This window comes from Achromobacter sp. RW408 (assembly GCF_003184165.1).
GTDB classification, from domain to species: domain Bacteria; phylum Pseudomonadota; class Gammaproteobacteria; order Burkholderiales; family Burkholderiaceae_B; genus Achromobacter; species Achromobacter xylosoxidans.
In genome coordinates, this window is record NZ_QHHO01000002.1 from 1 (window position 1) to 54,297 (window position 54,297).

Consider the following 54,297-nt stretch of genomic DNA (forward strand, 5'->3'; position numbering starts at 1 on the left):
CGTGGGCGGCGCGCTGGCGGCCGGCGCGGGGGCGGCCGCGGGCGTGTTGTTGGAGGTCGGCAGGGTAGCGATCAGCGCGCCCAGGTCGTCCGACTTGCCCGCCGGCGCGGTGCCGCCCGCGCCCGGCAGCGGCGCGGGCGCCGTGGCGGTCGGGCCGGTGGGCGGGGAGCCCGCCGCGCCGTCGCGGCCGTACAGGCCGGCGTTGGGATCCGGCGCCTGGCGCGGATCGGGCAGCTTGCCGGCGTCGCCCTGGCGGGTGGCGCGATCGACAAAGGGCACGGGCGCCTTGGTGACGTAGAACGCCACGACGGCGGCGACGATCAAGCCGAGGAGCAGACCGGCCAGCGCCCCGTACAGGGTGCTGCCGCTTTCGCCTGACCGGCGGGTGGATTTGCGCTTGGTGGCCATGTACCGATGTTACATCCGCTCGGGGGCGGACACGCCCAACAGCGCCAGGCCGTTGGCCAGCACTTGGCGCGTGGTCGCGGCCAGGCGCAGGCGCGCCAGCTTGAGCGCGGGGTCGTCGACCAGCACGCGCTCCGCGTTATACCAGCCGTGGAAGTCGGCGGCGCAGTCGCGCAGCCAGAAAGCGATGTGGTGCGGGGCCAGTTCCTGGGCGGCCAGCGCCACCACGTGGGGGAACTCGGCCAGTCGCTGCATCAGCGCGAATTCGCTCGGCGCGGTCAACAGGGACGCATCGGCCGCGGCCACTTCCGCCGCCGGCATGCCGGCGTTGTTGATGACCGAGCAGATGCGCGCGTGGGCGTACTGGATGTAGTAGACCGGGTTCTCGTCGCTCTTGGACAGGGCCAGGTCGACGTCGAACACGAATTCGGTGTCGGCGCGGCGCTGGATCAGGAAGTAGCGCACGGCGTCGCGGCCGACCCAGTCGATCAGGTCGCGCATGGTGACGTAGCTGCCGGCGCGCTTGGAGATCTTGACCTCCTGGCCGCCGCGCATCACCTTGACCATCTTGTGCAGCACGTACGACGGGTAGTCCTTGGGAATGCCCTCTTCCAGCGCCTGCAGGCCGGCGCGCACGCGCGCCACGGTGCCGTGGTGGTCGCTGCCCTGGATGTTCACGGCGCGGTGGAAGCCGCGTTCCCACTTGGCCTTGTGGTAGGCCACGTCCGGCACGAAATAGGTGTAGCCGCCCTCGCTCTTGCGCATGACGCGGTCTTTGTCGTCGCCCGTGCCCAGTTCGGTGGTGCGCAGCCACAGCGCGCCGCCTTCTTCATAGGTATGGCCGCCGGCGATCAGCGCCTTGACGGTGGCCTCGACCCGGCCCGAGGTGTACAGCGAGCTTTCCAGGTAATAGTTGTCGAACTTCAGCCCGAACGCCTGCAGGTCCAGGTCCTGCTCGCGGCGCAGGTAGGCCACGGCGAAGGCGCGGATGTCTTCCAGGCTGTCGATGTTGCCGGTGGCGGTGACGGGTTCGCCGTCCGAGGCCTGGATGGTCTTGCCGGCCTGGAAGTCGCGGGCGATGTCCAGGATGTAGTCGCCCTTGTAGCCGTCGGCGGGCCAGTCGGGCGAGTCGGTGCCCAGGCCGCGGGCGCGCGCCTGCACGCTGATGGCCAGGTTCTCGATCTGGTTGCCGGCGTCGTTGTAATAGAACTCGCGGGTCACATCCCAGCCGATGGCGTCGTACAGGCGGCACAGGGCGTCGCCCAGGGCCGCCTGGCGGGCGTGGCCGACGTGCAGCGGGCCGGTCGGGTTGGCGGACACGAATTCCACCAGGATCTTCTCGCCGCTGCGGGCGGCGCGGCCAAAGGCCTCGCCCTGCTCGGCCACGGCCGTGATGACGGCCTGGCGGGCGGCGGCGGTGACGCGCAGGTTGATGAAGCCGGGGCCGGCGATCTCGGCGCTTTCGACCAGGTCGCGGGCGCCGGGCAGGGCCAGCAGCGCCTCGACGATGGCCTGGGCCAGTTCACGCGGGTTGCGCTTGGCCGGCTTGGCCAGCTGCATGGCCACGTTGGTGGCGACGTCGCCGTGGGCGGCGACCTTGGGGCGCTCCAGCAGCACGTTGGCTTGGGCCGTATCGGCCTGGGCGTCGGGCAGGCTCTGCGCGACGGCGGCCTGGATCAGGGAGATAAGCTGTTTTTGTTGCTCGGGGAGCATGGGCGTCTGGAGAAGTTCGGGTGGGTGACGAGGGTGGCTGCGGGCGCGGCCGGGCCGCGGGCCCGCGCGCTGGCCCACCGGCGGTGCCGGGGGCGGGGATCGGCCGGCCGGCGCGCCTGGGGAGGCGCGGCCGCGCGGGCGCCGGCAACCTGGGCCGCCGCGGATCCTGCCGTCACGGGAATCTCCTGAATCATAGCTTGATTTGGCGACCGCCACCGGCCACGGGCCGCCCCGGCGGGTAGGGCGGAGCGCCAGTTGGCATCCCCAGGGCGTTGCGGTAGTGTATTGAAGGTATTCAATCCGTAGGAGACCGGAATATGCTGATTACATTTCACTCCAAGGTCGTGGCCGAAGTCCTGATGCTTACCGACCATGCCGGCGCCCTGCTGCAGGCCGCGGGCAAGTCCTTCGGCGACAAGATCCCCGAGCGCGGCGTGTTCACCGTCGACCAGCTCGGTCCGGCCATCCAGGGCATCGAACGGGCCATCGAAGAGGCCCAGGGCACCCACGACGAGGACGAGGAAGACGAGGACAAGCCGCCGGTGGCGCCCATGGCGCGCGCGGTCGGCCTGAAGGAACGCGCCTTCCCGCTGCTGGACATGATGCGCCAGTCGCAGGCCGCCGGCGCCGAGGTCACCTGGGAAGTCTCCCGCGGCTGGTAGGCAATGTCGCCGGACGGACAATCTGCCCGGCGATTTTTCCCTACCCTTTGCGGTTGACGCCATTTCAAGGAATCCCTGCCATGCGCAGCGACATCACCATCGTTTTCGACACCCGGCGCTCGCTGGACCTGTCGGCCAACGTCGAACCCAGCCCGCAACGCCAGAACGACGCTCGCGACTGGTTTGACGGCGCCTGGGAAACCCTGGGCTGCGAGCCCCTGCGCCCCAGCGGCAAGGTGCTGCTGCTGGACAAGGTGCTGGGCGTGGCCGACGCGCTGGGCTACGACATCCTGTCCACCGACGCCAAGGAGGCCCGCGAGTTCGCCGAGCACCTGGCGCTGGCGCTGGAACGCCCGCGCATCACGGTGGACCTGCCCGGCCTGACGGTCGGTTACTGACCGACTGGCCGCGCCAACGAAAAGACCCCGCCTGGCGCGGGGTCTTTTGCTTTCCAGGGTAGGCTCAGCGGATGCCGGCCCGCATGAACGACTGCACGAACTGGCGCTGGAACAGCAGGAAGGCGATCAGCAGCGGCGCCGCCGACATCAGCGTGGCGGCGGTGATCACCGACCAGTCGATGCCCTGGTCGGTCGACGAGAACACCTGCAGGCCCACCGTCAGCGGCCGCGATTCCACCGAGTTGGTGATGATCAGCGGCCACAGGAAGTTGTTCCAGTGGTGGCTGACCGACACCAGCCCGTAGGCCACGTAGATCGGTTTGGCCAGCGGCACGTAGACCTTCCACAGCACCTGCAGCGCGTTGGCGCCTTCCATGCGCGCGGCCTCCTCCAATTCGCGCGGCACCGTCTTGAAGGTCTGGCGCAGCAGGAAGATGCCGAAGGCCGATGCGAAGTACGGCAGGCCGATGGCGAACACCGTGTCGCGGATGCCCAGCTGGCTCATGGAGCGGTAGTTCTCCACCAGCAGCACGTCCGGCATGATCATCAGCTGCAGCAGCACCAGCATGAAGACGAAGTCGCGGCCGCGGAACTCGAAGCGCGCGAAGGCGTAGCCGGCCAGGGTCGACAGCACCAGCTGCGCCGCCAGCACCATCGTCACCAGCAGGAAGGTGTTGGCGAAGTAGCGCGGGAACGGCGCGGCCTGCCAGGCCCGCGCGAAGTTGTCGAGCGTGAGCGGCGCGAACAGGTCGAAGCGGGTGGCGTAGGCCGGCGGGTGAAACGCCGCCCACACGGCGTACGCCAGCGGCAGGATCCACAACAGGCCAAGCGCCCACGCGCCCAGGGTATCGAGCTTGTCTTTCATTGGTAGTGCGTCCTGCGGTCCAGCCAGCGGAACTTGACCAGCGCCGTTAGCGCCAGCACCACCAGCAGCACGACGGTCAGCGTCGCGGCGTAGGCAGTGTCCCAGAAACTGAAGCCCACCTGGTAGATGTAGTACAGCAGCAGCGTGCTGGCGTTGTCGGGCCCGCCGCGGGTCATGACCACCACGTGGTCCACCAGCCGGAAGGCGTTGATCAGCGCATTGATCAGCACGAACAGCGTGGTCGGCATCAGCAGCGGCCACAGTACGCGCCGGAAGTACTGCCAGCGCGAGGCCCCTTCCAGCATCGCTGCCTCGCGTAGCGACGGCGACACCGTCTGCAACGCGGCCAGGTAGAAGATCATGAAGAAACCGGATTCCTTCCACACCGTCACCAGCATCAGCGCCGGCAGCGCGGTTTCGCGGTTGCCGAGCCAGTTGGGGCCGGGCGAGCCGAACAGCTGCATCACCTGCGCGATCAGGCCGTACTGCGGGGTGTAGAAGAACAGCCAGATATTGGCCACCGCCACCATCGGCAGCACCGTCGGCGTGAAGTACGCCATGCGCAGGAAGCCTCGCCCGCGCAGGTTGCGGTTGACCCACAGCGCCATGACCAGCGCGATGCCGATCGACGTCGGGATGGTGCCCAGGGCGAACCACAGGTTGTTCCAGAGCGATTGCCAGAACACCGGGTCGTCGCGCATGACGGCGTAGTTGTCCAGCCCGACGAAGCGGGCCGGGCGCGCGCCCTTGGGGGTGGAATAGAAGCTGTGCCAGAGCGTCGCCAGCGCCGGGTAATGCGTGAACGCGGCGAGCAGCACGATGGCTGGCAGCAACAGCAGCCAGCCATAAAGCGCATTCAAAGAGCGGCTCATCGTGCTTGCGGATTTACTTGTAGGAACGCAGTATGCGGTCGGCTTCGCGCTGGGCGTCGGTCAGCGCCTGCTGCGGCGTCTTCGAACCCGTCAGCGCCGCCTGCAGCGCGTCGTTCAGGGTCTTGGTGACGCGCTGGTTCTCGTGGGTCGAGAATTCGGCCACGCTCACCTGCAACTGGTCGCGCGCCACGGCGGCGGCCGGCACATCCTGCGCGTACTTCTTCATCTTCTCGGTCTGCCAGGCGGCCGGCGTCACGGCCACGTAGCCAGTGGCGATGCTCCAGTCGGCGGCGCGCTCGGGCGTGGTGGCCCACTGCGCGAACTTGAGCGCGGCCTGCTGCTGCTCAGGCGTGCCGCTCTTGAAGATGTAGAAGTTGCCGCCGCCGGTCGGGCTGCCGCCGCGCTTTTGCTGCGGCATCATCGCCACGCCGAACGGGAAGTCGGCGTTCTTGCGGATGTTGGTCAGGTTGCCGGTGGTGGTCCAGATGATGGCGGCCTTCTTTTCCAGGAAGTCCTTGGGCGTGGTGCCCCAGTCGATCGTGCCGGTGGGCATGACCTTGTGCTTGGCCGACAGGTCGCGCCAGAACTGCGCGGCCTCGACCACGGCGGGCTTGTCCAGGTAGACCTCGTTGCCGGCCTCGTTCATCAGGATCGCGCCGTTGGGCGTGGTCAGGGCCTGGAACAGCCAGTAGGCGAAGGCGCCGCCCGACGGGATCTCGATGCCCCACTGGGTGGTGTTGCCGCTGGCGTCCTGCTTGGTCAGCTTCTTGCCGTACTCGACCAGCTCGGCCCAGGTGGCGGGCGCGCGCTCGGGATCCAGGCCGGCGGCCTTGAACAGATCCTTGTTGTAGTACATCACGATGGTCGAACGCTGGAACGGCACGCCCCAGGTGTGGCCGCCGGTGCGGCTGTTCTGCATGAAGGCGTCGTAGAAGCCGCCCAGCCACTTCTTGTCGGCGTCGCTCTTGGCCAGCGAGTCGATCGGCACGATGGCGTCTTCGTCGATCAGCGTGAACATGTCGGTCGACAGCAGCACGGCCAGCTGCGGCGGCGTGCCACCCTTCAGGGCGGTCAGCGCCTTGGCGATCGAATCCTGATACGAGCCGGCGTAGATCGGCTTGATCTTGATGCCGGGGTTTTCCTTCTCGAAGTCCGTCACCATGTCATCGACGATCTTGGTGATCGGGCCGCCCACGGCGACCGGATAGTAGAACTCCACTTCGACGGGCTTTTGCTGCGCCTGCGCGGGCAGCGACAGGCAGGCGGCGGCAAGGCTGGCGGCCAGGGTCTTGAGTACGATGCGTCGCATGATTGCGTTTCCTTTCCTGTGGATTGGGCGTCTTCAGCGCCCGACGGTGTTGATGACCGCCGAATCGGCGGCAAAGAAATGCTGTTGTTCGGCCGGCCACGACAGGCGCAGCGCTTCGCCGGCGCGGGCGCGCAGGTGGCCACCCACGCGCACCGCGATCCCGCCGCTGTCGCCGATCCGGCAGACCACGATGGAATCGGCGCCGAAGTACTCCACGCTTTCCACCGTGGCGGCGATGCCGTCGCTGTCGATGCGGATGTGTTCAGGGCGCACGCCCAGCTTGGCGGCGCCCTCCGGCGCGCCGGCGATGGCCGGACCATGGGTGCCGGCGATCACCGTGGCGCCTTGCAGCGGCATCAGCTTGATCAGGTTCATGGGTGGCGTGCCGATGAAGCGCGCCGCGAATTCGCTGGCCGGACGGGCATACAGGCCGTCGGGCGTGTCGTGCTGTTCGATCTGTCCGCCGCGCAGCAGCACCACCTGGTCGGCCATGCTCATGGCCTCGGTCTGGTCGTGCGTGACGTACACCATGGTGATGCCCAGGTCCTGCTGCAAGGCGCGGATCTCGCGCCGCATCTCGTGGCGAAGCTGCGCGTCCAGGTTGGACAGCGGCTCGTCCATCAGGCACACCGGCGCTTCCGAAATCACCGCGCGGCCCAGCGCCACGCGCTGCTGCTGGCCGCCCGACAGTTGCGACGGCTTGCGGTCCAGCAGATGGCCCAGGCCCAGCAGCGAAGCCACGCGTTGCAGGCGGCGGTCGTAGTCGCGCGCGGGCTCCTTACGCACCTTCAGGCCGAACAGGATGTTCTCGCGCACCGACAGGTGCGGGAACAGCGCGTACGACTGGAACACCATGGAAATGCGGCGCTTGGCCGGCGGCAATTGGGTGACGTCGCGGTCGCCGATGCGGATGGTGCCGGACGTGGGCGTGTCCAGGCCGGCGATCATGCGCAGCGTGGTCGATTTGCCGCAACCCGATGGGCCCAGCAGCACGGTGAAGCTGCCCGCCGGCACGGTGAAGCTGACGCCGTGGATCGCGGCCGCGCCGCCGTATTGCTTGGTGAGATTATCCAGAACGATGGATGACATGCTGTCTCTTGGATCTAGTTTTCTGATCCGTCTGCGGCGCGTGCGATGAAAACCTTTTCATTGTGCAGCGCAAACATGACGGAGATATGGCAGGGCATAGTGTTTGTAATCGAGATCGGGGCTCAGGCGAAGGGATATGGCCCGGGGTATTCCCCAATCACGGCGTGGTGCGTGACCAGCGCGCCGTCGTGCCACCAGTGCAACTGGTAGCCCGGCGGCTCCATGATGTATTGCAGGGTCGGGCGCGGCCCCAGCTCCAGCGCCAGCTGGTGCGCGGTGCCCGGACAGGTCGAGGCAATGGTGCCGCCGAAGCGGCGGAAGATGGTGCGGTGCAGGTGGCCGCACAGCACGCGCTCGACGCGCGGATAGCGCGCCACGATGCTTTCAAGTTCCGGGCCGCCGGCCAGCAGGCCGATGTCGTCCATGTGCTCGATGCCGGTCTGGAATGGCGGATGATGCATCAGCACCAGCGTCGGTCGGTCGGGCTGTTCGGCCAGGCGCGCGGCCAGCCAGCCCAGGCGTTCGTCGCACAGCTCGCCGTGGCTTTTCATCGGCACCACCGTGTCCAGCGCCAGCAGGCGCAGCGGATAGGTTTCGACGGCATACTGGATGAACGGCCCCTGTCCTTGCAGATAGCCATGGTCCGGGAAGGCGGCGCGCAATTGCGCGCGGTCGTCATGGTTGCCGGGCAGCAGGAAATAAGGGATTTCAAGCGCCTGCAACTGCTCGCGCAGCGCCTGGTATTCATGCGGACGGCCCAGGTCGGTCAGGTCGCCCGTGATCAGCACGCAGTCGGGCCGCGGCGTCAGCGCGTTGAGCGCGCGCACCGCCGGGCCGAGGAAGGCGGCAGGGTCGATGATGCCGTACGCCTTGTCGCCCGGGGTGCGCATGTGCAGGTCGGTAATCTGTGCGATGAGCATGACACGTGTTTCGATCGGTATTTATTCTGGAAGGGGTTCAGCGGCGCACCGGCGCCGCGGTGCCGCCCACCACGATGCAGTGCGGCAGGCGGTTCGATTGCGGCGGCTGGCCATGGATCTGCGCCAGCAGGTTGGAGCAGGCCGCCTGGCCGATGCCGTCACTGGGTTGCGCCACCGTGGTCAGCGGCGGCGTCAGCAAGGCGCCGAAGCGCATGCCGTCGAAGCCGCAGACGGAAATATCGGACGGAACCGACAGGCCCAGCGCCACCAGGTCGGCAATCACGGCCGTGGCCAGCAGGTCGTTGGAACAGAACAGCGCCGTCGGCGCCTGTTTGCCGCGCAATGCGGACTTGATCGCCTCGGCGTCGCTGCCGGTGTGCGAATTCATGGCGATGTGCTGGATCGGTTCCAGGCCCAGCTTCTTGGCGCAGGCGCGCGCGCCCGACAGGCGGCGGCGGGCACGATCGGAGGCCGTCAGCGGGCCGGTCACGATGGCGATGCGCCGATGCCCCAGCGCCGCCAGGTGCGAGACCATGTCAATGGCGGCCGCGCGATTGTCGACCGAGGCATAGGGATGGTCGGCGGATTCGTTGTAGACCAGCACGTAGGGCATGCCGGCGCTGTCCAGGTCGTCCAGCGTGGCGCTGCGGGCCGCGTCCGCCACCGTCAGGATCAGGCCGTCGACCTGGTGGTCGATCAGGCCCTGCACCGCGGCCGATTCCACCGCCGGGTCATAGCCGGTGGCGGTCAGCATCACGCTGTAGCCGGACTCGCGGGCGCGCCGTTCGGCGCCTTCAAAGCACTCGGCGAATACCGGATTGGACAGCGTCGGCAGAATCAATCCGATCGTGCGGGTGCTGCCGGAACGCAGGCTGCGGCCGACGCGATTGGGCCGGAAACCCGCGCGCTTGGCGATGGCGCGGATGTGCGCCAGCGTATCCGGATGGACGATTTCGGGCTGGTTGAACGCGCGCGAAACCGTGGCGGGGGAAACCCCCGCCTTGCGGGCCACTTCGATGATGGAAAAGCGGGGCGATGCGCGCGACGCCATGGCTACATTGCTGCCGGTTTGCTGAAAACGTTTTCATCTTACAAGACAAATATGACCTTTGTGTTGCACCCGTTTGCGCTATGCTGATAACAACGCAACAACATAAGGCCAAGGCGCGGCGTGGCGCGAAAATCCCTGCGAAAACACGGTTTTTTCAGTGGTTTTCCCAATTGACGCGACGCGCACAATGGCTGGGTTTGTCATGAAGGGCACGCATCATGCCGCGTGCCGTATCGGGACAAACCCCAGGTCAAGGGGACCGGGTGCGGAAGTCAGTACCGCGCATATCGCGCGGCACCGGGATAGAGGAAAGGATCATGTCTACTGCCTTAAACAGACTTGGCGCGCTTGAAGCGGCGCGCAAGCTGCAACGGCGCGAATTGACCGCGGTGCAATTGGTGCGAGCCTGCTTTGCGCGCATCGAGCAACGCGAAAACACCATCCATGCCTGGACGGCGCTGCAGAAGCAGGCCGCCCTGGATCACGCGGAAGCCCTGGATCGCAGCCCCCTGCGCGGCCCGCTGCATGGCCTGCCGATCGGCGTCAAGGACCTGTTCGACACGGTCGATCTGCCCACCCGCTACGGTTCCCCCATCTACGAACGCCACCATCCCGGGCTGGACGCCGCCGCCGTGGCGTTGTGCCGCCATGCCGGCGCCATCGTGATCGGCAAGACCGTCACCACCGAATTCGCCACCTACCAGGCCGGCCCCACGCGCAATCCCCGCAACGAGGCCTACACGCCCGGCGGCTCCTCCAGCGGCTCGGCCGCCGCGGTCGCCGACGACATGGTTCCGTTCGCGCTGGGTTCGCAGACCGCAGGCTCCATCATCCGCCCTGCGTCGTACTGCGGCATCGTCGGCTACAAGCCTACGTTCGGCGCCATTCCGCGGGCCGGGGTCAAGAGCCTGGCCGAATCGCTCGACACGGTCGGCGGCTTCGCCCGCTCGGTACCGGACGCGGCCCTGTTCGCCTCGGTCATGATGCGCGATCCGCGGCTGCTGGACCTGGCCTACGACGCCAAGCCGCGCATCGGCATGTACCGCAGCCTGCAATGGCGCCATGCCCAGTCCGAGACCAAGGAAGCCTTTGCCCAGGCCGCCGCCACGTTGTCGCGCGCCGGCGCCCACGTCGAGGAAGTGCCGTTGCCGCCCGAGCATTGCATGCTGGTGCAGCTGCATGCCGACATCATGGCGTTCGAGTCGTCGCAGGCGCTGGCCTACGAACGGCTGGAACACGCCGCGCAGCTCAGCCCCAAGATCCAGGCGATCCTCGAGGCCGGGGCCCAGATCAGCGCCGAGGAACACATCAAGAATCTGGCGCGCGCCGCGGAATCGCGCGCGCGCGTGGACGGCTGGTTCGACAAGTACGATGTGCTGCTCGCGCCCGCCGCCAGCGGCGAGGCGCCGTTCGCCGACCTCGGCACGGGCGACCCGCAGTTCTCGCGCGCGTGGACGCTGTTCGGCCTGCCGTGCCTGAACCTGCCGTTCGCCACCGGCCCGCAGGGCCTGCCGGTCGGCCTGCAACTGATCGGCAAGCGCCACGATGACCACCGCACCCTGGCGATCGCCGCCTGGGTCCACGAGCGGCTGCTGGCCGCGCGCGAGCCCGACATCGGCGCATCCGATATGTGGCCGCGCGGTTGACGGGGCGCGCCGCGCGCCCGTCGCGGCGCGGTCGAAGGCATCACGCAAGAAGAAAGCCCGCCGGATAAAGGCGGGCTATTTTTTTGTGCGGCGCGGCTTCACCGTAAGAAGCGCGCGAGGAACGCGGCGGCGGTAACCGCCGCGCCCGCGGCCTGGCGGCGGATCACGCGGCCTGGGCGGCTTCCTGTTCAGTGATGACGGCGCCGGCGTTGATGTGGCGGTTCACCGCGCTCAGCACGGCCTGGAACGAGGCCGTGACGATGTCGCGGTCGATGCCCACGCCGAAGCCCGTGCTCGAATCTCCGACGCGCAGTTCCACATAGGAGGCGGCGCGGGTGTCGGTGCCGGTGCCGATGGCGTGCTCGTGGTAGTCCATGATGCGCACGGGCACGTCCAGCGCGGCCACGAAGGCCGAGATGGCGCCATCGCCCTTGCCCGTCACGATGCGGCGCTCGCCGTTGTATTCGAGCTCGGCCTCGATGCTGAAGTGCTGGCCTTCGCCGGCGGCCGGATTGCCGTCGATGCGGTGACGCACCAGCTTCCACGGGGCCTTCTGTTCCAGGTATTCGCGGTTGAAGATGGTGTGCACGTCGTCGGCCGTGACTTCGCGGCCGGTCTCGTCGGTGACGCGCTGGATGGCGCGGCTGAATTCGATCTGCAGGCGGCGCGGCAACACCAGGCCGTGTTCCTGTTCGAGCAGGTACGACACGCCGCCCTTGCCCGACTGGCTGTTGACGCGGATCACGGCGTCGTAGCTGCGGCCGAGATCGGCCGGGTCGATCGGCAGGTACGGCACTTCCCACACGGCGTCGGGCTGCTGTTGCGCAAAGCCCTTCTTGATGGCGTCCTGGTGCGAACCGGAGAAGGCCGTGAAGACCAGGTCGCCCGCATACGGGTGGCGCGGGTGCACGGGCAACTGGTTGCAGTACTCGGCGCAGCGGCGCACTTCGTCGATGTCCGAGAAGTCCAGGCCCGGGTGCACGCCCTGGGTGTAGAGGTTCAGGGCCAGCGTGACCAGGTCGACGTTGCCGGTGCGCTCGCCGCTGCCGAACAGGCAGCCTTCGATGCGGTCGGCGCCGGCCATCACGGCGAATTCGGCGGCGGCCACGGCGGTGCCGCGGTCATTGTGCGGGTGCACGCTCAGCACGATGCTGTCGCGGCGCGCCAGGTTCTTGTGCATCCACTCGATCTGGTCGGCGTACATGTTCGGCGTGGTGGCCTCGATGGTGGCGGGCAGGTTCAGCACCATCTTGCAGTCCGGCGTGGGCTCCCATACGTCGGCCACGGCGTTCGAGACTTCCAGCGCGAATTCGGGTTCGGTCGTGCTGAAGACTTCGGGCGAGTACTGGTAGCGCCACTTGGTTTCCGGGTGCCTGGCCATGTACTGCTTGACCAGGCGCGTGCCGGTCGTGGCGATGTTCTTGATCTCGTCCTTGGTCATGTTGAACACGACCTTGCGGAACGCCGGGGCGCAGGCGTTGTACAGGTGGACGATGGCCTGCTTGGCGCCGGCCGCGGATTCCACGGTGCGGCTGATCAGGTCTTCACGCGACTGTGTCAGCACGATGATGGTGACGTCGTCGGGAATGCGCTTTTCGTCGATGAGCTTGCGCACGAAATCGAAGTCGGTCTGCGAGGCCGACGGGAAGCCCACCTCGATTTCCTTGAAGCCGATCTTGACCAGTTGCTCGAAGAAGCGGAGCTTGCGCTCGACGCTCATCGGCTCGATCAGGGCCTGGTTGCCGTCGCGCAGGTCGGTGCTCATCCAGATCGGCGGCTGCGTGATGCGGCGGCTGGGCCAGGTGCGCTCGGAAAAGTCGCGGGCGAACGGCGTGAAGGGGACGTATTTGGTGGCGGGGTTGGCAAGCATCATCACTACACCTCGATCGGTTTCTTGTGAATCCCGGGATCGGTTTCCTCGGCCGGCATGCGGCCGGATGGCGGCCTGGTGCCAGGGTTGGCCGCATTCGCGCGGCGCAAGATTCAGTTTTGAAAAGGGGAAATCGCGTGTGGCAAGCGTGGCTGCCGAGCTACCACGGGGACACTAGGCCCGGCAACCGATCGGTAGGTATAGCGATAGCGCGATGAAGGCGGTACGAGCGCGCAGGCCGGCAACCGGAGCGGCAAAGCGTCCGGTGGCAATCGCGAGGGAGGTGCGGTAAGCGGCCATAGGTTGCTAGTCAAACATACTTTTGCGGGCAGCGCAATCGGGAAGGCGATAAAAAAGCCGGGGACAGATCGTCCCCGGCTGGCGTCACACGCGTTATTGCATTTGCATGTGGCCGTTCTTGACCACCTGGCCCAGGCGCTCGCGCTCGCTCCTGGCGAACTCGACGAAGCTGGCGCGCGAACCGCCGCCCGGCTCGATGCTGCTCTGGCGCAGCGCGTCCTGCACTTCCTTGGTCTGCAGCGACTTCTCGACGGCGGCGTTCATCTTGTCGAGCACGTCGGCGGGCGTGCCGGCCGGCGCGTACAGGCCCGCCCAGTGGCCGATGCGGATGGCCGGGAAGCCTTGCTCGGCGGTGGTGGGAATGTCGGGCGCGCTGGCCATGCGCTTGTCCCAGGTGGTCGCCAGCGCCTTGAGCTTGCCGCTCTGCACCAGCGGCAGCGTGACGATGCTGGCTTCCGAGGTGGCGTCGACCTGCTTGCCGATCACCGCGGTCACGCCTTCCGAGCCGCTCTTGTAGGCGATGGGCTCGACCGGCAGTCCGGTGGCCTCCTTGACCATCTCGGCCACGAAGTGCGGCGTACTGCCGTTGCCGGCGGTCGAGAACGTGATACGGTCGGTCTTGGCCTGCTTGGCGCGTTCGACGAAGTCCTTCAGGTCCTTGGCGGGGTTCGACGGATTGGCCACGATCACCGACGGCGTGATCGACAGCAGCGCGACGGGGGTCAGTTCTTCGTCCTTGTAGGGCTGGTCCGAGCGGATCAGGCTGTTGGTGACGGTGCCGTTGCTGCCCACCAGATAGGTGTAGCCGTCGGCCGCGCTGCGCGCGACGTGCGCGGCGCCGACCACGCCGCCGGCGCCGGGGCGGTTTTCGACGATGACGGGCTGGTTCAGGGTCGTGCCCACCGCCTTGGCGATGATGCGGGCGACCAGATCGTTGGCGCCGCCAGCGCTGAAGGGCGCGACGAAGGTGATGGGCTTGTCGGGCCAGGCGGCGGCTGCCGGGGCGGCGACGAAAGCGGCCGAGCAGGCCAGCAGAAGGCCGGCGGCATACCGGACGGGGGGACGGAACATGTAAAGCAACTCCAGGGGGGCTGGCCGCGCATCCGACTGGTCTCTGCAATCGGCTTGGTCTGGTTTTAAAGTGCGCGGCCGCGGTTGCGCGAGCCTGGAGGGCCAGTATAGGGGAGCCCGGCTGGCAGGGGACTGAAACAAGCAGGCCGCCTTGCGGCGGCCTGGGTCGTCGAACGGTGGGGGGCGCGCCGCTCAGCGGGCCGGGCCACCGATGCGCGGTTCGACGTAGCGCGGTTCGCGGGCGTCGCGAATGTCACGGGAATCGCGCGCATCGCGGCGGCCGTCGTCGCGTCCGTCGCGCGGCGGGCGGGCGGTGGCGCCGTCGAGGATCTCGGCCTGCTCGGCCACCATGGCGATCTTGCCGATGCGGTTGTGGCGGATTTCCGACAGCGAGCGATGCAGGTCGCCGACAGTGAACGGTTCTTCACGGCCGCCCCAGGTCCAGCGCAGCACGCCCAGGGACTCCTCGGACAACTGGGGCGCCAGGTCGGCCAGCACGCCGGTGCCGACCGGGGTGGCGCGGCCGGAGGCCAGGCTGGCCGACAGCCAGGCGCGCAGGATGAAGAAGACGATCAGGGTCCAGATGCCGGCCACGACCCACCAGATGTACGGGTTGACCTTTTGCACCATGTCCATGGTGGGTTGGCCCAGGGTGTGCAGGAAGTCGTAGTTGATGCGCTTGCCGAAATCCAGGATCCAGGAAGCGGCGAGATACCAGACGATCACGGCCACTGCGATCACGATCGCGCGCACGAGAAGTCGGGGAAGCGCCAGTTTGAGCAGGGTCTGGCCGATAAGTCGGCAATCCTGGCGAACGCGTGCGGGCGAAGTCTGATTCATCATGCAAAATATTGTACCTATGACCCGTCCTATTTTAGAACTGCGGCCCGGCCAGCATCTGACGCTGACCCCTCAACTGCAGCAATCGATCCGGTTGCTGCAGCTGTCCACGCTCGAGCTCGAGGCGGAAATCTCGCAAGTGCTCGCCGACAATCCGTTGCTGGAACGCGACGATGAGCCTGCCTCCGTCGAGACGCAGGCCGAATCCGAGCGCGAGTCGTCGGTGCAGGACGACGAACCCGCGCCCGAGCGCGACACCCCGGTCGAGGAAATGCCGGGTTCGGGCGGGGTCTACCCCGATGATGATTCCAGCCTGCCCGAGGCCGCCCGGCCCGATACCCTGCGCGAGCACCTGCTCGGGCAACTGGTGCTGACCCGCGCCGCGCCGCGCGACGCCGCGCTGGCGGCGCTGCTGATCGACGAACTGGACGAGAACGGCTACCTGGGCTCGCCCCTGGAGGAAATCCTGGGCTGGCTGCCGGCCGAGATGGAGCCGGACCTGGACGAGCTGCGCGCCGCGCTGTCGCTGCTGCAATCGTTCGACCCGGCCGGCATCGGCGCGCGCGACATGTCCGAGTGCCTGCTGTTGCAATTGCGCAGTCCCGACACGGCCCGGTTGCCCGAGGCCGCGGATCCCAAGGCGCTGGCCTGCGCCCGCCTGGTCTGCGCCCAGCATCTGGCGCTGTTGGCCACCGGCAACCATGCCAGGCTGTGCGCCGCGGTCGGTTGTGACGAGGCCACGCTGCGCGCGGCGCACGCCCTGATCCTGCGTCTGGAGCCCCGTCCGGGCCGCGCCTGGACGGTCCCGGCGGCCGATTACGCCGTGCCCGACGTCATCGTGCGCAAGACGCGCCGCGGCTGGCAGGTGACGCTCAACAGCGCCGCCGTGCCGCGACTGCAGATCAATGGCCTGTACGCCCAAATGCTGGCCAACCAGAAGGAGTCGGCCCACGCCGGCTTGCAGTCTCAGCTGCAACAGGCGAAATGGATGATCCGCAACGTGGAGCAGCGCTTCGACACCATCCTGCGAGTGGCCCAGGCCATTGTCGACCGCCAGACCGCCTTCTTCAGCCAGGGGCCGGCGGCCATGCGCCCGCTCATCCTCAAGGACATTGCCGGCGAGCTGGGCCTGCATGAGTCCACCATTTCACGCGCCACGACACAGAAGTACATGCTCACTCCCTTCGGTACGCTGGAGCTCAAGCGCTTCTTCGGGGCGGGGGTGTCGACCGATGGCGGCGACGCCACATCCGCCACGGCGGTGCAGACTTTCATCCGCCAGATGGTGGCCGAGGAGAACCGGGCCAAGCCGCTGTCCGACAGCCAGATCATGGAAAAACTGGCCGATCAGGGCATCGTCATCGCCCGCAGGACGGTCGCGAAATACCGCGAGGCACTGCGGATCGCGCCGGCCGCGCTGCGCAAGGCGCAGGCCGCGGCGCGGTGAAATAAGGGACTTTTTTGCGGCGAAGCATCGCGGCGCGCGGTGCCTCGACGAGCGTCCGTTACCGTACACTGGGCCTTCATCAGGAGCTTTTCCATGGGCCCAATCCCTTCCTCCATCCTCTCGGAATTCGAGACCGAAGAACAGGCGGTCAGCTACGACCGCTGGTTCCGCGCGAAGGTGCAAGCCAGCCTGGACGATCCGCGTCCCGCCGTTTCGCATCAAAGGGTGATGGCCCGCATCGATGCCATTATCGAAACGGCGTGCCGTCGTCAGCTGGATCCGCAAGACGGAGAAAACTGAAAAAAAGCTTGAAGCACGTCATGGGGGGACGTCAATCGCGCCCGGCCCCGGACGCGGCCCGGCTTTCCCATGCTCGACGTATCCTGGCTTCAAACCGCCGCAGACGATCTGGCGGGGATCATCTCCTACATCGCCGAGCGTAGTCCGCAGGCGGCACGCGACCTCCGGCAACGCATCGACAATGCCGTGCTGTCCCTGGCGCGGCACCCTTGCCGATATCGAGCCGGCCGCGTCTCTGGCACGCGCGAATGCGTCGTACACCCTAATTACGTGGTGGTCTACCGGGTGACCGCGTTGGCGATCGAGGTCGTCAACATCGTACACGCCCGCCGGGAATATCCCCCCTAGCGACGGCCCTGGCGCCGCGCTGCGGCCGCTTGCCCGGCGTCGCATCGGACGCCCGGCGAGGCATGAACCGCCTCGCCCCGCCTGAAACGGTTCCGATAAAACGTCCCTTATTTCAATAGGTTAGATGACCACGGGGTTGCAAATTATTTACGCTGAGTACTTGCCATTGCATGAACAAATGCCGATAATTATTCTCATGTACATTTGCGTATGTAATGCCATCACCGAACGCCAAGTCCGCGCCAGCGTGGACGCGGGCGCGACGTCGCTTTCCGACCTGCAGTTCGAGCTGGGCGTGGCCACGTGCTGCGGCTGCTGCGCGGCCACCGCCGCCGAATACCTGCCGGGCGGCCGCTGTTCCAGCGTGTGCGATGTGCGCTCGATCGCCGTTCCGGTCAACCCGCCGGCCACCATGGCCGAACCGGGCACGTCCGCGGCGAACAGCAGCTATCCGGTCATCCAGGTCGCCGTCGCCTGAGCGGCGCCGCCACCTGCCACGGCTTGCAGGCCCAGCCCTGCAAGCCGTTGTGTTTCCGTTTCACAAAAATCCCTGATCATTCCCGCCAACTGGCGCACTGGCTCGCGCGCTGGTTCGGACAGGCATAGCGCCAGCTCGGACGGCGGCACCGCGGGCAGCGCGTCGTCGACCAGCCGATGCCCCGCGGCGATGCAGCGGCGCTCCAGCAATGCCACCCCCAGTCCTCCCGCCAGCGCGGCCTGTATTCCCATCAGATTGGGGCTTTCGTAAGCGATGCGCCAGCGGCGTGCAGCGCGTTCGAGCGCGTGAATCGCGCGGTTGCGGTAGATGCAGCCCTGCGGAAAGGCCACCAAGGGCACCGGTTCGGTGCTGGCGGGCAGGGCTGGCGCGCCCGCGATCCAGTGCAAGTGTTCCCGCCAGGTCGCCAGGGCCGGCCCGGCGCCGGGTTCGCGCTTGAGCAGCGCCAGATCCAGGTCGCCCCGTTCCAGGCCGCGGGTCAGGGCCACGGTCAGGTCGCAGCGCACCGACAGCCGGACGCTCGGCCGGGCGCGGGCGAACTGCGCCACGATGGCCGTGAGCGTGTCGGCGGCGAAATCGTCGGGAATGCCCAGCCGGATCACCTCGACCCGCTTGCGGCCGCTGACCGCCTCACGCACTTCGGTGGACAGCGCCAGCATGCGGCGCGCATAGCCGAGCAGGCGTTCGCCGTCCTCGGTCAGGTGGACCTGGCGGCCTTCGCGCACGAACAGCGTGCATTCGAGGGTCTCCTCGAGTTTGCGGATCTGCTGGCTCACGGTGGACTGGCTGCGGTGCACCCGTTCGCCGGCGCGGGTGAAGCCGCCCGCGTCGACGACGGAGACGAAGCTGTGCAATAGATCGAGATCGAGCATGGGAGGCGCCTTTGCATCGGTTTTTCAAATACTTTTGATCCAAATAAAGCGTTTGTCAATGGATAGGGCCGCGCCCAGAATGGGCTCATCTTCCTTTGCCCGGACCTGCTGCCATGAAGGCGTCATCGACTTTGCCCGCCACCGCCCTGCCCGCCGACGCGCCGATGGGGGTGGCCTGGGCGCCCATCGCGGCATTCTGTTTCCTGTGGAGCTCGGCGTTCGCGGCGGCCAAGATCGCGGTGCGCGACTGTCCGCCGCTGACCCTGTTGACCATTCGCTTCCTGATCGCTGGCGCCCTGATGCTCGGCGTGGCCGCGGCCAGCGGCCGGTGGTCGCGGCCCGGCGCCCGCGATCTGGCGGCGCTGGTGCTTCTGGGGGTCTTGAACAACGCGGCCTACCTTGGCCTGAGCTGGAGTGGCATGACGACGGTGTCGTCCGCATTCACCGCGGTGCTGATCAGCACCAATCCGCTGTTGATCGGCGTGTTGGCCGGCCCGGTGCTGGGCGAGCGGCTCGGTTGGCGCAAGATGTTCGGGCTGTGCCTGGGCCTGGCGGGCGTGGCGCTGGTGCTGCGCTCGCGGCTGTCGGGCATGCAGGAGGATCTGCATGGCACCCTGCTGGTGACAGGCGGCCTGGTGGCGCTGGTGGCGGGCACGCTGCTCTACAAACGCCTCAAGCCGTCGACGGGACTGTGGATGGCGACGGGCATCCAGTCGCTGGCCGGGGCGGTGGCGCTGATGCCGGTGGCGCTGCTGCACGAGAGCCTCGGCGACGCGCGCATGACGGCCAGCCTGTTCTGGAGCATGGCCTACATGATCGTGGCGGTGTCCATTGGCGGTTATTACCTGTGGTTCATGATCCTCGGACGCGCCAGCGCCACCGCGGCCAGCGCGCTGCATTTCCTGATGCCGCCGCTGGGCCTGCTGTTCGGCTGGGTGGTATTGCGCGAGTCGGTGTCGTGGCTCGACCTGCTGGGCATCGTGCCGATCGCGTTCGGCATCTGGCTGGCGACGCGGCGCGCCGCCTAGGCGCGGGCAGCGCGCGCGTCAAGCTGGCCGAGGCTGGGGCGTGCGCGTGGCGCGGCACCTCGCGCAGCACGCCAGGGTTGGGTTTGCACAACGTGGCGTGCGGTCGGAACGGTCTGATAGATTCATGGCGTCATCACGCCATTCACGCGGTGCGGCGCGCTTGAAATGCCGCGGCAAATGGGACGCCCGTGTCCGCCCAGCCCGCGAAACCGCGATGCATTGCCCGCAGGACATCGCGCATGCATACTCATTCTCATTCGTCTGTCGCTTTCTTGTAGCGCTCGTAAAGCGGTTTACCAAATGCGCGCCAAGGCTAGGCGCGGCCCCGCGGCCGATGTTAGTCTGCCGGGGTTGCGTACTCGCGGCATCGTGCGCTTCTTGTCGCGATGCAGTGCGCGTCGCGCCTGACTGCAAGGAGTCCATCATGAAAGGCGATAAAACCGTCATCCAGTTCCTGAACAAGCAACTGACCAACGAGCTGACGGCGATCAACCAGTATTTCCTGCATGCGCGCATGTTGAACCACTGGGGTTTCGACAAGCTGGGCAAGCACGAGTACGAAGAATCCATCGGCGAAATGAAGCATGCGGATCGCCTGATCGCGCGCATCTTCATGCTCGACGGCCTGCCCAACCTGCAGGACCTGCACAAGCTGCTGATCGGCGAGGACGTGCCGGAACTGCTGGCCTGTGACCTGAAGCTGGAGCAAGGCGCCCAGGCCACCGTGAAGGAAGCCATCGCCTATTGCGAATCGGTGCGTGACTACGTTTCGCGCGACCTGTTCCAGGACATCCTGGACGATACCGAAGAGCACATCGACTATCTGGAAACCCAGATCGACCTGATCGACAAGGTGGGCCTGCAGAACTACCTGCAAAGCCAGATGTCCGTGCCCGACTGATCGATCAGCCCGGCATGAAAATGGCGCCCCTCGGGGCGCCATTTTTTTGCGTGATCGCGCGTGGCGCGATCTGGACGATGCGGCTTACTGCGGGCGCGCCGGGCACTCGGCCATCGTGCCCCAGGCCCGGTTGGGACCGCAGTATTTGTTGCGGGCCGCCCACGAGCACGAGGGGCGCTCGAAGAAGCCCTGCGTGGCACAGTGGGCCAGTTCGCGCTTGAGCGCATCCTGCCATCCGGGCGCGCCGGGGGCGGGCGACGAATTGGGCGGGGGCGGCGCCTGCACCATTTGCGTATTGCCGTAGCCAGCCGCCTGCTGCCCCGGGGCCTGGCCCTGCCCGCCATTGACGGCGGTGCCGGTGCCGGGCGCCTGCAGGTCGAGCGTGCTGACGTCTGATGTGCCTTGCGGCAGCGGCACTTGCGAGGCGGCGGCGATTTCGCGCGCCTGGTCCTGGCTGATGCGCTCGCGCGAGATCTTCACGGCGGGATCGCTGACGGTGTCGAAAAGCGAGACGGTATTGATGGCCCACTCGCGGTCGGCCGGTTTGTCGGGCACGCCGAGCGTGCCATCGATGCGCGGCTGCGGCGGCTGCGCCACGTAGGGGCGCCCGTTGGCATCGAGCACGGGCTGCTGCGACGCGGCCGCATCCTGGCCGGGCGCGGGCGCGGCCTGCGGCGCATGCGCCACCAGCCAGTCACCCAATTGAATACCGCCCCAGGCCGACGCGCCAAGCGCCAGCAGGAGCGTTGCGAATAATAAACGCCAAGACATTGCTACCCTCAATCTGCCGTGCGGTACCCGAACGGGTCTACGCCTTGTCTCCGAAAACCTTGCCGCCGTGCTCGCGCATGGCGTGGAATTTCACATCCGGATACAGTTCCTCGGCCACGCGCAACTGCGCGGGGGAACTGATCAAAAACGCCGCCGCATCGACCACATCATAGGCGATATGGGCGGCATTGGCATCCATGAACTTGCGCAGCGCCTTGGGGTTATCAGAGGTAATCCAACGTGCCATTGTGTAGCGCGAAGGCATCATCCGGGCGTCCACGCCGTACTCGGTCTTGAGGCGGTGGGCCACCACTTCGAACTGCAGCTGGCCGACCGCGCCCAGCAGCAGCGAACCGCCGGCGGCCTCGGGGCGGAACACCTGGATGGCGCCCTCTTCGCCCAGCTGCGTCAGGCCGGTGCGCAATTGCTTGGTGCGCAGCGGGTCCTTCACTTCGACGGCCTGAAACAGCTCGGGCGCGAAGAACGGCAGGCCCGTGAATTGCAGCGTTTCGCCCTCGGTCAGCACGTCGCCCAGTTGCAGCACGCCGTGGTTGGGGATGCCGATGACGTCGCCGGCATAGGCCTCGTCCAGCAGTTCGCGGCGTTGCGACAGGAACGACACCACGTTGTTGGGGCGCATTTCCTTGTTGGTGCGCGCGACCTTCAGGCGCATGCCGCGCTCGAAGCGGCCGGAGCTGACGCGCACGAAGGCGACGCGGTCGCGGTGAGCCGGATCCATGTTGGCCTGCACCTTGAACACGACGCCGGTGAACTTGGGTTCCTCGGGCTGCACTTCGCGTTGCAGCGCGACGCGCGGGCCGGGAGGCGGGGCCTGCTCGACCAGCGCGTCCAGCACTTCCTGCACGCCGAAGTTGTTGATGGCCGAGCCGAAGAACACCGGGGTCTGCTTGCCGGCCAGGAACTGGTCGCGGTCGAAGGCGGGCGCGGCTTCATTGATCAGCTCGATCTCGCCGCTGGCCTGGTCGAAGGCCGAACCGAAGCGGCGCGCGATCTCGGGGTTGCTCAGGCCTTCGATGAAGTCGTCGTTGTCCGAACGGCGCTCCTGTCCGGGGCGGAACACGCGCATGCGGTCGCGGCGGATATCGAACACGCCGCCGAAGGCCTTGCCCATGCCCACCGGCCACGAGAACGGCACGGCGTCCATGCCCAGATGGCCTTCGATTTCCGACAGCAGCTCGAGCGGTTCGCGCACTTCACGGTCCATCTTGTTGATGAACGTGATGATGGGCGTGTTGCGCGCGCGGCAGACCTGCAGCAGGCGGATGGTCTGCGGCTCGACGCCGTTGGCGGCGTCGATCACCATCAGCGCGGCGTCGACCGCCGTCAGCACGCGGTAGGTGTCTTCCGAGAAGTCCTGGTGGCCCGGGGTGTCGAGCAGGTTGATGACGCAGTCGCGGTATTCCATCTGCATCACCGACGAGGCCACCGAAATGCCGCGCTGCTTTTCGATTTCCATCCAGTCGGAGGACGCGTGGCGCGAGGCCTTGCGCGCCTTGACGCTGCCGGCGATCTGGATCGCGCCTGCGAACAGCAGCAGCTTTTCGGTCAGCGTGGTCTTGCCCGCGTCGGGGTGGGAAATGATGGCGAAGGTACGGCGCCGCGCTACTTCTTGTGGGATGTTCATGATCGGAGGATTCAACCTGACGCCGTGGCCTGGGCCCGGCGCGGTCCGGTATCGTGCATCGAAACAAGCGGGGCACGCGCCGTTGCCGGCGCGTGCCCCGCGCGTGGAAATTCAGGAATGGCGGCGGAACGAAGCCAGGAACACGCCGGCCAGGATGAACAGCGAACCGAAGGTGCGGTTCATCCAGCGGATGTGCTTGGCGTCGCGCAGCAGGCGCAGCACGCGCGCCGCCAGCAGCGTGTACACGCCCATCGCCACCAGGTCGGTGAACGCCAGCGTGCCGGCCAGCGCCGCGTACTGCGGCGTCAGCGGCAAGGCGGTGTCGACGAACTGCGGCACCACGGCCAGCAGGAACACCGTGCCCTTGGGGTTCATGGTGTTGATCAGGAAGCCGCGCATCACCAGCTCGCGGATCGAGGCCTGCTTGGGATCGCCGGCATCGACCGCGACCGGCGCGGCGTCGGTGCGGATCTGGCGCACCCCCAGGTAGATCAGGTAGGCCACACCCAGGTACTTGACCACGTTGAAGGCCATCTCGGAAGTGGCCAGCACCGCGCCCAGGCCGACCGCGACCACCACGAACTGGAACAGGATGCCCATGATCAGGCCGGCCGTGTTCCAGTAGCCGCGGGCAAAGCCGTACTTCAGTCCGGAGGACATCGCGGAGATGGCCCCCGCGCCGGGCGAGAACGAAATGGCCCAGGAGGCCAGGAAGAACGTCAACCAGGTGGAAAGAGGCATGATGGCGCGGGTCCGTGGGTCGCAGTTACAGGTATGCCGCTGATATTACTTGGAGAGCAGCGCCGCGCGTGGGCCGCCGGCCGGACGGCCGCCGTTGCCGGCGGGACGGGCGCTGCCTTCGGGACGGCGATGGTTCTGCTGCGGGCGGGCGTCGCCGCGGCCGGCGTGGGCCGGACGGTCGGAGGGCTTGCCGTCGCGCTGGCCCTGGCTGCCGCGGTTGTCGCCGCCGGCGCGGGCCGGCGCCGGGGCGCGGCCGCCGTTGGCGTTGCGCGGCGCGGCGTTGGCCGGGCGCGAACGGGGCGCGCCGGCATTGCCGCCGCGGCCGCCGTTACGGCCGCCGCCACGCGGCTGGCGCGAGTCTTCGTCGCGTTCCTGGCGTTCGAAGGCGGCGGCGCTGGTGGCGGGCGGGGTCCAGTCGGCCACCGGCTTGCGCTCGATCGTCTTCTTGATCAGGCGCTCGATGTCCTTGAGCAGCTTGATCTCGCTGTTGTCCACCAGCGAGACCGCGGCGCCGGTGGCGCCGGCGCGGCCGGTGCGGCCGATGCGGTGCACGTAGTCTTCCGGTACGTTGGGCAGTTCGAAGTTCACCACCTGGGGCAGCTGGTCGATGTCCAGGCCGCGCGCGGCGATGTCGGTGGCCACCAGCACCGTCACGGTGCCGTCCTTGAAGCCGGCCAGCGCGCGGGTGCGGGCCGACTGGCTCTTGTTGCCGTGGATCGCGGCGGCGGTCAGGCCGTCCTTGACCAGCTTTTCGGCCAGGCGGTTGGCGCCGTGCTTGGTGCGCGTGAACACCAGCACCTGGTGCCAGCCGCTTTCGCGGATGATGTGGCTGATCAGGTCGCGCTTGTGGTGCTGTTCGACCAGGTGCACCGTCTGGGTGACCAGTTCGGTGGCGGTGTTGCGCGGGGTGACCGAGACTTCGCCCGGATCGTTCAGCACGCCGCGCGCCAGCGCGCGGATCTCATCGGAGAAGGTGGCCGAGAACAGCAGGTTCTGGCGCTGCTTGGGCAGCAGGGCCAGGATCTTGCGGATGTCGCGGATGAAGCCCATGTCCAGCATGCGGTCGGCTTCGTCCAGCACCAGGATCTCGACGCCGGACAGGTCGACCGTCTTCTGGCCGCAGTGGTCCAGCAGGCGGCCGGGGGTGGCCACCAGGATGTCCAGCGGCTTGCGCAGGGCGGAGATCTGGGGGTTGATGTTGACGCCGCCGAACATCACCATGGACGTCAGCGAGGTGTGCTTGCCGTAGGTCTGCACCGATTCGGCCACCTGCGCGGTCAGTTCACGCGTCGGGGTCAGGATCAGGCAGCGCGGGCGGCCGGCCTTGCGGGCTTCCGGCTTGCGCTGCATCAGCAGATGCAGGATGGGCAGCGTGAAGCCGGCGGTCTTGCCGGTGCCGGTCTGGGCGGCGGCCAGCAGGTCGCCGCCCTTGAGGACCTGCGGAATCGCCTGGGCCTGGATGGGGGTGGGCGCGGTGTAGCCGGTATCGGCAATGGCGCGCAACAGGGAATCAGCCAGCCCGAGGTCGGCGAAAGAGGAAGAGGTAGTCAAAACAACTCCAGCGGCAGCCCGTCGCTCAAGTTGAGAGACTCCAATCCAGGCGGACGAATAAGGAGAAAAGGGAAGCGCCCCTGAGGGCGAAGCTTGGCGGCGAAGTGCCTAGCGGACGCGTGCGGATTGGCAAAGCACGCCTGGCGATTGTAGCCGATGCCGCGCTGCCGCATAAGGGACGCGCGCTATCGGTATAGCGAAGTAACATTTTGCACATAAAAAGCACGAAATTAGTGTAATCCCTAGTCCACGCTCCCTATAATCCGTCGGCTTACCTCCACCAAAAGAATTAAGGGTTGCTATGAAAAAGGCGGCAATAGCGGGTCTGGTCGTTGCACTGGGCGCAATCTGGACCGGCACGGCCTGGTACACCGGCCAGAAGGCCGAGGCGTTCGTCAAGCAGTCGATCGAAGACGGCAACGTCGAACTGCGCAAGCTCGGCGAAAAATGGGGCGTGACGCCCGTGATCGAACTGATGTCGTTCGAGCGCGGCGTGTTCTCGTCCACCGAGCGCTACCGCGTCAAGTTCGCCCTGCCCGCCAAGGATGGCAAGCCGGCCGAGGAACGCGAGATCCAGTTCGTCGAGCACCTGTCGCACGGCCCCTTCCCGTTCTCGAACCTGGCTTCGGGCAAGCTCGCGCCGGCGATGGTCGCCAGCCGCTTCCAGATCGAGGAAACGCCGGCGATCAAGGGCTGGTTCACCGCCACCAAGGGCGCCACGCCGCTGTCCGGCGCCTATAGCGTCAGCTACGGCAAGAACGTCACCGGCACCTTCAATCTGGCGCCGGCCGAAGCCTCGACCGACAAGACCAAGCTGACCTTCTCCGGCATGACCGGCGACGTCGACTTCGACACCAAGAGCAAGCACGGCGTCCTGGCGCTCAAGAGCGACAGCCTGACGCTGGCCGGTCCGGCCGGCGAGAGCGATATCGTCGGCATGGCGGTCAAGGGCATCACGCTCAACAGCGACCTGGCGCCGGGCAAGAACGACATGGCCATGGGCAGCCAGAAGCTGGTCCTCAAGGAATGGACCATCACGTCCAAGACCCAGCCGCCGGTGCTGCTCAAGGACACCAGCATCGCGGTGGACCTGGCCGAGGCCGATGCCGGCGTGAACGCCAAGATGGTGCTGGACTTCGGCATGATCAATGTCAAGGAAAAGGACATGGCGGGCCTGCAGCTGGCCATCGGCATGAAGAACATGGATCCCAAGGCGCTCAAGGCCCTGAACGACGTCTATGAAGCGTCGTCGCGCCGCATGATGCAAAGCGGCGACGACGAGGCCAAGCCCGAGTTCACGCCCGAAGAGCAGCAGATCCTGAAGACCAACGTCGAACTGCTGCTGGCCGGCAACCCCAGCCTGTCGGTGTCGCCGCTGCAGGTGCGCACCGCCAACGGCACCTCGACCTTCAACCTGGACGTGGACCTGGCCAAGCCGGCCTCGACCGACAAGCCGGCCAGCGACCTGGCCATGGAAGCCATCCGCAAGCTCAACGCCAAGCTGGTGCTGTCCAAGGCCAACGTGGCCGACCTGATGGCGATCGAGCCGCAGATGCGCGGCGTGCCGGCCGACCGTGCCGCCCAGACCGCCAAGGGCCAGGCCGAAATGGTCGGCACCATGGCGGTGGCGATGGGCGTGGCCAAGGCGGAAAACGACAACATCGTTTCCTACCTGAACTACGCCGACGGCCAGGTCGACTTCAATGGCAAGAAGATGCCGCTGCAACAGTTTGTGATGATGGTCATGAGCGGCGCGATGGGCGGCATGCGCTGAGGCGCGAACACGACTTCGGCGCCGGCATGATGCCGGCGCCCCATGCGGGCTGCGGCGCCATCGGGCGCGGCAGCCCGTTTTTCATGCGCGGCGTATGCTGTCACGGATCCGGTCCGCAAGGCCGGATGGCATCGACGAACGCGGGAAGGACACCATGAGGAAATTTGCAGCCGTGGGTTGCGCCGTGCTGGCGCTGGGCGCGATCTGGACGGGCACGGCCTGGTACACCGGCAAGCAGCTGGAGACCGGCATGGCGCAACTGGTCGACAGCGCCGATCAGTTGGCGCGGCAGATCGGCGTGAAGACGGGCGAACCGTTGTCGTTCGAGCCGTTGTCGTATGAACGAGGCGTGTTCACGTCGCAGGCGCGCTATCGGCTGAAGACGGGGCCTTCGCCGGAGGACGGCGCGGCCGCGGCGGGGCACGAGTACGAGATGGTGGTGCGCCTGGACCATGGGCCGTTCCCCCTGTACCGCCTGGTGCGGGGGCACCTGTTCCCGGCCATGGCGGCCGCGCGGGCCGACCTGGCGCAGACGCCTTCGGTCGACACCTGGTTCGCGGCTGCCGGGGGCGCCGTGCCCGTGACGGCCGAGGCCGTGGCGGGCTATGGCCGCGACATCAGCGGCACGCTGGAGCTGGCGCCGGTCGAGCGCGTGCGCGACGAGTCGCGCTTCAGCTTCTCGGGCCTGAAGCTCCTGGCCGACGTGGCCGCCGGCGGCAAGCACACCACGGTGGACATCCACTCGGGCCGCGCCGAGCTGTTCGAGCCCTACACCAAGGACGGCGAGCGACATACGCGCCGCCTGGCCATGCGCGACCTGGCGATCAGGTACGACGCAAGCCGCGCCGCCGATGAGGCGGGTACTGCGGCCACCCGCGCGAGCCTCAAGCAATGGACCATCGAGATCGACGGCGAACCGGTCACGCTGCGCGACGTCGTCGTGAGCACCGATGCCAAGGGCGCCGAGAGCGCGATGAACGCCAAGCTGGCCGTGCAGGTCGCGGGCATCGACACGCGAGCCGGACAGGCGGCCAATCTGCGCCTGGCCGCCGAGGCGCGCAACTTCGACATGGCGTCGTTCCGCGCATTCCAGGCGTCGGTGGAGGCCGCCCGGGGCGGCGCCAGCCTGGGCGACAAGATGGTGGGCGCGGGCCACCTGATGAAGTTCCTGCTGGCCCAGCCGGGCTTTTCGCTGTCGCCGCTGCAGGTCGATACCGCCAACGGTTCTGCGACGCTGCGGCTGGACCTGGATCTGAGCGCGCCCACGCTGTGGAACCACTCGCCGGGCGCAGTGGTCAAGGAAACCGTGCGCAAGCTCGATGCGCGGATGTCGGTGCCGGTCGTCAGCCTGGCCGACCTGATCGCGGTGCGGATGCGGGCCGAAGGCATGCCCGAGGCCGCCGCGCGCGAGGCGGCTGGCCGTCGGGCCGAGGAGATGCGCGACCGCTTCCTGCGCGGCCAGTGGGGGCGCCTGGAGGACGGCAAGCTGGTCGCGAGCCTGAACTACGAGGGCGGCCAGGTGGACGTCAATGGCGAACGCATGCCGGTCGAGAGTTTCCTGAGCTGGCTGATGGCGCGCGGCGTGAAGTAAGGCGCGCCAGCGCCGCCTTCCCGCCTTGCCTGTCAGGCCGGCAAGGCGCCCGACATGACTTCGCCGTTGCGCAGCACCGCCACGTGGAAGCGCTTGTCCGCGGCTTGCATGATGTCCTCGGTCGGGTCGCCGCGCACCAGCAGCAGGTCGGCCGCGCAGCCCGGTTCCACCACGCCGTGGCCGGCCATGCCCATCAGGTCATGGCCGCGCGAGGTGGCCGCGACCAGGGCGTCCACCGGCGTCATGCCGAACTCCACCATGTAGGCCAGTTCCATCGCGTTGTCGCCATGCAGGTTGAAGGGCGTGCCGGCATCCGTGCCCAGCGCGATGCGCCCGCCCGCCTTGTAGTACATCTGGATGGATTCGCGATGGCGCTGTTCCACCGCGCGCGCCTTCTCCACGGCATAGGCGGGAATGCCATTGTCGGCGTTGGCGACGATGTTGCGCACCGCGGCGATGGTCGGCACCAGGTAGGTCTCGGCCGCCAGCATTTCTTCCAGGCACTGCGCGTCCATGAAGATGCCGTGCTCGATCGAGTCGATGCCGGCGCGCACCGCGTTCAGGATGCCCTGCGTGCCCTGGGCGTGGCTGGCGGTGCTCTTGCGAAAGCGCTTGGCCTCGTGCACGCCCGCCTTCATCTCGTCGAAGCTGTAGTGCGCGTCCATCGGGCTCACGCCCGGCGTCATGACGCCGCCGGTGGCCATGATCTTGACCAGGTCGCAGCCGGCGTGGACTTGCTCGCGCACCGCCTTGACCACTTCTTCGCAGCCGTCGGCGACGCGGCCGATGCGATTGCCGTGGCCGCCCGTCATGCAGATGATGCGGCCCGAGGCCTTGATGGTCGGGCCAGGGAACACGCCGCGCGCGATGGCGTCGCGCACGCCGAATTCCAGGTAGTCCTTGCCGCCGCAATCGCGCAGGGCCGTGAAGCCGCCGCGCAGCGCGGCCTGCGCGTTCTCCAGCGCGGTCAGCGTAATCTGGGCTGGGCCCTGTTTCGACATCTGCGTCTGCGGGTCGGCGCCGCCGGTGTAGACCAGGTGCACGTGGCAGTCGGCCATGCCGGGCATCAGCGTCATGCCGCCGGTGTCGACGCGCCGTCCGGCAAAGCCGTTGAATTCGGCCGCCGGCGCCACCCACGTGACCTGCTTGCCCTCGACCAGCACGCCGTGGCCCGGCAGGATCCCGCCACGTCCATCGAACACCTTGCCGCCGATGTACAGGGTCTGTGGCAACGCACTCATGTCTCGCTCCTTGTCGTGTGGGTGGGGTTCAGCCCTCCACCTCCAGGCCCTCGCGGGACATGGATTGCAAGCGGGGCATCAGCCCCAGCAGGTGCTGGCTGTAGGGATGCTGCGGATGCTCGAACAGCGCTTCGGTGTCCGCCACCTCCAGCAGTTCGCCGTAGCGCATCACGCCGACGCGGTCGCACATCTGGCGGATCACGGGCAGGTCGTGGCTGATGAACAGCATGGTCAGGCCGAGTTGTTCCTGCAGGTCCTTGAGCAGGTTCAGGATCTGGGCCTGGATCGACACGTCCAGCGCCGAAGTGGGTTCGTCGCAGATCAGGAAGCGCGGCCGCGTGGCCAACGCCCGGGCGATGCAGATGCGCTGGCGCTGGCCGCCGGAGAACTCGTGCGGGAAGCGCTCGGCGGCGCGCTCGCCCAGTCCGACCACGTCGAGCAGGTCGGCCACCACGCGGCGCGCTTCGGCCTCGCTGGCCGCCAGTTTGTGGAAACGGATCGGCTCGGCCACGATGTCCAGCACCCGCATTCGCGGGTTGAGCGACGAGAACGGATCCTGGAAGATCATCTGGATCTGGCGCCGGAACGGGTTGAGCTGCTTCTCGCCCTTGAGCGCGGTCAGGTCGGTGCCGCCGAACGTGACCGAGCCGGCGCTGGGCGTATACAGGCCCGAGATCAGCCGCGCGACAGTGGACTTGCCCGAACCGGATTCGCCCACCAGGCCGAACACCTCGCCCTCGCCGATCGTGAAATTGACGCGCTTGACCGCGTCCAGCGTGCGCTGGTTGCGCTTGAGGAAGGCGCTCTTGAGCACGAAGCGCATGCTCAGGTCCCGGACCTGCACCAACGGCCCTTCGCCGCGCGCCCCGAAGTCGCGCCGCTGGCCCAGCCAGTGGGTGGCCAGGTCGAGTGGTTTGGTGGGGGTCCTGACGTCCTCGATGTAGGTGACCAGCGGAAAGCGCTTGAGCTTGATGTCCGGGCGCGGCACGGCCGAGATCAGGCTGCGGGTGTAGGGATGATCGGGGTCGCCCAGGATCTTGGCGGTGGGCCCCTGCTCGACCAGCTTGCCGTGGTACAGCACCGCGACGCGGTCGGTGACGTCGGCGATCACGCCCATGTCGTGGGTGATGATGATCATGCCGACCTGTTCCTGGCGGCAGAGCTTTTTCAGCAGTTCCAGGATCTGCGCCTGGATCGACACGTCGAGCGCGGTGGTGGGTTCATCGGCGATGATGACTTCGGGCTCGCAGCACAGCGCCAGCGCGATCACCACGCGCTGCCGCATGCCGCCCGAGAACTGGTGCGGATACTGCTGCACGCGCAGCTCGGGCTGGTCGATGCCGACCTGGGCCAGCAATTGCACCGCGCGCTTCCTGGCCTGGTCGTGGGTCAGGTCCAGGTGCACCAGCATGGTCTCGACCAGCTGGCTTTCCACGGTCTGCAACGGGTCGAGCGAGGTCAGCGGATCCTGGAAGATCATGCCGATGCGGCGTCCGCGCACCTTGCGTTGCTGCGCGGGCGTCAGCGTGTCGATGCGTTCGCCGTTGAGCAGCACCGCGCCGCCGGCCAGCCGGCCGGGCGCTTCCAGCAGGCCGATCACGGCGTTGCCGATGGTCGACTTGCCGGCGCCGGATTCGCCGACCACGCCCAGGATCTCGCCTTTCTCCAGCGACAGCGACACGCCGTCCACCGCCACCAGCGTGCCGCGGCGGCTGGGGAATTCGATGCGGATGTCTTCGATGTTCAGCAGGGCCATGGCATCCTCAGCGCAGCTTGGGGTTGAGCGCGTCGCGCAGCCAGTCGCCCAGCAGATTGACCGACAGCACCAGCGCGACCAGCGCGATGCCGGGGAAGATCGAGATCCACCACATGCCCGAGAACAGGTAGCTGTTGCCGATGCGGATCAGCGTGCCCAGCGACGGCGCGGTCGGCGGCACGCCCACGCCCAGGAACGACAGCGTGGCCTCGGTGATGATGGCAATCGCCAGGTGGATGGTGGCGATCACCAGCACCGGACCCATGACGTTGGGCAGGATGTGGCGGCGCAGGATGGTGATGGGGCCGATGCCGATCAGCCGCGCCGCCTGTACGTATTCCTTGTTGCGTTCCACCAGCGTCGAGCCGCGCACGGTGCGGGCGTACTGCACCCAGCCCGAGATGCCGATGGCGAAGATCAGCACATACAGGGCCAGTTCGTCGTGCATGTCGCGCGGCAGCAGGCCGCGCGCCACGCCGTCGATCAGCAGCGCCACCAGGATGGCGGGGAACGATAGCTGCACGTCGGCGATGCGCATGATGAAGCTGTCGACGCGGCCGCCGGCGTAGCCGCTGATGAGGCCCAGCGTGACGCCCAGCACCATCGAGAACAGCACCGAGGCGAAGCCCACCAGCAGCGACACGCGCGAGCCGTAGAGGATCGCCGACAGGATGTCGCGGCCCTGGTCGTCGGTGCCCAGCAGGAAGTCGGCGCTGCCGCCCTCCTGCCAGGCGGGCGGGGTGTTGGCGTCCATGATGTTCAGGGAAGCCAGGTCGAACGGATTGTGCGGCGCCACCACCGGCGCGAACAGCGCGCCCAGCAGGATGGCCAGCGTGACGGCGGCGGCGACGATGGCGCCGGGCGAGCGCTTGAAGCTGTGCCAGAGGTCACTGTCGGCGGCGCGCGCGAAGAAGGGAGCGATGCGGGCGTTCATGAGGCGGTTCCCTTATTTGCTCTGCACGCGCAGGCGCGGATCGACGGCGAAGTACAGCAGGTCGACGACGAGGTTGATGACGACGAACATGAAGGCGATCAGCACCAGGTAGGCGGCCATCACCGGGATGTCCACCATGCTGATGGCCTGGATGAACAGCAGTCCCATGCCGGGCCACTGGAACACCGTTTCGGTGATGATGGCGAAGGCGATGATGGAGCCGAGCTGCAGGCCGGTGATGGTGATGACCGGCACCATGGTGTTCTTGAGCGCATGGCGGAAATTGATCAGGCGTTCCGGCAGGCCGCGGGCCCGGGCGAACTTGATGAAGTCGGCGCGCAGCACTTCCAGCATCTCGGCGCGCACCAGCCGCATGATCAGGGTCATCTGGAACAGCGCCAGCGTGACGGCCGGCATGATCAGCGCCAGCAGGCCGGATTTGGTCAAAAAGCCCGTGGTCCACCAGCCCAGCCCGACCACGTCGCCGCGCCCGAAGCTGGGCAGCCATCGCAACTGCACGCCGAAGAACAGGATCAGCAGGATGCCGATCAGGAAGGTGGGCAGCGAGATGCCGGCCAGCGAGATCGCCATGAAGGTCTTGGACAGCACGCCGTGGCGCTTGAGCGCGGTGTAGATGCCCATGGGGATGCCGAGCGCCAGCGCCATCACGGCGGAGACGAACGACAGCTCCAGCGTGGCTGGCAGGCGCTCTTCGAGCAGCTCGCTGACCGGCCGCCGGTGGCGGTAGGAAATGCCGAAGTCGCCACGCACCGCGTTGGCGACGAAATGCGCGTACTGCACCACGAACGGATCGTTCAATCCCAACTGTTCGCGCAGCTGCTCGCGCTGTTCGGGCGTGGTGTCCTGCCCGACCATGCTGGCGATCGGATCGCCGACATAGCGGAACATGGAGAACGCGATCAGCGCCACCGTCAACATCACCAGCACCGACTGGATCAGCCGCTGCGCAATAAAGGAAAGCATGGTTGGATGCCCTCTTGGTCGGATAACGCCGGGCCGCGCGTTGCCGGTCGTGGCAAGCGGGGCTGGGCCGGGCGCGCCCGGACGGCGGGCGCCGTCGCGGGGGTCGCATCAACACGGCGCCGCGCACGCCCTGCGGCGTGGCGCGGCGCCCGGGGACTACGGCAGGACCACGTCGCGCAGGTCGAGCACGTCGTCGGCGCGCTGGATGACCTTGATGTTGTCCTTCACGCCCCACGACATCGGCTGCTGGTGCAGCGGCAGGTAGCCGAAATCGCTGCGCACGATGCCGAAGGCTTCCTTGATCATCGCGTTGCGCTTGGCCTGGTCGGTCTCGACGCCGATCTTGGCGGTGAGTTCGTCGACCTTCTTGTTGCAGTAGCCACCCAGGTTGAACTGGCCCGCCGCCGTCTTGGCGTCGCGGCACGCGGCCAGGTTCAGCAGCGTGTTGTGCGCGTCGGTGGAGCTGGGCGTCCAGCCCAGCATGTACATGCTGGTCTGGTTGCCGGCCTGCAGCAGGATCTTGCCGAAGTACTTGGACTTGGTCTGCGCCAGCAGGTTGATCTTGATGCCGACGCGCGCCAGCATGCCGGCCACCGCCTGGCAGACCTTCTCGTCATTGACGTAGCGGTCGTTGGGGCAGTCCATGGTGACGGTGAAGCCCTTCGGATAGCCGGCCTCGGCCAGCAGCTTCTTGGCGCGTTCCGGATCCGGCTTGTAGGGCGCGCCGAACGATTCGTCGTAGCCGTTGATGGCGGTGGCGATCAGCGAACCGAGCGGCTTGGCCGCGTTGCGCATGATCTTCTCGTTGATGGCCTTGGTGTCCACGGCCAGCACCACCGCTTCGCGCACCTTCGGGTCCTTGAAGGGGTTCTTGCCCTTCACGTCCGAGAACAGCAGTTCGTCGCGATCCTGGTCCATGCCGATGAAGATGGCGCGGGCTTCGGGCGCGGTCAGCGGCTTGACGCCCTTGGCGTCTTCCAGGCGCTTCCAGTCCTGCACCGGCACCGGCTGCACCAGGTCCATCTCGCCGGAGATCAGCGCGGCCACGCGCGTGGCTTCCTGCGTGATCGGCTGGAAGATGACCTCGTCGACGTTGGTCTTGATGTTCTTATTCCAGTAGCCGTCGTAGCGTTTGAGCACGGTCTTCACGTCGGGCTGGCGCGACACCAGCATGAAGGGGCCGGTGCCGTTGGCGTTGAGGTTGGCGTAGTTGCCCTGGTTGTCGCCCTTGACGTTGGTGGCCTCGGTGGTCTTGTTCTTCTCCGACCACGTCTTGCTCATGATGTAGAGGAACACCCATTCGCGCGGCAGGATCGGGTTGGGCGTGGGGGTGGTGACCTCGATGGTGTAGTCGTCGACCTTCTTGATGTCGGAGGCCTTGGCGCCGTAGCCCTTCATGTCGGAGCCCGGCGTGAGGCTGCGCTTCCAGGAGAAGATCACGTCATCGGCGGTGAAGGGCGAGCCGTCGTGGAACTTCACGCCCTTGCGCAGCTTGAAGACCCATTTGGTGGGCTCCGGGTTTTCCCAGCTCTCGGCCAGCAGCGGCGTCAGTTTCAGGTTGCCGTCATAACCGGCCAGCGTTTCGTAGATGTTGCCCTGGAAGCCCAGCGTGAAAGTCTCGTTCAACGCCATCGGGTCCATCGACGTGGCGTCGCCTTGATAAGACCAGTGGAAGGTCTTGGCGGCCGCGCCGGCGCTGAACGCCAACGAGGCTGTCAGTGCAGCCGCCAGCGCCGCTTGTTTCAGGTGGGGGAAAGTACGCATAGCCCTCATGCTCCGTAATGCGCGGATAGCGCGACAGAAGTGATAGGGCCCTGGCCCCACGGGGAGCCGGGGCATGGCGTTGCTGCTACGAGGAAAGGCGGTTCACGGTAGATCCAACCCCTTGTGATTGTCATGGCGGGATGGACCGCACCGATGCAGAACGAATCTTATAGAGCGATTCGTTTAAGCGTCAATCGGTTTGGATTGGGGTTAGTACTTGCTTGCTTTCGCCAATTCACGCACCGCCTGCTTGCGCCGTTCGCTGTCTTCATGGCCCTTGGCCAGGGCCGACCACTCCGGCCGGCTGCGGGCTTCCTTCAGCGCCTCCGGCAAGGGGCCACGGCGCAGCGTCTCATCGTCGGGGTGGTCCAGCCGCAGCGGCGCGCGGGCTGCGTGGCCACGACGTTCGAGCGCGTCGATCAGTTGTCTTTGGCGCAGCGCCAGCAGGCGCAGCACCGCGTCGTCGACGCTGATCTCGCGCCAGCCGCGCAGCTTGCCGGCAACGCGCTTTCCGAGCTTCTCCACGCCCTGCCACAGTCCGCCGGCGGCGGCGCCGATCAGCATGCCCGTGCCCAGGCTCAGCCCCGCGCTGAGCAGGTCCACCGCCGCGCCGGCCATGGCGCCCGCGGCGGCGCCCATGCCGACCTGCACGCCCATGTCCTTGAGCGCCTGCGGGTGGAACAGGTCCATGCCCCAGCGCTCACCTTGCAGCGGCAGCGCGTCGTCATCGAAATCGGACGCACGGAAGTTGTAGAGCGCCAGCAAGGCGGTGACGCAGGCCTGTTCGCGCTGGCGTACCTGCTGGCGCAACTGCCGGGCGGCGGCCGTCAATGCGGCTTCGTCGCTGGGACTGGTGATGCGCAACGCGGCCACGTCGATCAGCAGGTCGGCCAGCAGTTCGAAGGCCGCGGCGTGGCGTTCGCGCCGTTGGCGCGCCAGCGTATCGGCCAGGCGCGCCAGGGTGTCGGCGTGGCGATCCAGCAGCACGCCCAGCTTGGCGTACAGCTGTTGCTCGCCATCGAGCGGCGGCGCCACGGTGTCGAATTCCACCGTCGCGTGCAGGCCCAGCCGCGCCAGCGCGTCGCGCCATTCGGCGGCGCGATGCGCGGGCGCATTGACGAAATTGAGCACCGGCAGCAGGGGCCGGCCGCAGGCGGCCAGGATGGCGAGTTCGTCGCGATGCTTGCCCAGCACCGGGTCGCGCGCATCGATCACATACAGCGCCGCATCGCAGTCCAGCATCTTCTTGAGCACGCGCGCTTCCTGCTCGTAGCGCCCGTGCGCTTCCGGCGTGTCGAGAAAGCGCCGCACGCGCGCCGGCCCGTCCAGCCGTTCGCCGGGCTGGCCCAGGCGCTCCAGGTATTCGAGCAGGGCGATGCTGTCTTCCATGCCGGGCGTGTCGAACCACTCCAGCACCGCGCGTCCATCCAGGCGCAGGCGCGCGCCTTCCACGTGGCGGGTGGTGCCGGGCTGGTCGGCGACGTCGCCGAAGGTGGTGTCGCGGGTCAGCGTGCGCAGCAGCGAGGTCTTGCCGGTGTTGGTGTGTCCCACCACCGCGACGTTGATGACGCGCTCAGTCATGGCCCTGCTCCAGCCAGGCCAGCGCCGCGGCGCCGGGCCCGAAGACGGCGCCGGCCGCCAGCCCCAGGGCGGCCAAGCGTTCGCGCCACAGCGCTTCGCGGGTGTCGGCCGCGGCCGGCGCCAGCAGCCAGACGCGGGTCTGGCCGGCGTGCGCCGCCAGCTCGGCGATCAAGGCCAGCGTGCCGCGGTCGGGCGTCTGGCGCGCATCGCAGGCGATCAGCAGGCGCGAGGCGGCGGCCTGAGACAAGGCATCCAGCAGGTGGTTGCGCTGCTCGCGCGTGTCCAGGTTGCCCGCCTGGCGGATGGACGCGGCCGGGACGGCGGGGGGCCAGTGCAGGTCGGCGGGCAGTTCCAGTCCCATCAGCACCGGCTGGCCGCCCAGCGCGGCGGGCAGCGGCGCCGCCACGCGCGGCTGGTGCAAGGGGTCGACCGGCCGGTCGATGCCAGTGGACTGGGCCGGCGGTTCGAGCCGGTCGCGCAGCGCGGCGTAGCCCGCCAGCGCGGGGTCGATGGCCAGGCCGCGCAGGGCGCGCCGGGTGACCAGCAGGCAGGCCAGCCAGGCCAGCAGGCGCGGCACGATGCCGTAGGTCACGAACACGCCGATCAGCCACCACGACCATTGCACCTGGGCATCGGCGCCCAACGCCTGGACGCCGTCGCTGGCGCGCACCATGGCGGCGTCCGGCAGCGGAAAGCCCAGTTGCGACGGCAGCCAGCCGACGACCTGGGTCAACCACACGAAAGTGTCCGGCGCCAGCAAGGTGGTGGCCCAGATGAAGCGGTAGCTGGCGGTGGACAACAGCGCCAGCAGGGTCGCCAGCGCCGCGCCCAGGCCCGCCAGCCAGAGCCCGTGGCTGACCGCGCCGAACAGGCCGCGCAGGGCGCCGGCGCGGGCCAGCAGGTTGAGGAAGGCCTGCGGCACCAGCGCGCTGTCGGGGCCGCGCGCCAGCTTGCGGGTGGCCCAGAGCCACAACCGCCCGAGCGGCGTCATGGCCGCGGGCCGCAGCAGGAAGCTGGCCAGCCACAGGACGAAGGTCAGCAGGTGCAGGCCGAGCAAGGCGGCCAGCGCCCACAGCACGTTGACGGCGCGGCCGCCATCGCCGAGGGCGCCCGCCGCCACGCCGGCGCCGGACAGCAACGCCAGCAGCAACAGCAGCGCCAGCACCGCGAATGCGCTGCGGCGCCAGCCGTCCACCAGCGGAACCAGGTTTTCGCGCTGCGCCAACGCTTGCGCGCGCGCCAGGATGCGGGCCGGCAGCGGGATGTCGAGTTGTCGTACCCGGCGCACCACGGCGGCGTCTTCCAGCGGGCCCCAGTGCGCTTCGCGCAGCCGGATCAGTTCGGCCAGCCAATGGGCGCGCAGCGGCGCCGGGTCGAAGGCCTCGGGGGAGGTGGAAACGTCGCGGGAAGTCGGCGATGGCATCGCGGGCGGGGCAGGCGATCAGGCCGCGAAGGGCGATGCGCCATTGTAGACCGCGCGGCGGCCGGCTCAGTGCTTGCGGTGGGCGGCGCGGTATTGGCCCGGGGTGACGCCGACGGCGTCGCGGAACACGCGCGACAGATGGCTGGCGTTGCCGAAACCGGCCGCCTGCGCGATGCCGGCCAGGTCGCCCTTGCCGGCCGCCAGCAGGCGGCGCGCGTGAGCCAGGCGGCGGGCGCGCACCCAGGAATGCGGCGGCTCGCCGAACGAGGTGTGGAACATGCGCGCGAAGTGATAGGTGGACAGCGCGGCCACGCCGGCCAGTTGGTCCAGCGTCAGCGGCTCGGCGAGGTGCGCGTCGACATAGTCCATGATCCGCCGCCGCACCGCCGGCGCCAGCCCGCCGCGCGCCGGCGCCACGGCCTTGCGCGACACGCCCTGGTTCAGCAGGTGATGCAGCACGGTCTCGGCCGCGCTGCTGGCAGCCAGGCGCTCGGCGGGCGCGGTCCAGTCGCTATCGAGCAGCGCCCGGCACACGTCGGTCAGCGACTCGTCGTGGATGTAGGTGCGGTCGCGCAGTTCCAGCGCGCGCGGTTCGCAGTCGAGCCGCATCACGGCCTCGCGCGCCAGCCGTTCCGGCGCGATGTACAGGTGCAGGAAATGCACCGTGTCGTTCATGCACCAGCGCGAATAGTGCTCGGCCGGCAGCACGCAGAATTTGCCCGCGCCGCCGTGCAGCGGATTCCCGACCCGGAACGACTTCTCGCCGCCGTGCAGGTACAGCGACAGCGTGTGGTGTCCAGGCATGTCGTAGCCCAGCGTTTCGTGGGCGCTGCGACCCCATTGCGAAATGGCGATGCCCTCGCCCAGCGAGGCGGCACGCGCCAGTGTCGCGCTGGAGGCGGACAGCGTGCGAAAGACGGAGAAGTCGGACGGTGCCGAAGCGGTAGTGCCCATGGAACTGAAATGCTACTGCGATCGCCGCGCGCGTGGCACGCGCGGGTGCGGAAAAACCGCAAGAACCGGCAATTTTTTCGTCCGCCGCGGGCGCAGACTGGGCGTCGGAGCCCGCGATTTTCGCGGTGCCGGATGTCATGTCCTTTTTGGCCCTGCCGAGCGTCCCAAAGTGAATCTATTCCTGTATTTCCTGACCGTCGTCATCTGGGGCACCACCTGGATCGCCATCAAGCTGCAGCTCGGGGTGGTGGCGATTCCCGTGTCCATCTTCTACCGCTTTGCGCTGGCCGGCCTGGTGCTGTTCGCCGCGTTGCTGCTGACCCGTAAATTGCAGCGCCTGGATCGCCGCGGGCATGCGTTGTGCCTGGGCCAGGGGCTGTGCCTGTTCTGCCTGAACTTCCTGTGCTTCTACACGGCCACGCAGTGGATTCCTAGCGGCCTGGTGTCGGTGGTGTTCTCGGCCGCCACGCTGTGGAACGCATTGAATGCGCGGCTGTGGTTCGGCACCCGCATCGCGCCGCGCGTGATGGTGGCGGGGGTGATCGGCTTCACGGGTCTGGTGCTGCTGTTCTGGCCCGAGCTCGCGGGCCAGGAGGCCAGCCGCGAGACGCTGCTCGGACTGGGCTTCGCGCTGCTGGGCACGTTCTGCTTTTCCACCGGCAACATGCTGTCGTCGCTGCAGCAGCGCGCCGGCATCCGCCCGCTCACCGGCAACGCCTACAGCATGCTGTACGGCGCCGCCGTGTTGCTGGCCGGCTGCCTGGTCGCGGGCGTGCCGTTCCGTTTCGACACCTCCACGGCCTATGTCGGCGCCCTGCTCTACCTGGCGATTCCGGGGTCGGTGATCGGCTTCACCGCCTACCTGACACTGGTGGGACGCATGGGCCCGGCGCGCGCCGCCTATTGCACCGTGTTGTTCCCGGTGGTGGCGCTGAGCGTGTCGACCTTCGTCGAGGGCTACCAGTGGACGCCCGCCGCCCTGCTCGGGCTGGCGCTGGTGATGTTCGGCAACCTGCTGGTCTTCACCAGGTGGTCGCCGTTCTCGCGCCGCGTGGCGGCTTGATCGACATGGGCGCGCGGCGCAAGTGTGCTAGGCGCCCTGGCGCGACAACGCGCGCAGCGCGTCGAGCAGGCGGTCGATCTCCTCGTCGCGGGTCAGGTAGCTGACCGAGGCGCGCGCGATGTGCGCCAGGCCGCGCGCGTTCATGTCCAGCGGCGTGTACGGCGCGCCGTTGCTGCCGATGGTGATGCCTTGCGCGGCCAGCGTCCGCTGCACGGCGGCAGGGTCGTGCCCGGCGAGATTGAACGACACCAGGCCGGACAGTTCGCGGCCCTGGTCCAGCACCTCGATGCCGGCAATGGCGCGCAGCTCCGCCCGCAAGGCCTGGGCGACCAGGTCGATGCGGGCGCGGATGGCTTCCAGGCCGATATCGAGCGCTTCCTGCAACGCATTGGCCAGGCCTGCGCGCAACGCCATCGAAGCTTCGGCGGATTCGAAGCGCGTGGCATCGTCGCGCAGTTGCGGCTCGCCGTCGGCGCCCAGCGGCGCCGAATGGGTGTCGACGAACGCGGGCGCCAGGCGCGGCAGGAATTCGCGCCGCACATACAGCAGGCCGGTGCCGCGCGGGCCGCGCAGGGCCTTGCGGCCGGCGCCGCTGAGGACGTCGCAACCGACCTCGGCCACGTCGATCGGCACCTGTCCCACCGCCTGCGCCGCATCGATGAAGTACGGCACGCCCGCGGCGCGTGTGACGCGGCCGATGGCGGCCGCCGGGTTGATCAGGCCGCCGTTGGCCGGCAACCAGGTCAGCGCGACCAGGCGCACCCGTTCGTCCAGCATGGCGCGCAGCGCATCGGCGTCGACACAGCCGCTGTCATCGGATGGAATCGTCTCGATGCTCGCGCCCGCGCGTTGTGCCGCCAGCCGCATGGCGGCAAGGTTGCCGCCCCATTCATGGCGGCCCACCAGGATGCGGTCGCCGGGGCGCCAGGGTCCCAGCGCGGCGAATGCGGCGCCCCACCCTGGGGAATTGCCGCCGGTCAGGGCGATCTCGCCTGGCTGGGCATTGAGCAGTTGCGCGGCCAACTGGCGCGCCTGCTCGGTGTGGGCGCGCGCGGCCACGCCCGCCTCCATCGGCCCGTGTTCGGCTTCGCGCCGCAGGTGGGCCTGGATGGCATCGAGCGTGGCCGCCGACGGCAACGATGCGCCGGCATGGTTGAAGTGGACGGTGGTGCGCGTGCCGGGCGTGGCGGCGCGCAGCGCTTCGAGGGTGGCGGCGGTGAGGACGGCGGCGGGCATGAGGGTTCCAGGAAAAACGCGCCGGGCTTGCGTCCGGCGCCGGGGCATCAGGCGGGCGTCAGTGCGACGACGGCTTCCACCTCGACCGCCACGCCCTGCGGCAGCGAGGCCACGCCCACCGCGCTGCGCGCGTGGCGGCCGGCATCGCCGAACACTTCCACCATCAGGTCCGAGGCGCCGTTGGCGACCGCGCTCTGGCGATTGAAGTCCGGCGTGCTGGCGACGAACACGCCCAGGCGCACCACGCGCGCCACGCGATCGAGCCGGTCGCCGGTGGCGGCCGCGATCTGCGCCAGGATCCCCAGGGCCGACAGGCGCGCCGCGCTGACGCCGTCCGCTTCGGAAATCTGGTTGCCCAACTGGCCCAGGAACGCCGCCTTGCCGCCTTCGCGCGAGATCTGGCCGGAGATGTACAGCAGATTGCCCTCCTGCACGAAGGGCACGTAATTGGCGGCGGGCGCGGCGGCGGCTTCGAGCACAAGGCCGAGTTCGGCCACGCGGCCGGAGATCGTACGGGTCATGGAATCACCTGTGAGACGGAAAAGGGAAAAGACGACCCCCATGCTATCGGCGCGCGCCGTGCCTGACCAATCAATTATTGCGAACCACGTATGAGTAAAAGTAATGCATCAACCGTCGGCCGCCGCCTGCGCCAGCCACGCCTGGAATGCCACGGCGGCGGGTGCGGCCTGGCCGCGCGGACTGACGAACCACCAGCCGATACGCGGATCGTCCAGCGCGGTGCCCGGCAGCGCCTCGACCAGCGCGCCGCTGGCCAGTTGCGCGGCGATCAGGCGATGCCGGCCCATGGCCATGCCCTGTCCGGCCAGCGCCGCTTCCACCACGATGTTGTAGTCATGCAGATGCACGGTCTGGGCGCGGCCCAGGTCCAGGTCATGTTGCCGGGCCCAGGCATCCCACTCGAACGGCAATTGCGCGTGCGAGACCAGCAGGGGATAGCGCAGCAGGTCGGCCGGCGCGCGTGGCCGTCGCCGTCCCGCCACCAATGACGGCGCGCACACCACCGACAGCCGTTCCGGCATCAGGCGTCGCGCCCGCAGGCCGGGCCAGGTGCCGCGGCCATAGCGGATCGCGACGTCCACTTCACCGGCCGCCACGTCGGCCAGGCCGATGGCGGGCAGCAATTGCAGGTCAATGTCCGGATGGGCGCTGGCGAAGCCCGGCAGGCGCGGCGCCAGCCAGCGGGTGGCGAACGAGGCCAGCAGCCCGACCTTGAGCGTGTGGCGGGCGGCGGCGGGCGCGCGCGCTTCGTCGGTGCCTTGGCGCAGCAGTTCGAACGCCGCGTGGACCCGCTCGTAATAGGCCTGTCCCGCCGGCGTGAGGGCCACGGCGCGGGTGCGACGCTCGAACAGCGTCACGCCCAGTTCCGCCTCCAGCCGCTGGATGTGGTGGCTGATGGCGCTTTGCGTGACGAACAGTTCTTCGCCCGCCAGGCTGAAGCTCAGGCGCCGGGCGGCCGCCTCGAAGGCGCGCAGCGAGACCAGGGCGGGCAGGGAACGGTTGGAGCGCATGGGACGGCGGAGAGGGTGGGCCGGAGAGGGAGTACCCGGTTCACGCCTCATTCTCGCAGATCAACGGCGGGCGCGGAATCGGGTCAGGTTGGCCGCGGTGATCGGCTTGCTGCGCAGCACTTCATGGCGCACGATCTGCAACGCTTGCAGGCGCGCCGGCTGGTCCGCCGGGACTTCCCAGCGGCTCCCGGAAAGCGGCGAGGCTGGATCGAGAAGCCTGAAGGTCAGGTCCGTCAACAGGTAGGAGGCCGTCGCCTGGGTGTCCTGGTGCGTTTTCGCGGGCCAGCCCGCCAGGTCGCCGGTTTCACAGATCCAGAGAATCACATTCACGGCTTCGGCCTGGTGCGCCTTCATGACCGCGATGTCCGGCAGCGCGGCGGATGCGTCGCGAACGATCCAGGGAATCTTCTGCAACAGGTCGAACACGAGTTCAAAGGCGGCCTTTGAATCGACGGATTTTGTCTGGGTGGGCATGGGGAGGTAGGGCCAGGGTGTTACGGATGACTCGACGTCAATCGTAAAACCATTCCGGCCCGCCGCCCGGCTGTGGGGAGGTGTGCAATTTGAGACGCGAAGGGGGCACGGGGCAGCCCAATTAGCCCCGAACAATCAACGGGTTATCCACAATTCGGGGCCGATGACCATTTGAGACTGATCGGCCAGGAAACGCCTCAATCTGCGAATGAATGCGCGTTATTTGAGACGGCCTGCGTCAAAGCGCTTTCTTGCACGCGGACAGGCTGCCCCAGAGGTCACGCTCTGCCTGCCGGCTGGCTGGCATCACCTTAAGGTCGTTTAGGGAATATCCGTTGCTCAGGTTGGAGCGGTAAAAGTGGTACCAGTCGCCCAAGGCCTGGCCTGCGTGTTCACATGTCGAATAGGAAGGAATCCAAGGATTCTTCAGCTTGGCCCCCTGGACGCCAAAGACATAGGCAACATCCTGGGCGGTAAACAACTGCCATTCCTTCTGTACGTACTGACTTCCGGCCCCCATGAAGAACTCGGCGTCGTTCGCGTTTAACGCGGTCTGAATCCGAGACGCGGCGCGGCGAATCACCGCCTCCGCTTCGGTGGCAGCCTCCTTCGTCTCGCTCTTAGTCCAAGCGCGCACTACAGATGTTCCAGCGGCACCATCGGCCACTATGAACCGGACGGCCGCCGCATCTGCTGGCCCGGCTTCGGCGGCTGTTACACCAGCCGAATGAGCAGCCATAAGAGCAAGGAACGACGCAACCAGAAAACGCCGCGCTGGTTGCGAACTCGCCATTTCCCAAGAAACCGTTCCCATAATCACAAGCCCTTGATAATAAAAGAAAAAAATACAAGCCTTAATTCTATGCTGGTTGCGCGAATCGCTTCCGAATTAGTAGGTGTCATCGTTCGCCGCCTGCCTTCCGGCGCGCGGAAATTTCGCGCGCCAGTACAGCCCCCGTGGCTTCTATCGCCCTTTTGCCGGCTTCGGCAGTGTGACGATAGTTGTCGATCAGGGCTTCCTCTCTAGCGGTTAGAACCGTCGCAGGCGGTGGCGATGGGTGGATGGTCAATATTTTTTTACCCGTGACCACGAAGTTAATGTCTGCGCCTAGCTCCGCAAACATGGCCAGATACTCGGCATTGGGAAAGGTCTTGCCCTTCTCATAGCTAATCTGCACCTGCTTTGACGTACCCGCGTGCGCCGCCAGAGCTGTCTGCGACAGCCCCAGCCTTTCCCTCTCAGCGCGTAGCCGGTCCCCTATGGTCATGAAAACAGCCCCTAAACACAGATTGACAGGTAAAGATTTCTTTACCATAATCCAACACAGTCAACCTTTTAACAACGCATTCCAACACGACTGCGATGAAAAAAAATTCCGCTACTCCGGCGTCTCCTCGCCGTGTCCCGCTCCGGGACCTGGCTTGGTTCCGCGCGAACGGCGTGGCCATAAGCGCATGGTGCCGCCAGGAAGGTCTTAGCTATCACGTAGTCAGAGAACTTCTGTATGGCCGCAATAAGGGCGTTCGCGGGGAGTCGCATCGAGCCGCCATCGCGCTAGGGATCAAACCTGATCCCAAAACCCTTTATGAGGAAGGCGGGAAATGACTATCGTCAAAGTATCGGATGTCCTTGTAACACAACGGTTTAACGCTGGCGAGGCACCGACAAACGCTACGTTCACCGCATCCGAACTTCTGAGCTTTGGGCTGGCATGCTTGCCGTCGACTTTGCCCAACATCGGTCGCCGCGCACAAGCGGAAGGATGGGAATTCGTTGAAGTTCCTTCCGGCTCGGGGGCTGGCGCGCGCGGTATCGTTCGACGCTATTTCCTCCCCGCGTACGTGCAGGCTGCCTTGTCGCTGAAGCGGTCGCAAGAAGGCGGCCGCGTCGTCGATGCAGCAGGAACGACAAGCGCAACGCCGTCACTCTCGGCACGCCAGCGCGCGGTCGCCGAGGCCCGCGCGTCGATCCTCTTGCATGTCCATCGCCTGGCAGCCATGGAAGGCATGAGCAGCGCGGTGCAGTCCACGATTGAAGCCGCCCAAAAACAACAGTTGCCGCCCGAGCTGTCGGCAGCGCTAGCCCTGGCCAACAACAAGGCGGGCCAAAGCCGCACCCTGACCCGCGCAACCCTGTACCGCTGGCTGTCCAAGTTCGACCTCACGCAGCCCAACGCCGTTGACCTGCTGGCGCCGGCCGACGCCGGCCAGGCCCGCCGTGGCAAGTGGCTGCGTCACGTCGTCGCACCCTGGGCGGAAACCGTCCTAAAACTCTACCAGCGCCCGCAAAAGCCCACCTTGCGCTGGGTGCATGACCAATTGCCGGCGCATCTGCCCAAAGGCGTGACGCCGCCCAGCTATGACACCCTGCGCCGCTTCATCGCGCAAATGGGTAACGTCGCCGTCGAACAGGGCCGCATGGGCCCGCGCGAGATAAAGGCCATCAAGCCGTTCGTACGCCGCGACACATCCAAGCTCTGGCCAGGCGATATCTACATGGCCGATGGCCACGCATTCGACGCTGAGGTGGCACACCCCCGCCACGGTCGTCCGTTCCGTCCAGAAATTACGACCGTCCTGGATACGGCAACGCGCAAGGCCCTAGGCTGGTCGACCGACCTGGCCGAATCCGGCCTGGCCGTGCTGGACGCCCTGCGCGTAGCGACGCAAAACGGCGGCATCGCCAGCGTGTTTTACGTCGACCGAGGCGCGGGCTACATCAACGCCATGATCAGCGGCCCTGGTACGGGCCTGCTGTCCCGCCTTGGCACGACGCTTACGCATTCCCTGCCCTACAACTCGCAGGCCCGAGGCATCATCGAACGCGCCCATCAATCCATTTGGGTCCGAGCCGCCAAAGAGCTGCCCACCTACATTGGCAAAGACATGGACGCCGAGGCAAGCAACAAGGTCCACAAGCTGACACGACGCGACGTTAAGCGCCTGGGCGCCAGCCGTGCGCTGATGACCTGGCCGGACTTCGTGGCGTTCGCCGCTGACCAAATCGCGCAATACAACGACCGGCCCCATCGCGGCCTGCCGATGGTGGCCGATCCGGTTACGGGTAAACGCAGGCACATGACGCCCAACGAAGCCTGGCGCAAGGGCGTCCAAGAAGGTGCCGACCTGGTCCAGCTACAGCCGGCCGAAACGGATCATCTGTTCCGCCCGCAGCAGCAATGCCGCGTGCTGCGCGGTGAAATCCGCCTGTTCAACAACATCTACTTTTCGCATGAGCTGACCGAGTACCACGGCGAGGGTGTAAACGTCGGCTTCGACATCCACGACCCCAGCCAGGTATGGGTATACGACGCTGATGGCGTCCTGCTGTGCAAGGCGCAACTGGACGGCAACCGCCGTGACTTCATGCCGGAAAGCTTCCTGGAACGCGCAAGCCGCAAACGCGCCGAGGGTCGCAAACGTCGCTTGGAAGAAAAGCTCACCGAGGTCCACGACGAGCTGCACGGCGGTCCCGTGGTGTTGGAAAACAACCCCACGCAGCGGGCGCAGTTTGTAGCCGGCTACGACGCCCAGCGCTTGGTGGAGCCCATCGAAATTCAGGCCGTCGAATTGCACCCGGGCCAGCACGACCAGGTCGCCACGCGCCCCGCGTTCCTCAACCCTTCGGAGCGCTACGAATGGCTCAAAGCCGAGGGCAGCGCGGCGTGGACCGAATCAGATCAGCAGTTCCTACGTGACTACGTCGAGGACCCCGAAGGGTACGCGCTATTCGCCCAACGCTACGAGCTGCTGGGCCTGGACTGGACCGACGAAGACGAGCAGGAGTTGAACCGTTTCAACAGCCCCTCACGCAGGGTTGCGTGAGGTCTTAACGAAATGGCCCGGAAGGTGCGGGAACACCAACCGGGCCGGAAAAACTGACTTTGAGAGAGTCAGGAGGATATTACCCCATGAAAAAAGCCTTTGTCCAAAACAGCAATTACGTGCGCTTCGTGGAGGCGGTCAAGGCCGTCGAGCAGCGCGGCGCGCGCGAGGCGTCCATCTTGCTTGTGACCGGCCCGGCCGGCCTGGGCAAGAGCGAGACGGTTGACCGTTTCGCCATGGACACCAACGCCATTTACCTGCGTGCCAAAGAAACCTGGACCAAGCGCGGTTTGCTTTCCGAAATGGCCGATACCTTGAAGCTGTCGAGCAGTGGCCGCAACCAGGAAGTGCAGGCCCGCATCATCGGTCACGTCGCCCAACGCCAAACCCCCATCGTCATTGATGAGGCGGAATTCACTGTGCGCACGACCGCGTCCATCCTGGAATGCGTGCGCGATATCTCCGACCTCACCGAAGTCCTGGTGGTGCTGGTCGGCATGGAGACTATCGAAAGCCGTATTGCACGTTACCCGCAGATATCCAGCCGCGTGGCGCAGGTCGTTCACTTCCAGCCGCTGACGCAGCAAGACGTACTGCTGACCGCGCGCCAACTGGCCGAAGTCAAGATTGCCGATGCCGTCATCGCAGAACTGCATCGGCAATCGGAAGGCCGCATGCGCCTGGTCATGAACGGGATTGCCGCCATTGAGCGCTTGGCCACCACCAATGGCCTGGCCGAGGTCAAGGCCGAGAACATCAAGGATATCCCCCTGTGCCACGACTGGCAGGGTCGGCGCTCGCGCGTTCCTGGGAGGGTTGCATGAGTCACGTATGGACATCGCAGGCCGTCATGGCGGCGCTGCATCGGCTGGTCGATGCCACCGACCTGGTCGACCTGGACAGCATCGCACGCGAATCCGCGCTAGACCGCAAACAGGTGGCCAATGCCTGCGACAAGCTGGTGACCCATGGCTATCTCGCGCGTCAGACCTACGCCGACGGCAAAGTAAAACCTGGCAAGTATCGCCTGACGGCCGAGGGCCGCATTGCCTTGGAGGCGGGCGCCAACCTCAAGAGCGGCCCGAAAGGGCCGAGCGGCAAGGCGCGCAACACCGCCGGCTCGCTGCGTGAAAAGGTCTGGCGGCTGCTGCGCATCCGTCAAAAGGCTTCGGTGCCGGAGGTCGTCGCGCTGCTGTGCGATGGCGATGCGACCGAGAAGGAAATCGAGTGTGCGACCAACAACGTGCAGAAGTACCTGCGCGCGCTGCGCGCCACCGGCTACCTGGCCGACATGCGGCGCGAGCCGGGCAGCAAGCCCACCAGCAACGGTTTCAAGCGGTATTTGCTGGTGCGTGACACCGGCCCGCTGGCACCGACCCGGCGCGGCAAGGACTGCGTCTATGACCCGAACGAGGAACGCGAGTATGGCGTCGTGGCTTGATCTAGTGCGTGCCGAGGTCCAGGCATCCAACATCACCGAGACGGCCAAGCGCATGAATTGCTCGCGCTCCGCCCTGTCCCAGGTCATCAACCAATGCGGTCCCTACGGCACGGGCAAGGCCAGCGTGGCCAAGCTGGCCGAGAAGGCCATCCAGGCATTCACCAAGGTCCATTGCCCGTTCCTGACCGAGTTTCACGGCCAGGCCACGGTCATCACCGGCGCGGAGTGCCGAGGCCACGCCGACCGCGAAACCCCGCCCATCAACAACCCGCGCGAGCTACGCCACTGGCGTGCATGCCAAGCATGCCCGCACCGCGCCAAGTACGTACACCAGCAGGCCCACCCCTCAACCGAGATCATCGGGGAATTTCAATGATGAACGCAGCGAACGATTCACGCATGGTCAGCGATCAATCCCTGTTCCGGGAAAGCGCCATCCACAAGCCCGCCATCCTCACCCTGGATATCCAGGCGCGCCTGGCCACGATCAACGCGGCATGCCGCGAACTGCGCAAGTTGGGCTTGCGCATCGCGGACCAGGACGTGGCACCGAACGATGACGGCGCCCCGGTGGTCGACCTCGGGCCAATCCTTCCCCACCAGGCCGAGCAGCTTATGGGCGCGGCTGGTGGCAGTACCCACAACGTCGCCACCCAGCGTCATAGCGCATCGGTGTTTGGCGTGCGCGCCATCTGGACGACCCCGCAGTAATCGCACAGGAGACGGATTCATGAGCAACCGACACGAAACGATGGCCGACGCGCAGGCCGATAACACGGCACACCGGGCCTTGTACGAGCAGTTGACGCAGGAAAACGCCGAGTGGACACCCGAGCTTGACCGGTGCGTGCGGGCGTACTTCGACCTGCAACAACCGGCAGACCCGGAGGAAAGTCCGCTCCAGATGTTCGCCAACTACGGCACCAGCTTGGGCATCGCCCAATCCCTGCATGCGATGGGCTGCATCTCGGAAAGCGCCCTGGGTCACATGTCGCGCTTTGCATCCAATCAGATGGGCAGAAAGCTGCTGCCCTGGAATGGCCGCGAGTTCGCGGTCAGCAGCGGCTACGGCACCCCGCCGCAGGCCCCCTCTTACCACTAAGCAGAAAGGAAACTGCATGAACACTTCTATCCCCAGCGGCTACCGCCAACGCGCGGACGGTAGCCTGGTCCCCGAGTCCATGGTTAGCGACATCGACAAGCTGCGCGACCAGACCATCGAACGCATGATTGCCGCCGTGAAAGAACAGAGCGCCAACTTGGCCCGGCTCAAAGGCTCCGTCTTTGCTGACGTGGAATCGTTCGTTGCGATCAGCCAGGAACAGTACGGCGTGAGGGCCGGTGGCAAAAAAGGCAATGTGACTCTGACCAGCTACAGCGGCCGCTACAAGGTCGTGCGCCAGGTGCAGGAGCGCCTGACGTTCGATGAGCGCTTGCAGGCCGCCAAGGCGCTGATTGACGAGTGCATCATGGACTGGTCCGAAGGCAGCCGCGACGAGATCAAGGTGCTGGTCAACGATGCGTTCCGCGTCGACCAGGAAGGCCAGATCAACACGGGCCGCGTGCTGGGCCTGCGTCGATTGGAAATCAAGGACGAGAAGTGGCAGCGCGCGATGACCGCCATCAGCGATAGCGTGCGCGTGGACGGCAGCAAGCCCTATATCCGCTTCTACGAGCGCGCGGAAGGGTCGGACGAGTACGTGGCCATCCCACTGGACTTTGCGGCGCTCTGACGCGCCTACATGCCCCTTGGCCCCGACCTACCGTCAGCCGTCGACGGGCGCACGCGGGTAAACGTGCGCGGTTCAGGACCCTGGCCGGGCGGGGTGTGTGCGGCCCCGGCATTTTCTGGAGCATGAAACGATGCGTGAAAGCATGGAAACCGAGCTGGGCCGCGAAGTCCTATGCACAGGCTGTAAGTGCTTCTGGCCGGCCGATGGCGAGTTCTTCTTTATGGATCGAGGCCGGCCCCGCTCGCGCTGCCGAGCCTGCGACAAAGAGGACCCCGAGCGCCAGGCGTACCTGGCCAACCATAGGCGCAAGCGCACCCGGGCACAACGGGCTGCGGTGGGTCAATAGAGGATAGAGCGTGGCGAAACCGCCGGAAGGCGGTCTGTCAGATGTGGTGGTCTGGCACTGATGAGCAGCCAAAGAGGAACCCGAGATGGCCACAACCAAAAAGCAAGGCGGCGCAATGTGCCGTGTCACCATCGGCTATCAAGACTTCTTGATGCCGGCGGACAAGGGAATGCGCGTGCTGGAGGCGATGCAGCACGCCATCGGATGCGACCGCGACTACGTCGGGCACGATGAGCAATTCATCGCGAAGGAGCAGCCCCGCGTGGAATTTTCCCTTGTGCGTGCGGATCAAATCCGAATGCCCGAGGGATACTCGGAACCGGCGAGTGGGCGCAAGCGAACACCCCGCGCCGTCCAGGTAAACCCCACGCGCCGCCTGGAGCTGAAGTAATGAACGCCATTGTCAAACGCATGCAGCCCAAGCAAGGCTCCCTGATGTTGGCGCGCAAGAAGGCAATCAGCGCTATCCACGCGCTCAAGAATCAGGCTGGCATGAGCGAGGACGAGTACCGCACCATGCTGCGAGCGCAAACCGGAAAAGGCAGTTGCTCGGATATGGACATCGTGGAGCTGCGCCGCGTCCTGGACCACTTCGCCCGCCTGGGCGTCAAATCCGTGGCACGCAGGAAACTGGACCGCGTGGGCATCTCTCGCCAGCGTCTGCTGGCCAAGCTGACCGCCCAGCTATCGGCAGCCGGCCGGGACCGTAGGTACTTGGACGGAATGGTCAAGCGCATCGCCAAGGTGGATGCCTTGGAATTCTGCGATGAGCAGGCGCTTTCCAAGTTGATCGCTGCCCTGGCCATCGATGCTGAACGACATGGACGGGCTTATCCGTGAAAAGCCCCGCCGCCAGCCCTATCGAACTGTCCGAGGTTTCCAGCCTGTTGCCGCCCATCGTGCAAACGCTGATCGGGGTAATTGGCCTGCGCGCAACTTCGGACCTGGTGCGTCAGCTTGGCGGCACGACCTTTGAAGTGCCTATGCGGCAAACCCGGGATGGGGAAGCAAAGTTTGAAGCGCTGGCCGAAGTAATCGGGCCGGACGCCGCGGCGGCCATGGTACGGCACTTCGCGGGCGACAAACTCTATATCCCGCGCTGCCGCGCAGCGCTTCTTGAATACACCTATCGCCAAATTCGGCAGACCTTCGACCGCCTTACGCGCGACACGTCGGCGGTTCAGGCCGTCGCGGTGTTGGCCGTGCGCTACGGCTATGCCGACCGACACATCTGGTCGATTCTCAAAATGTCCGACCGCCACGGCGACGGCGAGAACGCCATCCGGGCCGCTGGCCAACTCGGGCTGTTCTAAGCCCCCCCACCTACTGAAGTAATTCACGGCGCGCCATAAGGGCCGCGCTGGGATAGTCGTGTCCAGCAACTATTGGACACGAATATGCACCCTGACAAGACTTCCGAGGCCGGCGTCTCCCTCATCGAACATTTCGAAGGGTGCCGCCTGATCGCGTATTGGGACGCTACCGGCAAGGTCTGGACAATCGGCTGGGGCCACACGGGCCTGGACGTATACAAGGGCCTGGTCATCACGCAAGCGGTTGCGGACGCCATGCTGGCGCAAGACCTCATCGAGCGTGAGAACGCCGTCAAGAAGTTCTTTGACGGAGTCCCCCTCACGCGCGGCCAGTTCGATGCGCTGGTGTCATTCCTCTACAACGTCGGCCCCGGCAAGCGCGGCATCAAATCCGGCCTGTTCGTGCTGACCAACGGCCAGCCGTCCACCCTGGCCCGCAAGGTGCTGGCCCGCGACTACGTAGGGGCCGCAGAGGAATTCCTGAAATGGATTTACTCGGGTGGCGTGCCGCTGCGTGGCCTGGAGCGTCGGCGCCGCGCCGAGCGGCAATTGTTCCTGACCGGGGCCTGGTCGTGAAGCGCCGCCCGCGACTGACCAAGAGCTGGCGCCGGCTCCATCGCTCCTACACCGTCATCCTCGGCCTGGTCCTGGCGGTAGCATCGGCCGCCTACGAGCTGCTGCCGCTGTTCCGGTCCCTAGTGGATGAATCCCGCTTCGCCTGGATTTCGATGGCGCTGGGCGTGCTGATCGCAGCCCTACGCTACGTGGATCAGCCCTGCTTGCAGCAACCCGTGAATCCTGCCGACGACACCGAGGGCAAGCAATGATTGCCCGGCTGCTGTCCTGGCTGGGCATCGACGCCACCACCGCCTGGTTTGTGCTGGTGGTGGCCGTCGGTGTGGGCGGTTATATGCACGGCTATGGGTATGCCACGACGCAGGCGCAGGCCAGCCACAACGCCTATCTCGCCCAGCAGAGCCAGGCCACGGCCGACGCCCAGGCCAAGCATCTGCGCGAGCTGCGCGCCGAGCAAGAGCGCGGTGACGCCCTGTCCGAGAAGCTTCTTTTCGCCAACGCGGAAAACGCCAAGCTCTCCAATGACCTCAAGAAGCGAGTCCCCCATGTCTCAACTGTCTATATCGAAAAGCCCGGTGCGGCACCTGTTGCCCTGCCTGATCGTCCTTTCACTGTTGGCTGGGTGCGCGACTACAACGCCGCCCTCGGCATACGAATGCCCCAAGCCCCTGCGGCTGCCGGCCCCGCTGCGCGAACGGCCGCCGGCATTCAAGCCGCTGGTGCCCTCGGTGGAATCGACCCCGCAGACCTTGCCCGCAGCACCGTAAGCCAGGCCGACGTGCTGGACAACCACATCGACAACGCCGCCGTCTGCAAGAAGCTCGCGGCGCAGCTCAATGCCATCTTGGACCTGGATGAAGGGAAGACGCCATGATGATCGAGATCGGCGGCGCGCAACTCTTTAGCGTCGTGGTGATGGTCATTGCCGGCCTGGTCGGCATGTGGACTCGTCGCGTGCAAAGCGATCAGAAGGAAAACGCGCAACAGGTCGCAACGCTCAAGGTCCAGGTGGCCGAGCTACGCGAACAGCTCGCGCGTGAGGCGAGCGACTATGCGCGGCGCAGCGAGCTGGAAGCGCTTATGCGCCGCATCGAAGAAAAGCTAGACCGCATGACCGACAAACTGGACTCCAAACAGGACAAACAAGCATGACCGCCAAAGACAAGCCCAACGACGCAGGCCCCGACGAACAATTGCAGCTACTGCGCCGCGTGGACGGAAAGCTCGACAACCTGGACGGCAAGCTTGACCGCATGCGTCAGGAAGTGCGCAAGGACGCCGTGGTGTACGGCGCTACCGCTGGCGGTTTGACGGGCGGGATTATCGCCGTGGGCGTGGCCCTGGCCAAAGCAAAGTTGGGCCTGTAGCGCATGGCCCATCCCAAGGAAACCCGTGACGCGGTACGGCGTGCCTACGTGTACGACCGTTTGTCGCTGGAAGTGTCGGCCCTGAAGGCCGGCGTTTCCTATGCGACTGCCGCGCGCTGGAAAAGCCAATCCGCCAAGGACGGCGACGATTGGGATAAGGCGCAGGCCGCGCAGCTTCTTTCCGGTGGTGGCATCGAGAACATCGCCCGTCAGATGCTGGCGGGCCTTGTCATGCAGTACCAGGCGACGATGGACGCGGTAAGCGTTGACACCGACAT

At 66.8% G+C, this 54,297-nt stretch carries 58 protein-coding genes, 1 other RNA gene and 1 pseudogene (1 of these 60 only partly in view); 30 read left to right on the forward strand and 30 right to left on the reverse strand.

What is annotated here, in order from left to right; genetic code table 11:
- Together DK459_RS00360 and argS are read right to left on the reverse strand one after the other, a co-directional pair.
- A pseudogene (locus tag DK459_RS00360) lies at positions 1 to 408 on the reverse strand (SPOR domain-containing protein); the annotation flags it as partial.
- A gap of 9 nt (positions 409 to 417) precedes the next feature.
- On the reverse strand, positions 418 to 2,118 hold the full coding sequence (gene argS / locus DK459_RS00365) for an arginine--tRNA ligase (RefSeq protein ID WP_054485373.1): 1,701 nt from the start codon (positions 2,116 to 2,118) through the stop codon (positions 418 to 420).
- A 317-nt stretch (positions 2,119 to 2,435) separates the two neighbouring features.
- Here argS and DK459_RS00370 point away from each other — a divergent pair, with 317 nt between their 5' ends.
- Positions 2,436 to 2,780, forward strand: a complete 345-nt coding sequence (locus tag DK459_RS00370; RefSeq protein ID WP_020925654.1) for a DUF1840 domain-containing protein — start codon at positions 2,436 to 2,438, stop codon at positions 2,778 to 2,780.
- 80 nt (positions 2,781 to 2,860) lie between these two features.
- Complete coding sequence (locus tag DK459_RS00375; protein ID WP_006386976.1) at positions 2,861 to 3,178, forward strand: hypothetical protein; 318 nt, start codon at positions 2,861 to 2,863, stop codon at positions 3,176 to 3,178.
- Positions 3,179 to 3,242: 64 nt separating this feature from the next.
- Here the strand turns inward: DK459_RS00375 and DK459_RS00380 are convergent, their stop codons facing one another.
- From DK459_RS00380 to DK459_RS00405, 6 genes are all read right to left on the reverse strand, one after another.
- Entirely contained in the window at positions 3,243 to 4,043 is an 801-nt protein-coding gene (locus tag DK459_RS00380; RefSeq protein ID WP_006386977.1) for a carbohydrate ABC transporter permease, read from the reverse strand.
- Positions 4,040 to 4,915, reverse strand: a complete 876-nt coding sequence (locus DK459_RS00385; protein ID WP_026384938.1) for a carbohydrate ABC transporter permease — start codon at positions 4,913 to 4,915, stop codon at positions 4,040 to 4,042. Before DK459_RS00385 ends, DK459_RS00380 begins: the two co-directional genes overlap by 4 nt.
- Before the next feature lie 13 nt (positions 4,916 to 4,928).
- Complete coding sequence (locus tag DK459_RS00390) at positions 4,929 to 6,224, reverse strand: ABC transporter substrate-binding protein (protein WP_047992427.1); 1,296 nt, start codon at positions 6,222 to 6,224, stop codon at positions 4,929 to 4,931.
- 33 nt (positions 6,225 to 6,257) lie between these two features.
- Entirely contained in the window at positions 6,258 to 7,313 is a 1,056-nt protein-coding gene (locus DK459_RS00395; RefSeq protein ID WP_006386980.1) for an ABC transporter ATP-binding protein, read from the reverse strand.
- A gap of 122 nt (positions 7,314 to 7,435) precedes the next feature.
- Positions 7,436 to 8,233 (reverse strand): phosphodiesterase, encoded by a 798-nt coding sequence (locus tag DK459_RS00400; protein ID WP_006386981.1) that lies wholly within the window; start codon positions 8,231 to 8,233, stop codon positions 7,436 to 7,438.
- A gap of 37 nt (positions 8,234 to 8,270) precedes the next feature.
- Entirely contained in the window at positions 8,271 to 9,284 is a 1,014-nt protein-coding gene (locus DK459_RS00405) for a LacI family DNA-binding transcriptional regulator (RefSeq protein ID WP_006386982.1), read from the reverse strand.
- A 317-nt stretch (positions 9,285 to 9,601) separates the two neighbouring features.
- Here DK459_RS00405 and DK459_RS00410 point away from each other — a divergent pair, with 317 nt between their 5' ends.
- Entirely contained in the window at positions 9,602 to 10,930 is a 1,329-nt protein-coding gene (locus DK459_RS00410) for an amidase (protein WP_006386983.1), read from the forward strand.
- Between the two features lie 163 nt (positions 10,931 to 11,093).
- On the opposite strand, the gene leuA is transcribed toward DK459_RS00410, so the two are convergent.
- The 3 genes from leuA to DK459_RS00425 form a co-directional block, all read right to left on the reverse strand.
- On the reverse strand, positions 11,094 to 12,803 hold the full coding sequence (leuA, locus tag DK459_RS00415; RefSeq protein ID WP_006386984.1) for a 2-isopropylmalate synthase: 1,710 nt from the start codon (positions 12,801 to 12,803) through the stop codon (positions 11,094 to 11,096).
- A gap of 390 nt (positions 12,804 to 13,193) precedes the next feature.
- A complete protein-coding gene (locus tag DK459_RS00420) occupies positions 13,194 to 14,171 on the reverse strand; it encodes a tripartite tricarboxylate transporter substrate binding protein (protein ID WP_024067397.1) in 978 nt (325 codons plus the stop codon).
- A 192-nt stretch (positions 14,172 to 14,363) separates the two neighbouring features.
- On the reverse strand, positions 14,364 to 15,014 hold the full coding sequence (locus tag DK459_RS00425) for a hypothetical protein (protein WP_024067398.1): 651 nt from the start codon (positions 15,012 to 15,014) through the stop codon (positions 14,364 to 14,366).
- On the opposite strand from DK459_RS00425, the gene rpoN reads away from it, so the two are divergent.
- From rpoN to DK459_RS00445, 4 genes are all read left to right on the forward strand, one after another.
- A complete protein-coding gene (rpoN, locus tag DK459_RS00430; RefSeq protein WP_024067399.1) occupies positions 15,013 to 16,458 on the forward strand; it encodes an RNA polymerase factor sigma-54 in 1,446 nt (481 codons plus the stop codon). The two genes, DK459_RS00425 and rpoN, sit on opposite strands and share 2 nt — an antisense overlap.
- 93 nt (positions 16,459 to 16,551) lie before the next feature.
- Positions 16,552 to 16,758: a hypothetical protein gene (locus DK459_RS00435; RefSeq protein WP_024067400.1), complete on the forward strand. Its 207-nt coding sequence runs from the start codon at positions 16,552 to 16,554 to the stop codon at positions 16,756 to 16,758.
- A 69-nt stretch (positions 16,759 to 16,827) separates the two neighbouring features.
- Entirely contained in the window at positions 16,828 to 17,106 is a 279-nt protein-coding gene (locus tag DK459_RS00440; protein ID WP_006386989.1) for a type II toxin-antitoxin system RelE/ParE family toxin, read from the forward strand.
- Positions 17,107 to 17,284: 178 nt separating this feature from the next.
- Positions 17,285 to 17,584, forward strand: coding sequence for a bacterioferritin-associated ferredoxin (locus tag DK459_RS00445; protein WP_006386990.1), 300 nt, complete (start codon positions 17,285 to 17,287; stop codon positions 17,582 to 17,584).
- On the opposite strand, the gene DK459_RS00450 is transcribed toward DK459_RS00445, so the two are convergent.
- Complete coding sequence (locus tag DK459_RS00450; RefSeq protein WP_006386991.1) at positions 17,554 to 18,474, reverse strand: LysR substrate-binding domain-containing protein; 921 nt, start codon at positions 18,472 to 18,474, stop codon at positions 17,554 to 17,556. The genes DK459_RS00445 and DK459_RS00450 overlap by 31 nt on opposite strands.
- Positions 18,475 to 18,587: 113 nt before the next feature.
- On the opposite strand from DK459_RS00450, the gene DK459_RS00455 reads away from it, so the two are divergent.
- On the forward strand, positions 18,588 to 19,502 hold the full coding sequence (locus DK459_RS00455) for a DMT family transporter (protein WP_024067401.1): 915 nt from the start codon (positions 18,588 to 18,590) through the stop codon (positions 19,500 to 19,502).
- 424 nt (positions 19,503 to 19,926) lie between these two features.
- Positions 19,927 to 20,403, forward strand: a complete 477-nt coding sequence (bfr, locus tag DK459_RS00460; RefSeq protein ID WP_006386993.1) for a bacterioferritin — start codon at positions 19,927 to 19,929, stop codon at positions 20,401 to 20,403.
- 84 nt (positions 20,404 to 20,487) lie between these two features.
- Here the strand turns inward: bfr and DK459_RS00465 are convergent, their stop codons facing one another.
- The 4 genes from DK459_RS00465 to DK459_RS00480 all read right to left on the reverse strand — a co-directional run bounded on the left by DK459_RS00465 (position 20,488) and on the right by DK459_RS00480 (position 25,111).
- Positions 20,488 to 21,174 carry a hypothetical protein gene (locus DK459_RS00465; protein ID WP_006386994.1) on the reverse strand — a complete coding sequence of 229 codons (687 nt, stop codon included), beginning with the start codon at positions 21,172 to 21,174 and terminating at the stop codon, positions 20,488 to 20,490.
- A 37-nt stretch (positions 21,175 to 21,211) separates the two neighbouring features.
- Entirely contained in the window at positions 21,212 to 22,819 is a 1,608-nt protein-coding gene (locus tag DK459_RS00470) for a peptide chain release factor 3 (RefSeq protein WP_020925644.1), read from the reverse strand.
- Positions 22,820 to 22,930: 111 nt separating this feature from the next.
- Positions 22,931 to 23,560: a LysE family translocator gene (locus tag DK459_RS00475; protein WP_006386996.1), complete on the reverse strand. Its 630-nt coding sequence runs from the start codon at positions 23,558 to 23,560 to the stop codon at positions 22,931 to 22,933.
- Between the two features lie 45 nt (positions 23,561 to 23,605).
- Positions 23,606 to 25,111 (reverse strand): DEAD/DEAH box helicase, encoded by a 1,506-nt coding sequence (locus DK459_RS00480; RefSeq protein ID WP_054442533.1) that lies wholly within the window; start codon positions 25,109 to 25,111, stop codon positions 23,606 to 23,608.
- Positions 25,112 to 25,412: 301 nt separating this feature from the next.
- Between DK459_RS00480 and DK459_RS00485 the strand changes: the two genes are divergently transcribed.
- Together DK459_RS00485 and DK459_RS00490 are read left to right on the forward strand one after the other, a co-directional pair.
- Positions 25,413 to 26,885: a YdgA family protein gene (locus DK459_RS00485; protein WP_006386998.1), complete on the forward strand. Its 1,473-nt coding sequence runs from the start codon at positions 25,413 to 25,415 to the stop codon at positions 26,883 to 26,885.
- Positions 26,886 to 27,039: 154 nt separating this feature from the next.
- Complete coding sequence (locus DK459_RS00490; protein ID WP_232254246.1) at positions 27,040 to 28,476, forward strand: YdgA family protein; 1,437 nt, start codon at positions 27,040 to 27,042, stop codon at positions 28,474 to 28,476.
- Positions 28,477 to 28,508: 32 nt separating this feature from the next.
- Here DK459_RS00490 and DK459_RS00495 read toward each other — a convergent pair whose 3' ends face one another.
- From DK459_RS00495 to DK459_RS00530, 8 genes are all read right to left on the reverse strand, one after another.
- A complete protein-coding gene (locus DK459_RS00495; protein WP_024067405.1) occupies positions 28,509 to 29,717 on the reverse strand; it encodes an amidohydrolase family protein in 1,209 nt (402 codons plus the stop codon).
- A 28-nt stretch (positions 29,718 to 29,745) separates the two neighbouring features.
- The gene (locus DK459_RS00500) at positions 29,746 to 31,473 is read right to left on the reverse strand and encodes an ABC transporter ATP-binding protein (protein ID WP_110134351.1); all 1,728 of its coding nucleotides are present in this window, start codon (positions 31,471 to 31,473) and stop codon (positions 29,746 to 29,748) included.
- A 7-nt stretch (positions 31,474 to 31,480) separates the two neighbouring features.
- Positions 31,481 to 32,407, reverse strand: a complete 927-nt coding sequence (locus DK459_RS00505; protein WP_054433689.1) for an ABC transporter permease — start codon at positions 32,405 to 32,407, stop codon at positions 31,481 to 31,483.
- A 12-nt stretch (positions 32,408 to 32,419) separates the two neighbouring features.
- Positions 32,420 to 33,391, reverse strand: coding sequence for an ABC transporter permease (locus tag DK459_RS00510; RefSeq protein WP_054442537.1), 972 nt, complete (start codon positions 33,389 to 33,391; stop codon positions 32,420 to 32,422).
- Between the two features lie 156 nt (positions 33,392 to 33,547).
- Positions 33,548 to 35,155 (reverse strand): ABC transporter substrate-binding protein, encoded by a 1,608-nt coding sequence (locus DK459_RS00515; protein ID WP_024067409.1) that lies wholly within the window; start codon positions 35,153 to 35,155, stop codon positions 33,548 to 33,550.
- Positions 35,156 to 35,365: 210 nt separating this feature from the next.
- Positions 35,366 to 36,736 (reverse strand): GTPase/DUF3482 domain-containing protein, encoded by a 1,371-nt coding sequence (locus DK459_RS00520; protein WP_024067410.1) that lies wholly within the window; start codon positions 36,734 to 36,736, stop codon positions 35,366 to 35,368.
- Positions 36,729 to 38,159: a DUF2868 domain-containing protein gene (locus DK459_RS00525; protein ID WP_020925634.1), complete on the reverse strand. Its 1,431-nt coding sequence runs from the start codon at positions 38,157 to 38,159 to the stop codon at positions 36,729 to 36,731. Before DK459_RS00525 ends, DK459_RS00520 begins: the two co-directional genes overlap by 8 nt.
- A gap of 66 nt (positions 38,160 to 38,225) precedes the next feature.
- On the reverse strand, positions 38,226 to 39,113 hold the full coding sequence (locus tag DK459_RS00530; RefSeq protein ID WP_006388030.1) for a helix-turn-helix domain-containing protein: 888 nt from the start codon (positions 39,111 to 39,113) through the stop codon (positions 38,226 to 38,228).
- A gap of 169 nt (positions 39,114 to 39,282) precedes the next feature.
- On the opposite strand from DK459_RS00530, the gene DK459_RS00535 reads away from it, so the two are divergent.
- Entirely contained in the window at positions 39,283 to 40,176 is an 894-nt protein-coding gene (locus DK459_RS00535) for a DMT family transporter (RefSeq protein ID WP_026383381.1), read from the forward strand.
- A gap of 27 nt (positions 40,177 to 40,203) precedes the next feature.
- Here DK459_RS00535 and DK459_RS00540 read toward each other — a convergent pair whose 3' ends face one another.
- The 6 genes from DK459_RS00540 to DK459_RS00565 all read right to left on the reverse strand — a co-directional run bounded on the left by DK459_RS00540 (position 40,204) and on the right by DK459_RS00565 (position 44,686).
- Positions 40,204 to 41,412 carry an aminotransferase class V-fold PLP-dependent enzyme gene (locus DK459_RS00540; protein WP_024067414.1) on the reverse strand — a complete coding sequence of 403 codons (1,209 nt, stop codon included), beginning with the start codon at positions 41,410 to 41,412 and terminating at the stop codon, positions 40,204 to 40,206.
- Between the two features lie 47 nt (positions 41,413 to 41,459).
- The gene (locus DK459_RS00545) at positions 41,460 to 41,933 is read right to left on the reverse strand and encodes a RidA family protein (RefSeq protein ID WP_020925631.1); all 474 of its coding nucleotides are present in this window, start codon (positions 41,931 to 41,933) and stop codon (positions 41,460 to 41,462) included.
- Positions 41,934 to 42,041: 108 nt separating this feature from the next.
- Entirely contained in the window at positions 42,042 to 42,944 is a 903-nt protein-coding gene (gene gcvA / locus DK459_RS00550; RefSeq protein ID WP_049053478.1) for a transcriptional regulator GcvA, read from the reverse strand.
- 60 nt (positions 42,945 to 43,004) lie between these two features.
- Positions 43,005 to 43,418: a hypothetical protein gene (locus tag DK459_RS00555; protein WP_006388035.1), complete on the reverse strand. Its 414-nt coding sequence runs from the start codon at positions 43,416 to 43,418 to the stop codon at positions 43,005 to 43,007.
- Between the two features lie 238 nt (positions 43,419 to 43,656).
- Positions 43,657 to 44,211: a hypothetical protein gene (locus DK459_RS00560; RefSeq protein ID WP_146221860.1), complete on the reverse strand. Its 555-nt coding sequence runs from the start codon at positions 44,209 to 44,211 to the stop codon at positions 43,657 to 43,659.
- A 106-nt stretch (positions 44,212 to 44,317) separates the two neighbouring features.
- Positions 44,318 to 44,686 (reverse strand): helix-turn-helix domain-containing protein, encoded by a 369-nt coding sequence (locus DK459_RS00565; protein ID WP_110134387.1) that lies wholly within the window; start codon positions 44,684 to 44,686, stop codon positions 44,318 to 44,320.
- Positions 44,687 to 44,781: 95 nt separating this feature from the next.
- On the opposite strand from DK459_RS00565, the gene DK459_RS31150 reads away from it, so the two are divergent.
- From DK459_RS31150 to DK459_RS00655, 18 genes are all read left to right on the forward strand, one after another.
- Entirely contained in the window at positions 44,782 to 45,024 is a 243-nt protein-coding gene (locus tag DK459_RS31150; RefSeq protein WP_110134353.1) for a DNA-binding protein, read from the forward strand.
- Complete coding sequence (locus DK459_RS00575; RefSeq protein WP_110134354.1) at positions 45,021 to 47,243, forward strand: Mu transposase C-terminal domain-containing protein; 2,223 nt, start codon at positions 45,021 to 45,023, stop codon at positions 47,241 to 47,243. The genes DK459_RS31150 and DK459_RS00575 overlap by 4 nt, the downstream gene beginning before the upstream one ends.
- 86 nt (positions 47,244 to 47,329) lie before the next feature.
- Positions 47,330 to 48,067, forward strand: a complete 738-nt coding sequence (locus DK459_RS00580) for an AAA family ATPase (RefSeq protein WP_110134355.1) — start codon at positions 47,330 to 47,332, stop codon at positions 48,065 to 48,067.
- Positions 48,064 to 48,684, forward strand: coding sequence for a hypothetical protein (locus tag DK459_RS00585; RefSeq protein ID WP_146221861.1), 621 nt, complete (start codon positions 48,064 to 48,066; stop codon positions 48,682 to 48,684). The genes DK459_RS00580 and DK459_RS00585 overlap by 4 nt, the downstream gene beginning before the upstream one ends.
- Positions 48,668 to 49,060, forward strand: a complete 393-nt coding sequence (locus DK459_RS00590; RefSeq protein WP_146221862.1) for a hypothetical protein — start codon at positions 48,668 to 48,670, stop codon at positions 49,058 to 49,060. Before DK459_RS00585 ends, DK459_RS00590 begins: the two co-directional genes overlap by 17 nt.
- Entirely contained in the window at positions 49,057 to 49,395 is a 339-nt protein-coding gene (locus DK459_RS00595) for a hypothetical protein (RefSeq protein ID WP_146221863.1), read from the forward strand. Before DK459_RS00590 ends, DK459_RS00595 begins: the two co-directional genes overlap by 4 nt.
- Before the next feature lie 19 nt (positions 49,396 to 49,414).
- The gene (locus DK459_RS00600) at positions 49,415 to 49,786 is read left to right on the forward strand and encodes a hypothetical protein (protein WP_110134359.1); all 372 of its coding nucleotides are present in this window, start codon (positions 49,415 to 49,417) and stop codon (positions 49,784 to 49,786) included.
- Positions 49,787 to 49,802: 16 nt separating this feature from the next.
- Positions 49,803 to 50,417, forward strand: coding sequence for a DUF3164 family protein (locus DK459_RS00605; RefSeq protein WP_110134360.1), 615 nt, complete (start codon positions 49,803 to 49,805; stop codon positions 50,415 to 50,417).
- Between the two features lie 357 nt (positions 50,418 to 50,774).
- Positions 50,775 to 50,837, forward strand: an RNA gene (locus DK459_RS00610) — hammerhead ribozyme type II.
- A gap of 11 nt (positions 50,838 to 50,848) precedes the next feature.
- The gene (locus tag DK459_RS00615) at positions 50,849 to 51,154 is read left to right on the forward strand and encodes a hypothetical protein (RefSeq protein ID WP_110134361.1); all 306 of its coding nucleotides are present in this window, start codon (positions 50,849 to 50,851) and stop codon (positions 51,152 to 51,154) included.
- Entirely contained in the window at positions 51,154 to 51,603 is a 450-nt protein-coding gene (locus tag DK459_RS00620; protein ID WP_110134362.1) for a regulatory protein GemA, read from the forward strand. The genes DK459_RS00615 and DK459_RS00620 overlap by 1 nt, the downstream gene beginning before the upstream one ends.
- Positions 51,600 to 52,076: a Mor transcription activator family protein gene (locus DK459_RS00625; protein ID WP_233256735.1), complete on the forward strand. Its 477-nt coding sequence runs from the start codon at positions 51,600 to 51,602 to the stop codon at positions 52,074 to 52,076. The genes DK459_RS00620 and DK459_RS00625 overlap by 4 nt, the downstream gene beginning before the upstream one ends.
- Before the next feature lie 84 nt (positions 52,077 to 52,160).
- Positions 52,161 to 52,652, forward strand: coding sequence for a lysozyme (locus tag DK459_RS00630; RefSeq protein ID WP_110134363.1), 492 nt, complete (start codon positions 52,161 to 52,163; stop codon positions 52,650 to 52,652).
- A complete protein-coding gene (locus tag DK459_RS00635) occupies positions 52,649 to 52,903 on the forward strand; it encodes a hypothetical protein (RefSeq protein ID WP_110134364.1) in 255 nt (84 codons plus the stop codon). Before DK459_RS00630 ends, DK459_RS00635 begins: the two co-directional genes overlap by 4 nt.
- Entirely contained in the window at positions 52,900 to 53,526 is a 627-nt protein-coding gene (locus tag DK459_RS00640) for a hypothetical protein (RefSeq protein WP_110134365.1), read from the forward strand. Before DK459_RS00635 ends, DK459_RS00640 begins: the two co-directional genes overlap by 4 nt.
- On the forward strand, positions 53,523 to 53,804 hold the full coding sequence (locus DK459_RS00645) for a hypothetical protein (RefSeq protein WP_054489728.1): 282 nt from the start codon (positions 53,523 to 53,525) through the stop codon (positions 53,802 to 53,804). The genes DK459_RS00640 and DK459_RS00645 overlap by 4 nt, the downstream gene beginning before the upstream one ends.
- Complete coding sequence (locus tag DK459_RS00650; protein ID WP_110134366.1) at positions 53,801 to 54,019, forward strand: hypothetical protein; 219 nt, start codon at positions 53,801 to 53,803, stop codon at positions 54,017 to 54,019. Before DK459_RS00645 ends, DK459_RS00650 begins: the two co-directional genes overlap by 4 nt.
- Before the next feature lie 3 nt (positions 54,020 to 54,022).
- Positions 54,023 to 54,297, forward strand: the 5' portion of a protein-coding gene (locus DK459_RS00655; RefSeq protein WP_110134367.1) for a DUF1804 family protein. 229 nt of this gene lie beyond the right edge of the window; 275 of the gene's 504 nt are visible here — the first part of the coding sequence; the start codon lies at positions 54,023 to 54,025; its stop codon lies beyond the right edge, outside the window.

What these genes read in the sequence shown, in the direction of transcription:
- argS (WP_054485373.1), bottom strand. Translation starts at nt 2,118, where the DNA reads ATGCTCCCCGAGCAACAAAAACAGCTTATCTCCCTGATCCAGGCCGCC.
- DK459_RS00370 (WP_020925654.1), top strand. Translation starts at nt 2,436, where the DNA reads ATGCTGATTACATTTCACTCCAAGGTCGTGGCCGAAGTCCTGATGCTT.
- DK459_RS00375 (WP_006386976.1), top strand. Translation starts at nt 2,861, where the DNA reads ATGCGCAGCGACATCACCATCGTTTTCGACACCCGGCGCTCGCTGGAC.
- DK459_RS00380 (WP_006386977.1), bottom strand. Translation starts at nt 4,043, where the DNA reads ATGAAAGACAAGCTCGATACCCTGGGCGCGTGGGCGCTTGGCCTGTTG.
- DK459_RS00385 (WP_026384938.1), bottom strand. Translation starts at nt 4,915, where the DNA reads ATGAGCCGCTCTTTGAATGCGCTTTATGGCTGGCTGCTGTTGCTGCCA.
- DK459_RS00390 (WP_047992427.1), bottom strand. Translation starts at nt 6,224, where the DNA reads ATGCGACGCATCGTACTCAAGACCCTGGCCGCCAGCCTTGCCGCCGCC.
- DK459_RS00395 (WP_006386980.1), bottom strand. Translation starts at nt 7,313, where the DNA reads ATGTCATCCATCGTTCTGGATAATCTCACCAAGCAATACGGCGGCGCG.
- DK459_RS00400 (WP_006386981.1), bottom strand. Translation starts at nt 8,233, where the DNA reads ATGCTCATCGCACAGATTACCGACCTGCACATGCGCACCCCGGGCGAC.
- DK459_RS00405 (WP_006386982.1), bottom strand. Translation starts at nt 9,284, where the DNA reads ATGGCGTCGCGCGCATCGCCCCGCTTTTCCATCATCGAAGTGGCCCGC.
- DK459_RS00410 (WP_006386983.1), top strand. Translation starts at nt 9,602, where the DNA reads ATGTCTACTGCCTTAAACAGACTTGGCGCGCTTGAAGCGGCGCGCAAG.
- leuA (WP_006386984.1), bottom strand. Translation starts at nt 12,803, where the DNA reads ATGATGCTTGCCAACCCCGCCACCAAATACGTCCCCTTCACGCCGTTC.
- DK459_RS00420 (WP_024067397.1), bottom strand. Translation starts at nt 14,171, where the DNA reads ATGTTCCGTCCCCCCGTCCGGTATGCCGCCGGCCTTCTGCTGGCCTGC.
- rpoN (WP_024067399.1), top strand. Translation starts at nt 15,013, where the DNA reads ATGCAAAATATTGTACCTATGACCCGTCCTATTTTAGAACTGCGGCCC.
- DK459_RS00425 (WP_024067398.1), bottom strand. Translation starts at nt 15,014, where the DNA reads ATGATGAATCAGACTTCGCCCGCACGCGTTCGCCAGGATTGCCGACTT.
- DK459_RS00435 (WP_024067400.1), top strand. Translation starts at nt 16,552, where the DNA reads ATGGGCCCAATCCCTTCCTCCATCCTCTCGGAATTCGAGACCGAAGAA.
- DK459_RS00440 (WP_006386989.1), top strand. Translation starts at nt 16,828, where the DNA reads ATGCTCGACGTATCCTGGCTTCAAACCGCCGCAGACGATCTGGCGGGG.
- DK459_RS00445 (WP_006386990.1), top strand. Translation starts at nt 17,285, where the DNA reads ATGCCGATAATTATTCTCATGTACATTTGCGTATGTAATGCCATCACC.
- DK459_RS00450 (WP_006386991.1), bottom strand. Translation starts at nt 18,474, where the DNA reads ATGCTCGATCTCGATCTATTGCACAGCTTCGTCTCCGTCGTCGACGCG.
- DK459_RS00455 (WP_024067401.1), top strand. Translation starts at nt 18,588, where the DNA reads ATGAAGGCGTCATCGACTTTGCCCGCCACCGCCCTGCCCGCCGACGCG.
- bfr (WP_006386993.1), top strand. Translation starts at nt 19,927, where the DNA reads ATGAAAGGCGATAAAACCGTCATCCAGTTCCTGAACAAGCAACTGACC.
- DK459_RS00465 (WP_006386994.1), bottom strand. Translation starts at nt 21,174, where the DNA reads ATGTCTTGGCGTTTATTATTCGCAACGCTCCTGCTGGCGCTTGGCGCG.
- DK459_RS00470 (WP_020925644.1), bottom strand. Translation starts at nt 22,819, where the DNA reads ATGAACATCCCACAAGAAGTAGCGCGGCGCCGTACCTTCGCCATCATT.
- DK459_RS00475 (WP_006386996.1), bottom strand. Translation starts at nt 23,560, where the DNA reads ATGCCTCTTTCCACCTGGTTGACGTTCTTCCTGGCCTCCTGGGCCATT.
- DK459_RS00485 (WP_006386998.1), top strand. Translation starts at nt 25,413, where the DNA reads ATGAAAAAGGCGGCAATAGCGGGTCTGGTCGTTGCACTGGGCGCAATC.
- DK459_RS00490 (WP_232254246.1), top strand. Translation starts at nt 27,040, where the DNA reads ATGAGGAAATTTGCAGCCGTGGGTTGCGCCGTGCTGGCGCTGGGCGCG.
- DK459_RS00495 (WP_024067405.1), bottom strand. Translation starts at nt 29,717, where the DNA reads ATGAGTGCGTTGCCACAGACCCTGTACATCGGCGGCAAGGTGTTCGAT.
- DK459_RS00500 (WP_110134351.1), bottom strand. Translation starts at nt 31,473, where the DNA reads ATGGCCCTGCTGAACATCGAAGACATCCGCATCGAATTCCCCAGCCGC.
- DK459_RS00505 (WP_054433689.1), bottom strand. Translation starts at nt 32,407, where the DNA reads ATGAACGCCCGCATCGCTCCCTTCTTCGCGCGCGCCGCCGACAGTGAC.
- DK459_RS00510 (WP_054442537.1), bottom strand. Translation starts at nt 33,391, where the DNA reads ATGCTTTCCTTTATTGCGCAGCGGCTGATCCAGTCGGTGCTGGTGATG.
- DK459_RS00515 (WP_024067409.1), bottom strand. Translation starts at nt 35,155, where the DNA reads ATGCGTACTTTCCCCCACCTGAAACAAGCGGCGCTGGCGGCTGCACTG.
- DK459_RS00520 (WP_024067410.1), bottom strand. Translation starts at nt 36,736, where the DNA reads ATGACTGAGCGCGTCATCAACGTCGCGGTGGTGGGACACACCAACACC.
- DK459_RS00525 (WP_020925634.1), bottom strand. Translation starts at nt 38,159, where the DNA reads ATGCCATCGCCGACTTCCCGCGACGTTTCCACCTCCCCCGAGGCCTTC.
- DK459_RS00530 (WP_006388030.1), bottom strand. Translation starts at nt 39,113, where the DNA reads ATGGGCACTACCGCTTCGGCACCGTCCGACTTCTCCGTCTTTCGCACG.
- DK459_RS00540 (WP_024067414.1), bottom strand. Translation starts at nt 41,412, where the DNA reads ATGCCCGCCGCCGTCCTCACCGCCGCCACCCTCGAAGCGCTGCGCGCC.
- DK459_RS00545 (WP_020925631.1), bottom strand. Translation starts at nt 41,933, where the DNA reads ATGACCCGTACGATCTCCGGCCGCGTGGCCGAACTCGGCCTTGTGCTC.
- gcvA (WP_049053478.1), bottom strand. Translation starts at nt 42,944, where the DNA reads ATGCGCTCCAACCGTTCCCTGCCCGCCCTGGTCTCGCTGCGCGCCTTC.
- DK459_RS00555 (WP_006388035.1), bottom strand. Translation starts at nt 43,418, where the DNA reads ATGCCCACCCAGACAAAATCCGTCGATTCAAAGGCCGCCTTTGAACTC.
- DK459_RS00560 (WP_146221860.1), bottom strand. Translation starts at nt 44,211, where the DNA reads ATGGCGAGTTCGCAACCAGCGCGGCGTTTTCTGGTTGCGTCGTTCCTT.
- DK459_RS00565 (WP_110134387.1), bottom strand. Translation starts at nt 44,686, where the DNA reads ATGACCATAGGGGACCGGCTACGCGCTGAGAGGGAAAGGCTGGGGCTG.
- DK459_RS31150 (WP_110134353.1), top strand. Translation starts at nt 44,782, where the DNA reads ATGAAAAAAAATTCCGCTACTCCGGCGTCTCCTCGCCGTGTCCCGCTC.
- DK459_RS00575 (WP_110134354.1), top strand. Translation starts at nt 45,021, where the DNA reads ATGACTATCGTCAAAGTATCGGATGTCCTTGTAACACAACGGTTTAAC.
- DK459_RS00580 (WP_110134355.1), top strand. Translation starts at nt 47,330, where the DNA reads ATGAAAAAAGCCTTTGTCCAAAACAGCAATTACGTGCGCTTCGTGGAG.
- DK459_RS00585 (WP_146221861.1), top strand. Translation starts at nt 48,064, where the DNA reads ATGAGTCACGTATGGACATCGCAGGCCGTCATGGCGGCGCTGCATCGG.
- DK459_RS00590 (WP_146221862.1), top strand. Translation starts at nt 48,668, where the DNA reads ATGGCGTCGTGGCTTGATCTAGTGCGTGCCGAGGTCCAGGCATCCAAC.
- DK459_RS00595 (WP_146221863.1), top strand. Translation starts at nt 49,057, where the DNA reads ATGATGAACGCAGCGAACGATTCACGCATGGTCAGCGATCAATCCCTG.
- DK459_RS00600 (WP_110134359.1), top strand. Translation starts at nt 49,415, where the DNA reads ATGAGCAACCGACACGAAACGATGGCCGACGCGCAGGCCGATAACACG.
- DK459_RS00605 (WP_110134360.1), top strand. Translation starts at nt 49,803, where the DNA reads ATGAACACTTCTATCCCCAGCGGCTACCGCCAACGCGCGGACGGTAGC.
- DK459_RS00615 (WP_110134361.1), top strand. Translation starts at nt 50,849, where the DNA reads ATGGCCACAACCAAAAAGCAAGGCGGCGCAATGTGCCGTGTCACCATC.
- DK459_RS00620 (WP_110134362.1), top strand. Translation starts at nt 51,154, where the DNA reads ATGAACGCCATTGTCAAACGCATGCAGCCCAAGCAAGGCTCCCTGATG.
- DK459_RS00630 (WP_110134363.1), top strand. Translation starts at nt 52,161, where the DNA reads ATGCACCCTGACAAGACTTCCGAGGCCGGCGTCTCCCTCATCGAACAT.
- DK459_RS00640 (WP_110134365.1), top strand. Translation starts at nt 52,900, where the DNA reads ATGATTGCCCGGCTGCTGTCCTGGCTGGGCATCGACGCCACCACCGCC.
- DK459_RS00645 (WP_054489728.1), top strand. Translation starts at nt 53,523, where the DNA reads ATGATGATCGAGATCGGCGGCGCGCAACTCTTTAGCGTCGTGGTGATG.
- DK459_RS00650 (WP_110134366.1), top strand. Translation starts at nt 53,801, where the DNA reads ATGACCGCCAAAGACAAGCCCAACGACGCAGGCCCCGACGAACAATTG.